Raw genomic sequence first — 46,789 nt, 5'->3', positions numbered from 1 at the left:
CCATACCCGGTGTCTCTGGATCTCTGGACCTTACGACTGGCCCGTCCAACCCACACAACAACGTAGGACCGGCTGACCGTCCGACCCGTACCGGTGGGGGCCGTCGCGTACGCGCGGCGGCCCCCACCCGTGGGCGCGAAGTGCGGGCCGGATGCGGGCGTGCCACGCTGGCTGAACCCTGCGTACCGCATCCACGCGACCGGGTGACGCCTCCGGAGCCCGCCGCCGAGACGAACGGGGCCCGCCGTGCCAAGAGGAACGCACCCCCGGTCCCTGCGGCGGCGTACGGCTGCCGGATGCGCGGCCCTCCTGCTCGTGCTCCTGACCGCGGGCACGGCCGCCGGAGCGCCGACACCGACGCCGACACCCACACCCACGCCCTCCCGCACGGATGGTTCCGACCCGCTCGACCCCCGGATCACCGAGATCATGCGGAAGCCGGGGTACCGCAACGCCCAGTGGGGCCTCCTCCAGGTCGACCCGGACACCGGGCGGACCGTCCACAGCCGGTTTCCCGACCAGCTCTTCATCCCCGGGTCCACGGCCAAGCTGTTCAGCGTCTCCGGTGCCTGGCACGCCCTCGGTCCCGACCACCGCTTCGTGACACCGCTCTACGCGGTCGGCGAGCGGCGCGGCGCGACCCTGACCGGCGATCTCGCCCTGGTCGCCCAAGGCGATCTGACCCTGGGCGGCAGGACCCGCCCCGACGGTACGGTCGCCTTCACCGACCTCGACCACACCTACGCGGACGACGTCCCCGGTGCCACGCTCACCCCGCAGAACCCGCTCGCCGGCATCGACCTCCTCGCGCGCCAGGTGCGCGCCTCGGGCATCACCCGCGTCGACGGGAACGTGATCGTCGACGACCGGCTCTTCGCGCCCGAGCCGGTCCTGATCCCCACCCCGACCCCGCTGATCGTCAACGACAACCTCATCGACCTGACGACCACCCCCGGGGACCGCGCCGACGCTCCCGCCCGGCTGGACTGGCGGCCGAAGGTCGCCCCGTACCGGGTCACCTCGACGGTGAAGACCGTGGCGGCGGGCAAGCCGACGGCCGTCACGGTCACGACCTCGGACAACGGCACCCGCATCCGGCTGTCCGGCACGATCGCGGCGGGCGCCGCACCGGTGCTGAAGGTCTCCCCCATCACCGACCCGGCGGCCTTCGGCCGGACCGCGCTGATCGAGGCCCTCGAACGGGCCGGGGTGGACGTGACCGCGGATCCGGCGGGCGGGAACCCGGTGGACCGGCTGCCCGCGGGCTACGAGGGCCGGGCGCGGGTGGCCGCCTACACCTCGCCCCCCTTCGCCGACTACGCCAAGCTCATCCTCAAGGTCAGCCACAACCTGGGCGCCAACCTCGGCATGTGCCTGATGGCCGTTACCACCGGCAGCCGCGCGTGCATGGACGGCTTCCCCGTCCTGGCCTCCTTCCTGGACGAGGCCAAGGTGGACCGCGCCCAGGTGCAGCTCCTGGACGGGCGGGGCGGCAACCCCGTCGACCGGTCCACGCCGCAGGCGGAGATCCAGATGCTGACGTACTGGCTGCGCTCCCCCGAGGCGCGCCGCTTCCGCGAGTCGCTGCCCGTCCTCGGGGTCGACGGCCTGCTGGCCGAGAACTGCCGCGACTGCCCGGCGCGCGGGAAGGTGTTCGCCAAGACCGGCGCCGCCGTCGGACTGGACGCCCTGAACGACCGGCTGGGCATCGGCGCCATCACCATCGCCGGCTACCTGGACAAGGGGGACGGCCGCTTCGACGTGTTCTACGCCGGCGTCACCGGCGCCTCGACCCCGACGACCGACCCGAGCGGCATCCTCGACATCGCCAACGACGTCGCCATGATCGCCGCCCACCTCCAGGAGGCGGTCGCGGCGCCCGGTGCCGGCCAGCCCTGATCCCTGCAGCCCTGATCCCGGCGCCTGTCAAGTAACGAACAGTCGGGTCTACGGCTCCGCACCGCCTCCGGGCAGGGTGGTGGAAAGCGACCGTCCTGCGCAGAGCAGGGGCGACGCGCCATCCGGAGCGAAGGCGGACCCGCCATGACCGACATCGCCCTAATCGGACTCGGCTGCCGCATTCCCGCTCCCGCTCCCGCTCCCGGTCCCGGTCCCGGTCCCGCTCCCGGTCCGCGGAGCGCGCCGCGAACGCCGGGAGCATCGCAGGCGCCCGCGGCGCCGAAGGCCCCGAGCTGCTGGACCAGCGCGTCGGCGCGGTACTCGCCGTACTCGACGCGGCGGACCGTACGCCGCTGGCGGCCGGGGCCCACACCCTAGGCCGCACTGCGTTGGTGCTCCTTGCCGCGCCGGATCATGCTTGTCAGTGGAGCCCCTGGCCAGCGAAGGCGAGATGAGCGGCGATGGAGCAACTTCCCACCCCACCCGGTGAGCGGCCGGCCCGGACGACGCACGTCTCCCCGGCGGCGTACACGGCCACGGCCACCGTCAGCGAGCAGGGCATCGTGACCGGGTGGAGCGAGGATGCCCGCCGGCTGCTCGGCTACGCGCCCGCGGAGGTCGTGGGACGGCCCGCCGCGGACCTGCTCGCGGACCGGTCCGCCGGGCCCGGCGGACCCGGGCCCGGCGGACCCGGCGGTAGGGGCGCTGCGACGCCGCCGGTCGGGCCCGGGCAGGAGCGCTGGAGCGGCACCGTCCCGCTGCGCCACCGTGACGGCCGCCGACTGGACGCGGGACTGCTCGCGCACCGCAGGACGGCCGCCGGCGGGGCGGCCGAGTGGTTCGTGGTGTCCGCCGTGGCGGGGGCGCCCGATGCGTCCTGGGACGGCCCCCTGGGCGAATGGGCCTTCGACCGGTCCCCCTGCGTCATGGCGGTCTTCGACGGGGACCTGCGGCTGGTGCGGGCGAACGCGGGCATGCACCGCACGCTCTCCCTCACGGAGACCGAGATGCGCGGGCTGCGCCTGACGGAGATCGCCCCCGACCCGGTGAGCGAGGAGACCGAGCGGGGGATGCGCCGGGTGCTGGAGACGGGCGAGCCGCAGTCCGTGGACGGCTTCGTCCGGCCGCCCGGGGGCGCGGCGCACGGCTGGGCGACCTCGCTGGCTCCCGTACCGGGTCCGGACGGCCGGGTACGGGCCGTGTACCTGAGCGCGCAGGAGAGCCCCAAGGGTGACGCCGCCCCGCACCGGACGCTCCCGCCGGACCTCGACGCGGCCCGCATCGACGTGGCCCGCACCGACGTGGCCCGCACCGAAGCGGCCCACACCGGCACCGCCCCGGACAGTGCCCGCACGGCGCAGGAACTCGCCGACGCGGCCGTCCCCCGGCTCGCCGACTTCGCGGTCGTCGACCTCCTGGAACCCTCCCCGCGCGGCGAGGGACCGGCCCGGAGCCTCGGGACGGGTGCGCTCACGGTGTCGCGCAGCGCCGTACGGTCGGTCCTCGGCGCGAGCCAGGAGTCCCGGTTCGCGGTCGGGGAGAGCGCCGTCTACCCGGCGCTGTCACCCCCCGTGGAGTGCCTGTCCGCAGGGCGGGGCTCCGTGTACGGGGCCGCCGACCCGGCCGTCGTCCGGTGGGCCGCGCAGGATCCCGGGGCCGGCTGGATCAGCGAGCACGGGACCCATTCGATGATGCTGGTGCCGCTGCGCGACGGCGGGACCACGGTCGGCCTGGCCCTCTTCAGCCGTCACCAGGGCCGGGAGCCCTTCGACCCGGAGGACCTGCGGCTGGCCGAGGAGCTCGCGGTCAGGGCGGCCACCGGCATCCACCGTGCGCGCCGGACCGTCCGGGAGCACACCAGCACCATGACGCTGCAGCGCAGCCTGCTCCCGCACACGCTGCCCGTGCAGTCGGCGCTGGAGATCGCGTCCCGCTACCTGCCCGCCGGCGGCGAGGCCGGTGTGGGCGGCGACTGGTTCGACGTGATCCCGCTGTCCGGAGCCCGGGTGGCCCTGGTCGTGGGCGATGTCGTCGGCCACGGCATGCGCGCCTCCGCCACCATGGGCCGGCTGCGCACCGCGGTGCGCACGCTGGCGGACGTCGACCTGCCGCCCGACGAGCTGCTCACCCACCTCGACGACCTGATCATCCACTTGTCGGCGGACGAGACGGGCGGGGAGACGGCGGGGGGCATCGGCACCACCTGCCTCTACGTGGTGTACGACCCGGTGACCCGCCGGTGCACCGCCGCCCGGGCCGGTCATCCCCCGCCCGCCGTGGTTTCCCCCGAGGGTTCCGCGTACCTCCTCGACGTCCCGGCGGGGCCGCCGCTGGGCCTGGGGGGGCTGCCCTTCGAGACCGTCGAGGTCGAGCTGCCCGAGGGCAGCCTCCTCGCGCTGTACACCGACGGCCTCCTGCAGGCCCGGGACCACGACATCGACCAGGCCCTGGACACCATGCTCGCGGCCCTGGTCCGGCCCGCCTCCACCCTGGACACCGTCTGCGACCGGGTGCTGACGGCTCTGCTGACCCACCGCCCCGACGACGACGTGGCCCTGCTCGTGGCCCGGACCCGGGCCCTGCACACCGACAAGGTCGCGGTCTGGGACCTGCCCTCCGACCCCTCCTTCGTCGGGCAGGCCCGCCGCAACGCCACCGACCAGCTGACGGTCTGGGGGCTCGACGAGGCCGCCTTCGTCACCGAGCTCGTGGTCAGCGAGCTGGTCACCAACGCCATCCGCTACGGCGAGCCGCCCGTGCAGCTCCGGCTGATCCACGAGGGCACCACGCTGATCTGCGAGGTCTCCGACGCGAGCGGTACCGCCCCGCACATGCGCCGTGCCCGGATCTTCGACGAGGGTGGGCGCGGCCTGCTGCTGGTCGCGCAGCTCACCCAGCGCTGGGGGACCCGGCACACCCTGTTCGGCAAGACCATCTGGGCCGAGCAGTCCCTCGTCGAGTTCTGAGGACCTTCAGAAGGCCTTCAGAGGACCTTCAGAGGACGGTCGGAGGACCTTCTCCCCTTCCCTGTGACACGCCCGTGACAGACGACGGACAGGTCGATGAACTTCCCCCGACATGCTCTTTAACACGGACATACATTCACATTCGTGGACATGTCCTCTGCTTTCAAAGGTGCGAGCAGCCGTGATGACTGAGCCGAAGCGGAGGAAGTCCCATGAGCCTCACCCTGGTCGCGCCGCACACCGAAGCCGAAGCCCCCGCAGCCGCCCTCGCCCCGCGTGAGCAGGAGGCCCTGCGCCACATCGCCGCCGGGTGCACCTACGTGCAGACGGCCCGCTCCATGGGACTCTCCAAGCACACCGTCGACGCCTACCTGCGCCGCATCCGGGCCAAGCTGAACATCAACACCACGGCGGAAATGACCCGCCTGGCCATCTCCCTGGGGCTGTGAACACCGGCCGGGCCCAGTCCGGGGGCTCCCTGGGCTCCACCGCCGGCAGGGCGCTCCCCGGATCCCCGGGCTGCGGAGCCCTCCGCCGGGCAGGTGCGGTGGCGGTCGCGGCACGCAGCGCCGCCACGAATTCCAGGCAGGAGTCGTAACGGTCCTCCGGGACCTTAGCCAGCGCCTTCGCCAGTACGGCGTCGGCCGCCGCCGGGACATCGGGCCGCTTCTCCGTCAGGGGAGGCGGCTCGTCGTACTGGTGCGCCCACAGCAGCGCGGGGGCGTCGTCCCGGACGAAGGGCGGCCCGCCGGCGAGGGACTCGTAGACGACACAGCCGAGGCTGTACACATCGCACCGGCCGTCGACCGGGCGCCCCGAGATCTGTTCCGGCGCCACGTAGTCGATCGTGCCGACGAACTCCCCCGCCGAGGTGAACCCGGTCAGCGCCAGCGACTTCTTCGTCAGTCCGAAGTCCGTGAGGTAGACGTGCTCCGGGTGGTCGCTGTCCGTGCCCTCGGCGACCAGGATGTTGGCCGGTTTGACGTCCCGGTGCACCAGATCGTGCTCATGGGCGGCGTCGAGCGCGGATGCCACCTGGCCGGCGATGCGCAGGGCGGTCGCCACGGGCAGGGGTCCCTCCCGGTCCAGCAGGGCCCGCAGGTCCGGCCCGACGACGTACCGCATGGCGATGTAGAGGACCCCGTCGGTCTCCCCGGCTTCGAAGACGGGGACGATGTGCGGGTGGTCGATCCTCGCGGCGACCCGGGATTCGTGGGCGAAGCGGCGCCGGAAGACCTCGTCCCGGACGCGCTCCGGGGCGATCAGCTTGAGCGCGACCGTACGGTCCAGGCGCAGGTCCTTCGCCTGGTAGACGACGGCCATCCCGCCCCGGCCGATGATGCGCTCGATCTGGTAGCCGGCGATCTGCCTGCCGATCAGGCCGGAGGCCCGTCCCGTATAAAGGCCCTGGTTCGCTGCCGTGCCCATCAGGCGCCTCCCGCGGCAAGTCTATCCAGTGATCGACACGCACGCCCGTGGGGCGGGCAGCGGCGCCGTCGTGCAGGCCACGGCCTTCCGCGGCGACGGTTCCCGGCCGTCGCCGCTGCGGGTGCCGGTGTGCCCGGCGGTTCAGACGCCGCGGCGGCTGCGGTACGCGACCACCGAGACCCAGAGGAGCGCCGTGACGGCTCCGACGGCCAGGGTCAGGGTGCCGGCCCGGCCGCCGCCCATGGCCCAGCCGTTGCCGAGCAGGAGGGCGGTACCGGCGACCCGGGAGGCGATCGCGTACGGGCGGTTCCCGGCGCGGCCGAAGTGCCGGCCCAGGACGTAGCAGGCGGCGATCAGCGAGGTGAAGGTGACCGACCCGGCGGCGAAGTGGGCATAGCTGTGCCAGGTGAGCGTGGCGGTCTCCACGGAGGGGGCTCCCAGGGGGAAGCCGTCGACCGGATCCATGACGAAGGCGCCCGCGGCGATCATGCCGATGCCGGCGGTCCGGACCAGCCGTGGCGCCCAGGTGCCTCCCGGTGTACCGCGCAGGGCCCGGCGCAGGCCGGTCGCCCCGAGGGCGAGGAGGGCTCCGGCGAGCAGGAAGTTGGTGATCTGGAGCCAGCCGAGGCCGCCGTTGCTCAGCGCGCTGAGCGGGTGGCGGGTGATGTCGAAGCCCTGGCGGGTCGCGGCCTGGGTCAGGGAGACGACCGCCCACAGCGGCGAGGCGACGACCGCGCAGGTGAGCAGGGAGCGGGTGGTGGCGGAGGAGGAGGAGGAGGAGCGGGTGGCGGAGGAGGGGGCGGTGGAGACGGTGGCGGTGGGGGTCCGGGTGCTCATGGCGGGTGCCTCTCGGTTTCGTCGTATGCGGCTCTCGTTCGGTTCTCGCTGACACGTCGAATCAGAAAAGTGACAGGGAACGGGCGCGTTCCCTGTGACATGGCCGGTTCGACGTGTAGGCAAGGTGCGGGCAGCAGCTCGGCACCACGAGACGAGGAGTCCCCATGCGCTACCTGATGACGACGAAGCCTTCCGACACCGCCCCCGACGAGCGGCTGTACACCGAAATGGGCAAGTTCATCGAGGAGCTGACGGCGGCCGGCGTCCTGCTGGCCACGGGCGGCCTGGAACCGGGCGGCATCCTGGTGACCTCCGCCGGCGAGGAGATCACCGTGACGGACGGGCCGTTCGCCGAGGCCAAGGAGGCCGTGGCCGGTTTCGCGCTGATCGAGGTCCGGTCCAGGGAAGAGGCGATCGAGCTGGCCCGCCGCTTCCGCAGGATCGTCGGTGACGGCGAGAGCGTGGTCCAGCAGGTCTTCGGCCCCTGATCCGTGCCGGACACCTCGCGGACGATCGACGCGGTCTGGAAGCTCGAATCGGCCAGGATCATCGCCACGCTCACGCGCATGGTGCACGATGTCGGCCTGGCCGAGGAACTGGCCCAGGACGCGCTCGTGGCCGCGCTCGAACAGTGGCCTGGCGCCGGGGTCCCGGACAACCCCGGCGCCTGGCTGACGACCACGGCCAAACGGCGGGCGGTCGACCACATCCGGCGCTCCCGGCTGCTGACGGACAAGCAGGAACAGCTCGCCCACGAGCTGGAGGAGCGGCAGGAAGCCGAACCGGACGACGTCCTGCGGCTGATGTTCCTCTCCTGCCACCCCGTGTTGCCGGCCGAGGCCCGTGCGGCGCTCACCCTGCGGCTGCTGGGCGGCCTGACGGCCGAGGAGATCGCACGGGCCTTCCTCGTCACGGCGAGCGCCGTCACCCGGCGCATCGCCGCGGCCAAGCGCACGCTGGCCGAGCACCACGTGCCCTTCGACCTGCCGGAGGAGACGGAGCTGCCCGAGCGGCTGTCCTCGGTACTGGAGGTCGTCTACCTGATCTTCAACGAGGGCTACTCGGCCACCTCCGGCGACGATCTGATGCGGCCCGGACTCTGCCTCGAAGCGCTCCGGCTGGGGCGGCTGCTGGCCGAGCTGGCCCCCCGGGAGTCCGAGGTGCACGCCCTGGTCGCGCTGATGGAGATCCAGGCCTCCCGTTCGGCGGCGCGCACCGGCCCCTCGGGCGAGCCCGTCCAGCTCCACGAGCAGAACCGGGGGCGCTGGGACCAGCTCCTCGTCCGCCGCGGCTTCACCGCGATGCTGCGCGCGCGGGAGGCCGGCGGGGCCCCCGGCCCGTACATGCTGCAAGCGGCGATCGCCGTGTGCCACGCGCAGGCACGCACCGCCGAGGAGACCGACTGGGCACAGATCGCGGCCCTGTACGGGGCCCTGGCGCGGCTGCTGCCGACGGCGGTGGTCCAGCTCAACCGGGCGGTGGCGCTCGGGATGGCGCACGGGCCGCAGGTAGGCCTCGACCTGGTGGACTCCCTGGTCGCCGATCCCGTGCTCCGCGACTACCACCTCCTGCCCAGCGTCCGGGGAGACCTGCTGCTGCGCCTGGACCGCGGCCCGGAGGCACGGAGGGAGTTCCTCCGGGCGGCGGCCCTCGCCAAGAACGCCGCCGAGCGCGCCTTCCTGCTCCGGCGCGCGCAGGAGGTCCCCGCCACCGGCGGCCCGGCCGGTCCCGCACCGGGTCCGGTCCTCGGCCGGGCCGCGGAGGGCTTCCTGGGCCGGGCGGATCTGGACGCGGCGACGGTCCGCTCGTACGGGCAGACCCTGCGGCGGCTGCGCCTGGACCTCGGCGACGCCACGCCGCTGTCCCGGCTGACGGCCGAGGAGGTGGCACGGGTGTGCGCGGCCGCCTGGGGCGCTGCGGCGGCCCGGACCTGGAACCGGCACCGCGCGGCCGTACGCTCCTTCGGCGCCTGGGCCGGCCTGGACGGGCTCGCGGCCGGGCTGGAGCGGCGCACCGAGCCCCGCCCCCGGGCCGCCGCCCTGGGCCCCGTACAGCTCGACGCCCTCTGGAGCGACCCCGAAGTGCCCCTGCGGGAACAGACGTTGTGGCGGCTCCTGCACGAATCGGCTGCGGGGGTGAAGACCGTCCTGTCCCTCAACGTGGAGGACCTGGACCTGGAGGACCGCCGGGCCCGCGCGGGCCGCACGTGGGTGAGCTGGCGCTCCGGTACGGCCCGGCTCCTGCCGCTGCTGCTGGCCGGCCGTACGCGGGGCCCGGTGTTCCTCACCGACCGGCGGCCCGGACCGGCCCGGACCCCCGGGCCCGCCGATCTGTGCCCGGACACGGGCCGGCGCCGGCTGTCCTACGAGCGGGCCGAGCACCTCTTCAAGGAGGCCACCAAGCCCCTGGACCCGGCGCACGAGGGCTACACCCTGCGCCGCCTCAAACCCGGTCCGCAAGACGCCTCCTAGCCCTCGTCCGCCAGCAGGGTGAGGATCTGGGCGAGTCGTGCGCGTACGGCTTCGTCGGTGATGGTCCCGTCCGCGGCGACCGTGCTGCGGTCCACGGGGATCCGCGCGCACGCCGCGTCCCTGATGTCGGCGCCGGTGTAGCCGAGCACGGTCCGCAGCGTGGCCTCCGCGCCCTGGCCGCGCCCCGGGGCCGCCGCGTTCACCCAGGCGACGGGCTTGTCGCAGATCTCGGTGCCGCCGACCGTCCAGTCCAGCAGGTTCTTGAAGGAACCCGGCAGGGTGCCGGCGTACTCCGGGGTGCAGATCAGCACCCCGGCCGCCCCGGCGATCGCCGCGCGCAGCCCGGCCACGGGGTCCGGCAGCGGATCGGCGTCCCGGTCGGGGTTGAAGTGCGGGAGGTCCGCCAGCCCCTCGTAGAGGACCGTCCGCACCCGGGAGGGGGCCGCGGCCTGCGCGGTGCGCAGGACGGTCTCGTTGGAGGAGCCGGCCCGCAGGCTTCCCGACAGCAAGAGGATCACAGGCAGCGGCAGCGTAGGCATGGGCACCAATGTAGTGATCCGTCACGGGACGGAGCCGCCGGGGTCAGCCGAAGCGGCCCTGGACGTAGTCCGAGGTGCGCGGGTCCGCGGGGGTGGAGAACATGGCCGCCGTGGGTCCGTGTTCCACGATCCGGCCGGGCGTGCCCTGTTCCGCGAGGAAGAAGGCGCACTGGTCGGAAACCCGGGCCGCCTGCTGCATGTTGTGCGTCACGATCACGATGGTGACCTCGTCGGCCAGCTCGCGGACGGTCTCTTCGATGCGGCGCGTGGAGGTGGGGTCCAGGGCCGAGCAGGGTTCGTCCATCAGCAGGATCCGCGGCCGGACCGCGAGGGAGCGGGCGATGCACAGCCGCTGCTGCTGGCCGCCGGAGAGCGCGCCGCCCGGCTGGCGGAGCCGGTCCTGGACCTCCTTCCACAGCCCGGCCTTGGTCAGGCACTCCTCCACCAGCGCGTCCTTCTCGGCCCCCGAGGCGCGGGTGCCCGTCAGCTTGAGGCCCGCCGTGACGTTGTCGTAGACCGACATCGCCGGGAAGGGGTTCGGCTTCTGGAAGACCATGCCGATCCGCCGGCGGGCGTCGGTGAGGCGCCGGCCGCGGGCGTAGACGTCCTCTCCGTCGAGCAGGACCTCGCCGGCCAGTTCGGCGCCCGGGATCAGCTCGTGCATCCGGTTCAGGATCCGCAGGAAGGTGGACTTTCCGCAGCCCGAGGGGCCGATCAGGGCCGTGACCTGGCCGCCGGGCATCGTCAGGGAGACGCGGCCCAGGACCTTGCGGCCGCCGAACCACGCCGAGATGTCCCGGGCGTCGAGGGTGGACGCCCCTGTTGCGGGGAGCGCCGGGAGGGGGATCGTCTGCGTCGTCATCACGGCCTCGTTCACAGGAGGTTGGGCAGGAGGAGTGCGGCCTGGTCGGCGACCGCCAGGCCGAGGGCCGCCAGTACGGGGAAGCCGACCAGCCAGGTGTGCGCGCGGCCCCAGCGGATCCGCGCCCAGGCCAGGGCCGCCGCGGCGAGCAGCAGCCCCTGCGCCCACAGGATCAGCGGGAACCAGGCCGAGGTCTGGCTCCCGAGCGGGGCCTCGTCCGCGGCCAGGTGCCCCGGAGTGCGGCCGCCGGACTGCTGGACGGGCGTGGTGAGTTCGGCGTCGACGTGCACCACGCCGTGCGGCATGTACGGGGTGCCGTCCGCGGTCATGAGCGTGAGCAGGGCCGCGTCGCCGGTCGGCCGGGCCGGCTGCGGGTCGCCCGCGCGGCGGACGCCCAGCACCTTGTACGTGTGCTCGCCCTGGCCGGTGACGACCAGGAAGGTCTCCCCGCGCGCCAGGTCCGCGATGTGGGCGAAGGGGCCGCCGTAGCCCGCCTGGCGGCCCATGAGGATGCTCGTGCCGGGCTGGCCGGGCAGGACCGTGTCGCGCCGGTGGCCGGGACCGGAGGCCAGTACCCCGGAGGTGGTCGCCTCGCGGACCACTTCGCGCAGCCCGATCTGCGGGATCTCCAGCAGGGCGACGGGAGTACCGGGCGTGGTCGGGCCGAGCGGCGCCGTGGCGTTGGCGAGCTGTTCCCGCAGCTGTGCGTACCCCACCCGGCGGTCCCGCTCGTGGCGGAGGTGTCCGAGCGGGCCCACTTCCGCGACGAAGCCGAGGAGCAGGGCGCCCAGGATGGCCAGGGCCGCGCCGGTGGCCCACAGGCCGGGTGGGCCCGTACGCCCCGCCGGGGCCTCGGGGGCTCCGGCGGGGTCGGGGCGCACGTCCACCGGCGGGGTGGAGGTGGCTGTCATCGTGTCTTCTCCGAACGCGGATGCGGATGCGGGTGCGGGTGCTGCGGGGGTGCGGCGGTGCTACGGGGGTGCGGCGGATGCGGCTGGTGCGGCTGGTGCGGCGGAACCGGTCAGTTGCCCGAGAAGGTCAGCAGGCCGCGGCGGCGGGCCCACCAGACGAACGCTCCGCCGGTGATCACGAGGCCCGCGCTCAGCAGGCCGAGCGTGGTGGCGTTGGCGCCGGTGTTGGCCAGGCCTCCGCCGGGGCCGCCGGAGCCGCCGGCGGCCCCGCCCGAGACGTTGGTGGAGACGCCCACACTGCCGCCGCTCGTGGTCGTACCCGTGGAGGCCGACGCGGACGGGGAGGGCGTCTCGGACGGGGTGGGGGCGGGGGACGCCGACTCCGAGGGGGTCGGCGTCGGGGTGGCGGTCGGCGTCGGCGTCGCGGTGGGGGTGGGCGTCGGCGTGGGCGTGGCGGTGGGTGTCGGGGTGGGCGTCGGCGTGGGGGTGGGCGTCGGGTTCCCCGTCCCCGGGTCCGTCGTCTGGTACTCGGTGTTGGAGGTGAACCACAGGGAGGCCGCGAACTCCCCGTAGATCTCCGTGCCGAAGGCCTTGCGGCACACGACCGTCAGGTCGTAGCGGCCTTCCAGGGTGGTGAAGCCGGCCTGGTTCGCGTAGTCCCGCATGGTCATCGTCAGCGGGATGCCGATGCCGCCCGTCTCCGCCGGCGGGTACGTGGTGATGGGCGAGTTGCCGACCACGTTGAGGCCCTCGGCCGGGAAGCCCTTGCCGGCCACCTTCATCAGGATGTGCGTGGCGGGCTCCGGGCAGGCGGCCGACGTGGTCACGTCGACGCTGCTGCCGTCGTTGCCGGTGGCCGGGTTGATCTTCGCCGAGCCGGCCGCGGCGGCGGCTTGGGCCGCCGTCGGCACGGTCAGGGCCAGACCCACGAGGGCGGCGGCCGCGGTCGCGGCGCCTGCCGCGAATCGCCGGCTGGGGCGGGTGAACTGCACGATGGACTCCTTCTTGGCGTTCTGGCGTTCGTTCGTAGGGGAGGTGGCGCTCCGGCGGGCCGACGCGGCGGCCGCGGCGGCCGCGGACCGGGCCAGGCGCCTGCGGCGCCACACCCACAGCCCGCCCCCGGTGATCACGAGGACCAGCGCGAGCAGCGCCCACGGGACCGTCCACAGCGACACCGATCGGGTCAGGGACGGAAGCTTGGGGTCCACGCCGTCGCGGGCGGCGACCGGCTGGACGGAGACGACGGCGGAGGACCTCAGCACCTGGGCCACCCCGTCGGCCTTGGCGGTGATCGTCAGCGAGGTGCCCGGCAGCAGGTCGCCGAGGTCCTTCACCCCGTCCGCGGTGACGGAGGTGCCGAACAGGCCGTTGACGCGTACGGCCTGCCGGGCGCCGAGCCGCACGTTGCCGGTGTTGCTCAGGGTGTACGTGACGGTCGCCGAGCCCTCCGAGAAGGGGTTCGCGGATCCTTCGTACGAGGCGGTGACCTGCTGGACTTCCAGGCGCGGGGTGAGGGTCCCGGCGGCGCGTACGTAGACGCGGGCGCCGACCCGCTGGTCGAGCCTGACCTTGTTGCCCTGGGCGTCCTGGGCTCCGGCGGCGAGCGAGGCGACGATCCCGCCGGTGTGGTCCCCGGGGGTGACCTCGCGGGGGACGGTGACGGTGAAGGGCACGATGACGTTGCTCTTGGCCGGGACGGTCACCTTGTCCTTGTCCAGCTTGATCCAGCTGCCGGCGTCCTTCGGGGCCTGGCCTGCCGGGAGCAGGTCGAAGCCGCCGTCGACGGTGTTGACGGCGTCGCTCGCGTAGACGGCGAGGGTGAGCGGCTGCTCGCCGTAGTTCCAGATGGCGATCTGGTCGCGCGTCGTGGCTCCGCCGGTGACCCCGTAGGAGAAGTGGGGCCGGGCGTCGGGCCCCTTCGGCCCGGCGGGCTGCACGCCGAAGGTGGACTTGCGGTCCTCCCCGGGAGCGGCCGGGGCCGAGGCCGCGGCCTGGGCCGGCGCTACGAAGACCAGCGCGAGCAGCGCGAGCAGGAGGGCGAGGAGCGGGGCGGCCGGGGCCGGCGGGCCGGGACGGCGGCCGCGCCGGGTGGCGGGGGCGGTGGGGTTCATGGCTCGGGCGTCCGATCCGGAGAAGGGCTGCGGCGGGCCGGCGGGCGGCGGCTGCGGCGGGCGGGCAGACAGACAGACAGGCAGGCAGGCAGTGCGAGGCGGCTGCGGCGGGAAGGCCGTGGCGGGCGGGCAGCCGGGGCGGCTGCGACGGATCCAGACGTCAGGGGCGGGCCGGAGCGGGGCCGCGGGACGGCGCGGGCCGCTCCGGCCCGGAGCTCACGCCTGGATCAGATGGCGGTGAGCGTCAGGGTGGCGGAGTACGTACCGGCCACCGTGGAGGTCGGGGCGTTCAGCGCCAGGTCGGCGGTGACGTGCGCGGTGCCGAGACCGGTGCCGTTGGCGAGCGTGCGGGCGGACTTGAGGCCCGCCGTGCCCGAGTCTCCGCCGGCCACGCCGTTGGCGGCGGGAACGGCGGAACCTGCCGTCACCGTCTGCGCGGGCGCCTTGTCGACGAGCTTCGGGGTCCAGCCCAGGTTCTGGCCGTTGATGGCGTGGGTGGCACCGTCGGAGAAGTCGGTGACCTGGCCGCTGACGGTCCAGCCCGGGTTGCCGGCGCGGGTGTCGGTGAGGGTGACCGGGTTGATGGAACCGGCCGTGGTCAGCAGGTCCCCGTCGGCGTTGAGCACCGGCGAGGGCAGCGTGACCTGCGGGTTGGCGACGCTGATGGCCAGCGCGCCCGAGTTGACGGTGGTGGTGATCGTCTCCGAGGCGGAGACACCGGCGAAGGCACCCACCACGTACGGGATCGCGCCCGAGTCGGAGCCGGTGAAGGCGCCGGCGTCGGCCGGGACGAAGACGGCGGTGAAGGAGTGGTCGCCCACCGGGAGGCTGCTGGTGTTCAGCACCGCGGTGCCGTTCGCCACCGGGACGGTGCCCAGGGTGACGGTGGAGCCGGCGACGGTGTCGGTGAACTTCACCGCGCCCGCCGCGCCCGCGGGGGTGACCGTACCGGTCAGGGTCACCGGGCTGAACTGCGGCGCGGTGCCGGCCGGGGAGACGGCCAGGGCGGTCGTGGTGGTCGTGGCCGGGACGGCCGTGACCACGTAGGAGACGGCGGAGGAGGCCGAGCCGTTGTACGAGGCGCTCGCCGGCGTGAAGACGGCCGTCAGGCTGTGCGTACCGGCGGTCAGGTTGGACGTGGTGAGCGCCGCGGTGCCGTTGTTCACGGTGACCGGGGTGCCCAGGTCTGCCGCGCCGTCCTTGAACTGGACGGTGCCGCCGGCGCCGGCCGGGGTGACGCCCGCGGTGATGGTGACGGGGGTGCCCGCCTGCGCGGGGCCGGCCGGGGTGACCGCGAGCGAGGTGACGGTGTCGGTCTTCACCGCCGGGTCGGTGTTCTGGTAGGTCGTGTTCGAGGTGAACCAGATCGCGCCGGTGTAGTCGCCGAGGCTGGTGCCGTTGAAGGCGGTCCGGCAGATCACGGTGAAGTCGTACTTGCCCTGGAGGGTGGTGAAGCCCGCCTGGCTGGCGTAGTCCCGCATGGTGGAGGTCAACGGGATGACCATGCCGCCGTTGGCAGCGGTCGGGTAGGTCGCGATGGGCGAGTTGCCGACCACGTTCAGGCCCTCGGCCGGGAAGCCGGAACCCGCCACCGTGACCAGCACGTTGGTGGCGTTGGCCGGGCAGGCGGCCGAGGTGGTGAAGGCGATGCCGGACGTGTCCGCGCCGGTCGCCGGGTTGATCTCCAGGGTGCCGATCGGGGCGGCGTACGCGGCGCTCGCCCCGGCCAGACCCGCCGCGAAGGCGGTGGTCACGGCGGCGACCCCCAGGGCCATGGTCCGCAGAACTCTGTTCTTCAGCACAACGTCTCCAGAATGTGAAGCTCGGGCGGCGATCAGGGTCACGGGGTCTGCTTGGTGGTGTCGCCACAGTTCGGGCTGGTGGCGAAGCCGTAGGTGTTGATGACCGAGGTCTGCTTGCAGATCTCGGAGTTGGGGCCGACGAAGACCGTGCTCCACGGAGCCGTGGCGACCTTGTTGGTCGGGATCACGTTGTAGACGTCGCGCTTCACGCCGAACCCGCTGTTGAGGACGGTGGGCGCCGTGCCGTCGACCGTGCCGAGGATGGCGCGGCCGCGCAGGTCCGCGATCGTCTGCGAGGACTGCGACTGGTACTGGGCGATGGAGAAGGGCACGATCGACTTGTCGTCGAGGAGACGGCCGTCGTGCTCCTGCACCGGGGTGGTGCCCTTCTTGTCCTTGATGCAGGGGTAGATGCCCGCGACCACGTCGGCGTCCGTGATCCCCATCTGGGACTGCCAGAAGCTGCGGGTGCCCGAGCCGGCCTGCGGCAGGTAGACCGTCATCGCATAGTTGGGGCCCGTGCCCACGTAGTTCGGGTCGCAGTGGTAGATCGCCTTCAGGTCGGCCAGCGACAGCTTGCGCGGGATAGCCGACCCGGGGGTGATGGCGTAGCTGACGCCGTCGACCGCGAAGGGCACGTAGGTCAGGCCCGGTGCCGCCGCCGCCAGGTTCAGCGAGGAGGAACGGGCGAAGTCCAGACAGCCGTTGCTCGCCTGGAGGGAGGTGAGCAGCGCGGAGCGGCCGGCGCCCGAGCCGTTCGGGCGGGCGATGGTGCAGTTCGCGTTGACCGCCGGGTCCTTGGTGGTGATGTTGGCGGAACCGGTGGAGTCGTAGGAGCCGATGACCTTCTGGCCGCCCACGGTGATGGTCGCGGCCAGGCCGTTCATGACGTCCTGGGTGGTGTCGGAGCCGACGCCGGAGAGCTGGCGGTACGGCGGCGGGCCCGACGGGTCGGCGGCGGCGAGGCCGGCTCCGGCGATGGTGGCCGCGAGAGCGACTGCCGAGACGCCGAAGACGATCTTCTTCTTGTTCACTTGGGATGACCCCTCAGCTAGGCTGCGCCCGGGTGGTGCCCGGCGCGCGTGGGATGAAGTTCCGTTGGCGCGGATTGGTCAGACGGTTGTCGCCGGGCACCACCTCCTTTCGTCGTGGGGAGCCGCGGGACGGGATGCGGGCTTCGGTCAGTCCTCGTCCGCTTCGGTCAGTCCTCGTCCGCTTCGGTCAGTCCTCGTCCGCTTCGGTCAGTCCTGGTCCGGCGGGCTCCAGTCCCTGGGGCCCGCCTTCTTGTGCGTCGCCCAGTCCGCCGGAAGGTCCGCGGGCCCTCCGGACGCCACGGCCGCTCCCCCCGCCGCGCCGCGCAGCGACCGCAGCCACGGCACGGCCCTGGGCAGGAAGCGCGGGAGCACCGGTCCGGCGAAGGCCGCGAGCGCCCCGACCACGAGGCAGATCAGCAGGACGTTGCGGATGGCTCCGACCACCCAGTCCGGGGTGGCCCCCGTCGCCTGGGCCGCCGGGGCGCCCGAGGTGCCGGTGGCCCCCGCGCCGCCCGTGGTGGCCGCGGCGGCGGCACTGGGTGAGGCCGTGGCGGGGACGGTCGGGGCCGCGCCGCCCGCGGCGGAGCCGGCGCCCGCCGTCGAGCCTCCGGAGGCGGAGGTCCCCGTACCGGCCGCGCCGGAGTCCGAGGGGGCTGCCGCGCCGCCCGGGCCGGACGGCGTACCGCCGGCGCCGCCCGGGGCCTGGCTGCCCGGCGCCGAAGGCTCCGGCGCCGGTGTCGGCTTCTTGCCCGCCTCGGTGCTCACCCGCTGCGCCGCCGCCCGGGTCTGGGCGCGCAGGGCCTCCGGCAGCGGGGCGTAGCCGTGCGGCAGGCTGCCCGCGGACACGCCCGGGGTCTGCCCCTGGGCGGCCGCGTAGGCCAGCATGGCGCCGTAGTCCTTGCCCTCCGCCTCCGTGAGGTCGGCGGGGACGGTGGCGGCGTAGGTGAGGACGGTGAGCGGGTACGCCGCCGGGTCCGCGGCCGCCGGGTCGGGGAAACTGACCCCGTCGGCCCCGGCCTTGCGGGCGTTCGCGGCGGCGATCAGGGCCGCCGGCTCGGGGGCGACGAACTCGCCGCCCGCGTTGAGGAGTTCGGCGCGCACCAGGCCGTACCGGTCGGCGGTCGCGGTGTCGGTGACGGCGAGCACGGCGCGCGAACCGGCGAGCTGCGGCGGGTCCTTCTTGTAGGCGGGCGGGGTCGCCGTGGCGTCCCAGGAGGTGCGGGCCAGGGTGTCCCCGCGGCTCGCGGCGCGCGCGGCGGCGTGCATGTCGGTGGCGTAGGGGTGCTTGTCCTGGATGCAGAGCGGGGACTCCGGGTGCTCCTCCGGGAAGGGCTGGCAGTACGGGTCGCTCTTGGGGAAGGTGTCCAGCGGCACCGCCAGCCCCCGGTAGTTCGGGTTCACGGCCATGCCGGCGTACGAGGCGTCCCCGTGCGCGCCCGTGTTGTCGGGCGTGCCGTCGAGGAACTCCCGCGCGGCCGGGTCCCGGGCCACCCAGTCCCACAGTTGCCGGGTGCTGTCGGCGAGCGGCTGCGGGACCAGCGCGTCACCGAGCTTGCCGCCGAAGTCCAGCCCCGCGTAGTCGGGGTTGTGGTGCATGAACTCCGGGTCGTGGCCCAGGTTCACCGGGTTCTTGGCGGTGCTCTCGGCGAAGCGTGAGTTGCCGTCCTGGTAGGACTCGGTCAGCAGCTTCGCCACCAGCCTCGGGGTCAGCCGAAGGGTGCCGAGCCGGGTCCCGTTGCGGGCCCTGACCTCGTCGGGAGCCTGGAATCCGGCCTGGCTCTCGATGAAGAAGCCGATGGTGATGCCGGAGAGGGCCACGGGTGCGTAGACGGGCTTGCGCTCGGGGTCCACCGGCGCGGGCCGGCCGAGGAAGACCAGTCCGGGCGTCCCGGAGAGCAGTTTGACGCGGGCCGTCTCGTCGGGGACCTGGGCGTAGCCGTAGATGGCCTTGCCGCCGGTCTGACAGAGGGCGGGCTGCCAGCGGGTGACGGCCTCGGCGGCCATCTCGCTGCCGATGGTGCCGCGTTCCTCGGCGCCGATCGGGCAGTAGCTGCCCAGGGGTTCGAAGCCGAGCGGGACGACGATGCGCTGCTTCCAGTTGGCCGGGCTGAGCGGGGAGGACTGGAGCTGGCCGCCGGACTGCGCGGTGTACGGGCTGCCGTCGACCTCCTTCTCGCCGCGCGGCACGATCACCAGCCAGCAGCCGCGGCCGGTCACGGCGCCCTGGGTACCGGGGACCGCGGAGCCGCAGCCGAGGCCGGGGGCCTCGACGGCGGTCTGGGTCTCGAACCAGACCTCGCCGGTCCCGCGGGCGTTGGTGCGGGCGTAGGGAACCTCGTTGGTGCTGTTGACGTCGTAGAACTCGTTCCAGTTGCCGGGACTGACCGGGTCCCCGCCCACCGTGCGGAAGGGGGCGTAGGAGATCCCGCTCGGGGTCGGGGGCGGCAGCGGCTCGTGTTCCGCGTCCTGGAGGTTGGCTCCGTAGTTGAGCTGGCGGGTGTTGGTGTAGGCCCCGGCCTGGCTGCCCGCGCCCGCTCCGAGGGCGGAGGAGCCGCCGAACTGGCACTGGTCGACGGCGGGCCCGGTGGCCTCGTCGCCCCAGCACTGCATGATCTGGAGGTAGTTGGCGCTGTAGGCGGTGTCGGAGACGGTGGGCTTGCCACCGGTCCAGGAGATCTTGACGACCTGGCCGACGAGGTTGCGGGTCTGGCCGACCGTCACCTTGAGGCCGGCGAAGTCGCCGGCCCCGGACACGGTGACCTCGGAGCCCTCCCCGCCGGCGGCGTACGCGGCCTGCGGGCCCAGGCCGGCGGGCCCGGAGGTGGCGACCACGGGGAGCAGCACCAGGCAGAGCGAGCCGAAGAACAGCCGGATCCGGCGCTTCGGGAACGGTGTGCGCATCAGGACCCGCCTCCCGTGCGGCCGCGCCGCGTCAGGCGCCGGGTGAGCAGCGGCGGGGCGACCGTGACGGCCAGCAGGATCAGGGCGCCGAGCACCATCAGGACGCTCTGCAGGGTCCCGCCGATGCCGGTCGAGGTGGTGACGGGGATCCCGAACAGGTCGGCCGCGCCCGCCGCGAGGGGCTGCCCGGTCACCGGGTCGACTCCCCCGCCGTCCGCGCCGCCGCTGCCCGAGCCGTCACCCGTACCGCTGGTGGCGGCTGCGGCGCCGCTCGCACCGCCGGCTCCGCCCGTGCCGCCCGCGGCCGCGCCCGCGGAGCCGCCCGTGGCTCCGCCGGAGCCCGAGCCCGTACCACCTGTGCCGGCGCCGCCCGTGGCACCACCCGTACCGCCTCCGGAGGCCGCGGCGCCGCCGGAGGCCGCCGTCCCGCCGCCACCGGAACTGCCGGTCTGGGTCGGGGTCTTGTTGCCGCCGGTGCCGGTCTCGCACTGGGTGGGGCCCTGCTTGTCGCAGGCGGCGGGCATCGGGGCGGTCTCGGCCAGCGTGTTCCTGCCGTCGGCCGAGAAGGTGGGGTTGCGGCAGTTCTTGATGTCGATGTTGGCCACGGTCACGCCGGGGATGCGGCGGACCTGCTCCAGGCCGGCCTGGACGAGGTTGATGGGGAGCGGCGAGTAGCCGAGCCGGTCGACGGAGCGCTGGCCCTCGCAGAGGAAGTAGTAGGCGAAGGCGCCCAGCGCCTTGCCCTTCTGCGGGTTGAAGTTCGATTCCTGCGCGGTCGGGATGATCATGTAGCTGTAGCTGGAGAGCGGGTAGGTGCGCTGGTCGTCACCCGTGTAGACGCCTTCCAGCTTCTGGGTGAGGTCGACGGGGTCGATCTGCGCCTTGCCGAGCGACACGGCGACGTTCTGCGCGGTGGGCTCGGTGTAGTAGCCCGACTTGTTGAGGATCTTGGCGACCGGGAAGCCCGTCGTGGAGACCGCGTAGGAGTACTCCACGTACGTGATGGTGCCGATGTTGCCCTCTTGGGCCACGTAGCCGGAGACGCCGTTGGAGCCGGACTGGCCGACGAACCCGCGGCCGGCGATGGTCGGGAAGTTGGAGGTCTGCCCGCAGGGGGTGGAACGGCCGGCCCTGGCGCAGTAGGCGTCCCACAGCGAACCGTGCTGCGTGCTCAGCCACTTGGTGAGCTGGGCCGTCGTGCCCGAACCGTCGGAGCGCACGACGGGGACGATCTTGCGGGCGGGGAGGGAGGCGGCGAGGCCCGGGTTGTCGGCCTTGATCGCCGGGTCGTTCCAGGTGGTGATCCCACCGGTGAAGATCTTGGCCACGACCTCGCCGGACAGCCGGAGGTTGGTGACCCGGCGGTTGCCGATCTTGAGGTTGTACATGAAGGCCGTACCGCCCGAGACGATCGGCATGTAGCCGAACTTCCGCGCGGGCGGCGGGTCGACGACCCCCGAGTCCTTGATCCCGTAGGGGATCTCGGAGACCGCGAAGTCGACGGTGCCGTTGCGGAACTGGTTGCGGCCGTCGGACGATCCCGTACCGCTGTAGTTGACCGTCATGCCGTACTGCCTGACGTTGGCCCGCCACTGGTCGAGGGCGTTCTGGCTCCAGGTGGAACCCGCGCCGGAGACCGGTACGTAGCTCTCGGCGGCGGCGGGCGCCGCGCCGGGCAGGACGGCGGCCAGCGCCGCCAGGAGCAGCGCGAGTCCGCGGACGAGCAGGCGTCCGCGCCGGGCGGGTGCGCGGTCGCCCGAAGGGGCACGCACGGGGTATGCCGGGGGTCGTCCGGGCATGGGTAACTCTCCTGATCGGTCACAGATCGTACGAATGGACGCGGCGCGGGCCGCGAAGGGCGGGGCGGTCTACGCCCGGGGCGGAGGTACGGCCTGCCACCCCCGTGGCTCCGGCCCCCCGGCCTCTTCTTCGGCCGGAGCGAGGTCCCGCTCGGCGGCCCGGGCCCGCATCCGCTCCATGTCACGGGCCGACGCGAGGACCCGGCGGTGCTGGGCACCACGGCTGAGCTGGCCCGGGGCCTTGCCGCCGATGAGGCGGGCGAGCACGAACAGCAGCAGCACCAGGGCCATCAGCAGGGCGGCGCAGCCGAACCCCCGGGCGATCATGGACTTCTCCGGGGACTGGACCAGGCTGAAGACCGCGAGCGGAAGGGAGAGTTGCGGCCCCTCGAAGGGATTGGCGTTGAGCCCGTTGGCGATGCCCGAGGTGAGCAGCACCGGGGAGGTCTCCCCGACGCCGCGGGCGGTGCCCAGGATGACGGCGGTGGTCAGTCCGGAGCGGGACGTGGGCAGGACCACCGTCCACACGGTGCGCCACTGGCCGGCGCCCAGGGCGTAGGAGGCCTCCTTCAGCGAGCCCGGCACCAGCCGGATCACCACGTCGGAGGCCCTGATGACGATCGGCAGCATCATCACGGACAGCGCGAGGGCGGCGGCGAAGCCGGACTTGTCGAAGTGGAGCAGCAGGATCCAGGTCGCGTAGACGAACAGGCCGGCCACGATCGAGGGCAGCGCTGTCATGGCTTCAACGATGGTGCGGACGAACCGCGCGTAGCGGCCCGGGACTTCGTTGAGGAACACCGCGCAGGCCAGCCCCAGCGGCACGGTCACGGCCAGCGCGATGCCGATCTGCTGCAGGGTGCCGACGATGGCGTGCAGCGCCCCGCCCTGGGTCAGCGGCTCCAGCGGACCGGTGGCCGCCATGTCCTCGGTGAAGAAGTTGAGGTGGGCCAGGGCGTCCCAGCCGCGCATGAGCACGTAGCCGACGACGAACACCAGGGCCGCCAGCAGCAGGGCGGCGACGCTGTGCACGAGGACCTGCGCGAGGCGGGCCCGCACGGTGGCGGCGGACTCGTCGAGGGACACCAGGACGGCGTAGAGGGCCATGAAGGCCAGGTAGAGGACGACCATGAAGCCGAGGGGGGCGTTGAAGGGCAGCAGCCGGCCGAACAGCAGGGCGGTCACGGCGAGCGCGGAGGCGGCCGCGCCCACCATGGCCAGGACGTCGCGGACGTGCAGGGTCGCGGTGTTGCGCCGGTGTTCGGGAGGGATGCCGGCGCCGTCGAGCACCACGGGCGGACGGACGGTGGCGACGGGCGCCTCCGGAGCGGCCGGAGCCCCTGTAGCTCCCGGGGTTCCCGGGGTTCCCGGAGTTCCCGGAGCGCCGGCGGCACCCGGGCCGTGCGGCCTGTGCGTCAGGGCGGTCATGCGTCGGCCCCCGCTCCGGAGCGGCTGCGGGCCACGACCGAGGAGGCGATGAAGTTGACCACCAGGGTCATCAGGAAGAGGGTGAGGCCGGCCGCCATCAGGGCGGACATCCCGAGGGGGCTGGCCGAGCCGTAGCGCAGGGCGATCAGGGCGGACACGGAGATGGCGCCGTTCTCGAGGATGTGCGGCTGGATGACGAAGACCGGGGAGATGATCAGGAAGACGGCGATGGTCTCCCCGAGCGCGCGGCCGAGCCCGAGCATGGTTCCGCCGATGATCCCGCCGCGGCCGAAGGGCAGGACGACGGAGCGGATGACGCCCCACTGGGTGGCGCCGAGCGCGAAGGCGCCCTCGCGTTCGCCGGGCGGCGCCTGGGCGAAGGCCTCGCGCATCACCGAGCAGGCGATCGGCGTGACCATCAGGGCGACGACCATGCCGGCGATGAAGGTGGAGGAGGTGTAGAAGGTGTTGGGGTTGAGCGGATCGCCCGGGTCGTCACCGGCCACCGCGAAGGGCGGGAACCAGCCCAGGTAGGTGGTGAGCCAGCGGGACAGGCCGACCACGTTCGGCTGGAACAGGAACAGCCCCCACAGGCCGTAGACCACGCTGGGCACCGCGGCCATCAGGTCGACCAGGCTGATCAGGGTCTGCTTGATGCGGCGCGGCGCGTACTCGGTGATGTAGAGGGCGGTGCCCATCGCCAGCGGCAGCGCGAAGAGGATCGCGACGCCGCCGATGAGCAGGGTGCCGACCAGGACCGCCGCCACGCCGAAGTTGTGGGAGTCGGGCTCCCACGCGGAGGTGGTGAGGAAGGCCCAGCCTGCGTCGTCCAGGGCCGGCAGCGCGCGGCCGCCGAGGAAGACGCCGACCAGGGCCATGATGAGCAGGACGGCGGCGCCGGCCGTGCGGGCCGAGCCGCGGAAGATCCGGTCGGCCGGATCGCCGCTCTTGGTGAGGGCGCGCGGGGCGATGTGCTCGTCCCCGGGGGCGGCCGGAGGGATCACCGTGGTCATGGTCACCGCAGGCCTCCCCCGCGCAGGGCCAGCCCCGGCGCGTCCCCGGCGCCGGGCAGCCGCAGACCGCGCAGCCGCCGGGTGTGGGTGACGCCGGAGGCCACCTGCGCCTCGGCGGTGGCGGCCAGGAACAGCTGGAGGCTGTGCCGGCATTCGCGCTGGCGACGGAAGGTGCGGACGGCCACGGCCACGCACTGTTCGTCGAGGACGAGCTGCCAGGTCCAGGCGCCGATGCCGGACGCGGACACGGAGCCGGTGCCGGAGCCGGACACGGAGCCGGAGCCACCCGGGACCGCGCCCCCCACCCCACGGGTACCCGCAGCGGCCACCGCACCCGTGGACATCGCCACGATCGGGACGGCCTCGCCGATCCGCTCCCGGAGCCGTTCCACGGCCGCACCGCAGGCGCCCAGCGCACGGAACACGGAAGGGCTGCGGCCGAGTTCGTGATTGTTGGAGCCGACCAGGCGCCAGGTCACGGCGTCGGGCCCGCCGCCGTGGCTGCCGTGGCCGCCGTCCCCGCACACTCCGTGCGATCCCCCCGCCGTCGGCGCAGGCGCCTGACGTCTTTCTACGTCCACCCAGGACACGAACAGAAAACGTGGCTGAGACACCGGACCGCCCCCTTTCCCCACAAGCCGTGCGTGGCCGGAAAACGGCCACCCACCCATGGCCGCGGGCATGACAATCCACGGGGCGTAGGACTCTGGGGCACACGGATCGGTGAAGCAGAAACGGAGAACACGTGAACGCGCGGCGGAGGCGCGTTTCGCCTGCGGCGACCGGAAGTTGGCGGGGAGCAGGCCACGGGAGGCCTCCGCCGGGACCCGCGGGCCCGTTTTTCGACCCGGCGGCAGCCGGACCCCGCACCCGCGGCCGAGTGGCCCCGCACGGACCACCCCTCGGCAGGGAGCGCGCCCGTGGACCCCGGGGCACCTGCCCGACCCGCAGGAGCCGCGTGGCCGAAAGGTCACCCCCCTGCGCGTCCGCCCGGCGTCCTCCCGGGGTTCACCCGGCGCCCGCCCGGCCGGCCCGGCGACCCGCCCGGCCCGGCCAGCCGGCCACACCGGGCCGGCCCGTCAGCCCCGACCGCCCGTCAGCCGTGCATGCGGGCGCCCTTGAGCACCTTGTCCACGGAGTTGCGCGCCCCGTGGACGGCGATCCCGACCAGGTCGAGCTGCTCCTTGCCCACCGCCGCCACGGCCGCCCGGTTGGCCCGGTCGTGGCCCGTGCCGAACAGGTCCGAGGTGAACACCGCCGTCGCCAGCGCGCGCCGCACCGCCCGCTCGTGCGCCGCCGTCACCGTCTCCTTGCCGCCCTCGAAGACCAGTACGGGCTGGCGGAACATCGGCAGGTAGGGGGTCCCGTCGGCGTCCTCGTACGGCTCGCCGACCACCTCGGGGCAGGCGGTCCCGAGCCCGCTGACGAGGAACGCGGTGACGTTCAGCCGCTGCCACGTCTCCAGGTCGTCGCGCAGCAGCACCGCGATCTTGGTGTCGAACCGCACGGGCAGGTCCAGCCCGTCCGCCTCGTTCCGCTTCTCGCTCTGCATGTCGTTCTGCATGTCGTTCTGCATGTCGTCGCTCATGCCCTGAGACTGCCGGGCGTCCCGCGCACGGTCTTGTACGTTCCTTGCGCGCAGCCCCCGCAGGAGGTTTCGGCCTGGACCGACCCCCTACCGCATCCCCCTGACGGCGGCCCTCCGGACGAGTAGGGTGACGATCCATCAGGTCACGTGACCCGGACTCTTGACTCTGTACCCGGCAGTAGCGATTCTCGACGCAATGCTTGCGCGGGACATGACAAACAGGTGCCAGGGCGGCCACGCCTCCGGTGGACCGTGTCTCGACCGCGCCCTCCGCCGACCGAGGACGTGAGTAGTGGCCCTGATCCGAGAACCACGAAGGCAACGACCGGAGGCCCGCCCCCACCGGCGGCGCAAGCCGATCGCGATCCTGTCCCTGCTCCTCGGCCTGCTCGCCATGGCGCTCGGCCCCGTACCGGGAGCGGCGGCCGACAACGGCTGGTGGAACCCCACCGCACGGCCCGCACCCGACTCCCAGGTCAACGTGACCGGCGAGCCCTTCAAGGGCACCGACGCCCAGGGCAACGTCCGGGGCTTCGTCGACGCGCACGACCACATCATGTCCAACGAGGGCTTCGGCGGCCGGCTGATCTGCGGAAAGCCGTTCTCCGACGCCGGGATCGCCGACGCGCTCAAGGACTGTCCCGAGCACTACCCCGACGGCAGCCTGGCGATCTTCGACTTCATCACCAAGGGCGGCGACGGCAAGCACGACCCCGACGGCTGGCCCACCTTCAAGGACTGGCCCGCCCACGACTCGCTGACCCACCAGCAGAACTACTACGCCTGGATCGAGCGCGCCTGGCGCGGCGGCCAGCGCGTCCTCGTCAACGACCTCGTCACCAACGGGGTGATCTGCTCGGTCTACTTCTTCAAGGACCGCAGCTGCGACGAGATGACCGCCATCCGCCTGGAGGCGAAGAAGACCTACGACATGCAGGCCTACGTCGACAAGATGTACGGCGGCGCCGGCAAGGGCTGGTTCCGCATCGTCACCGACTCCGCCCAGGCCCGCGAGGTGATCAAGCAGGGCAAGCTGGCCGTGGTCCTCGGCGTCGAGACCTCCGAGCCCTTCGGCTGCAAGCAGATCCTGGACATCGCCCAGTGCAGCAAGCAGGACATCGACCGCGGGCTCGACGAGCTGTACAACCTCGGCGTGCGCAGCATGTTCCTGTGCCACAAGTTCGACAACGCCCTGTGCGGGGTCCGCTTCGACGAGGGCGCGCTGGGAACGGCCATCAACGTCGGTCAGTTCCTGTCGACCGGCACCTTCTGGAAGACGGAAGCGTGCGCGGGCCCGCAGCACGACAACCCCATCGGCCTGGCCCCGGCCGCCGCCGCCGAGAAGGAGCTGCCGGCGGGCGTGAGCGTGCCCTCGTACGCTTCGAACGCCCAGTGCAACACCCGCGGCCTCACCGACCTCGGTGACTACGCGGTGCGCGGCATGATGAAACGCAAGATGATGCTCGAACTCGACCACATGAGCGTGAAGGCGGCCGGCCAGGCCTTCGACATCCTCGAGACCGAGTCGTACCCCGGCGTGATCTCCTCGCACAGCTGGATGGACCTGGGCTGGACCGAGCGGCTCTACAAGCTCGGCGGTTTCTCCGCCGCGTACATGGGCGGCGCCGAGGGCTTCAGCGCCGAGGCCAAGCGGACCGACGCGCTGCGCGACAAGTACAACGTCGGCTACGGCTACGGCACCGACATGAACGGCGTCGGCGGCTGGCCCGGCCCGCGCGGGGCGAACACGCCGAACCCGGTCACGTATCCCTTCCGCAGCACCGACGGCGGCTCGGTCATCGACAAGGTGACCACCGGCCAGCGCACCTGGGACCTCAACACCGACGGCGCCTCGCACTACGGCCTGGTGCCCGACTGGATCGAGGACATCCGGCTGGTCGGCGGGCAGGGCGTGGTCGACGACCTGTTCAAGGGCGCCGAGTCCTACCTGCGCACCTGGGGCAACTCCGAGCAGCACAAGGCCGGCGTGAACCTCGCGGCGGGCACGGCCGCCTCGGCGAGCTCCGCCGAGTGGAACCCGTTCATCAGCTACGCGCCCGGCAGGGCCGTGGACGGGGACCGGGGCAGCCGCTGGGCGAGCGACTGGAGCGACGACCAGTGGGTGCAGTTCGACCTGGGCTCGCCGTCCCTGGTCAAGCGGGTCACGCTCGAATGGGAGCGCGCGTACGGCAGGTCGTACCGCATCGAGCTCTCCCCGGACGGCACGAACTGGCAGACGGCCTGGTCCACGGCGAGCGGTGACGGCGGCCTGGACACCGCGCAGTTCGCGGGGGTCCCGGCCCGGTACGTACGCGTCCACGGAGCGGGACGCGGTACCCAGTGGGGTTACTCCCTGTACGAAGTCGGCGTATACAGCAGCTGACGGCGTCGAGCGGGGTGTCCGGGGGCCGGTGCGCCCGCGGACACCCCGCCCGGGGCGCACCGGAGCGAAGGGGAACCCGTACATGGCACGGATGCCGTTGACCGACCGGCGCAGGCAGCTGACGGAGGCGGCGATCCGCGCGATGACCCGCGACGGAGTGTCGAGGACGACGACCCGGTCCATCGCCGCGGAGGCGGGCGTCTCCCTGAGCGTCTTCCACTACTGCTTCGACTCCAAGCAGGCACTGCTGGAGTCGGTCATCGAGACCATCACCGCGCACTACGTCACCCTCGTGAAGGCCGCCATCGTGCCGAGGCCGACGCTGCGCGAGACGATCCGGGCCGGCTTCCAGGCGTACTGGGACCACGTGGTGGCCAGCCCCGGCGCACACATGCTCACCTACGAGCTCACCCAGTACGCGCTGCGCCAGCCGGAGTTCGGGCACCTGGCGCGCAAGCAGTACGAGTCCTACTGCGACACGTACACCGAGCTGCTCGAGGAGCTGCGCCGGATCACGCCGTTCGAGCTGAGCGTGCCCGTGGCCGTGCTGGCCCGCTATCTGGCGGCCATGACGGACGGGGTGACCCTGAACTTCCTGGTCCTCGGCGACGAGAAGGCCGCCGCGGAGATCCTGGACATGGTCACCGATCACGTGGCCGGTCTCGTCGTCCAGACGAGCTGACCGACCCTCAGGCGGCCACCCGAAACCCGATGTTGGACGTGGAGCTGTCGGGGGTGTCGGAGCTGCGGGCCGCGACCTTCCAGGTCGCGCCGGACACCGCCCGCCACGACGGAACCCCCTCCACGGCCGGTGCGGTGCCGGCGACCTCCGCCGCGAGCAGGCCGGCGAAGACGAAGGAGAAACCGAAGTCCTCGGCTTCCGTGACATGTCCGGTGGCCTTGACGAAGGGTGGCGTACTGGGCGTTCGTCACCGTGGTCGGTGCGATCCGGAAGGGCGCCACCGCGACCTCCCTGACGGGCCCCTCCCCGTCCGCCGGGAATCCGTCCGCCGGGAATCCGTCCGCCGCCTCGGTACCCATGAGGAACCGGCCCCCGGGCAGGTCGAGCAGACCGCGTACGGGCCGGGGCGCGGGGACCGCCGGCGCGGCGAGCAGGGTGAGGCCGCCGGCCGGGTCGTCGTGGCCCGGGGTGCAGCAGGGGGAGGACATGAGGGGCTCCGGTGCTCAGGCGGCGTCAGTCGAGGGCCGGGTGGGCCTCCGGATGCCCGTCCCACCAGGCCCGGTGGAAGGGGTTGTTGTCCACATTGGCCAGGTACGCGTAGGCGGCCGACCGGTAGAAGAGCTCCGCCTGCCGGGCCGAGACCGTCGAGCGGTTCCAGGCCAGCCGGATGCGGCCCGTGACCGGTGCCCCGATCAGCGGGCGCATCACCGTGCCCGCCACGGCGGGGGCGGTGGGCTGGCTGAGGGAGACGGCGCGGCCCGCGGAGATCAGGTCGTACTGCATCATGCGGTCGGTGATCCGGTAGCGCAGCGCGGGGACGAAGCCGGCTTTGGCGCAGGCCTCGACCAGGGCCTCGGGTCCGCCGTCGTCGTCCTCGACCAGCGTCATCCACTGCTCGTCGGCGAGGTCCGCGAGGTCGAGGGCCTCCAGCCGGGCCAGCGGGTGCCGCGCTGACATCCGGATGCAGAAGGGCTCCTTGGGGACCAGGGTGCGGGCCGTGACGCCCGCGGGCAGCGGCACCTCGTGGTCGTTCACCTCGCCGTACACGATGACGTCGTAGCGGCCGGCGCCGAGCATCCGTACCAGGGCGGTCACCGAGTCCTCGATGTCCACGGTGATCTCCCGGCCCGCCAGGACCAGGTCCTGCCGGGCGATCAGTCCGTCGATCAGCACCAGCAGGATGCAGCCCAGGCGCAGTGGGGCGTCGGCCGTCCGGGCCCGCGCCTCCGAGCCGAGGGCGTCCATCTCGCTGAGCACCCGGCGGGCCTTGGCCAGGACGAACTGGCCGAGCGGGGTGGGTTCGACTCCGAGCCGGCCCCGGACGAAGAGTTCGCCGCCGGTGACCCGCTCGATCCGGCGCAGCTGGGCGGAGAGCGCCGGCTGTGAGACCCCGAGGATCCGCGCCGCGCCCCCCAGGCTTCCGGTCTCCGCTATCTGACAGACGGCTTGCAGATGTCTCAACTCCAGCTGCATCCCGGCAGCTTACGCAGCGTCATCCGCCGCCGCCATAACGCCGGTCTTATGCCCGCAGGGATGTCCCGATCTGGTCATGGACACGCCCATACTCGGCCGCGAACAGCCGGACCGCCTTTCCCCGCCTTTCCCCGCCTTTCCCCGCCCTCCCCGTCCCATCCCCCCACACGATCGGAGTGGACTCTTGCAGCCCACCAGATGGATGGCCGCCCTCACGGCCATGGTGCTGACCACGGGCCTCGCCGGCACGCTGGCCACCACCGCCACCGCCTCGCAGAACGCGGATCCCCTCCCGCCCACCGCTGCCGAACGGGCGGTCGCCGCGGCCGACGCGGCCGTGCGCAGCGGGCTCGACAGCCTGGTCAACTCCCCCCAGCAGCAGTACGACCGCCGTCTGGTCACCCCCTGGGTGAAGGACCTCTACTCCGTCGCGTACGAGCGCAGCTACCGCGGCCTGCCGGTCGTCGGCGGCGACGCGGTCGTCCTCGCCGACGGCCAGGGACGGGTACGGGCCCTCCAGTCGGCCTCCGCGACCGTGATCGACGTGTCGACCACCGCGTCGTTCTCGGCCAAGGCCGCCGAGGCCGTCTCGCGCGGCCGGCAGGTCAAGACCGACAAGGTGGAGAGCAGCCGGCTCGTCGTCAAGATCAAGGACGACAAGCCGGTGCTGGCCTGGGAGACCGTCCTGACCGGCCGTACCGCCAAGGCGCCCAGCAAGCTCCACGTGTTCGTGGACGCCCGCACCGGAAAGTTCGTCGACAGCTTCGACGAGGTGGTGGCGGGCAGCGGCAACAGCAAGTGGAACGGCCCGAACCCGCTGACCATCGACACCACGGCCTCCGGTGGCACGTACTCCCTGCGCGACCCGAACCGGACCGGCCTGAGCTGCGCCGACTACAGCTCCGGCACGGTCTTCTCGAAGTCCTCCGACTCCTGGGGCACCGGCAACCCGACCTCCAAGGAGACCGGTTGCGTGGACCTGATGTTCGCGGCGCAGAAGCAGTGGGACATGCTGAGCCAGTGGCTCGGCCGCAACGGCGTCAACGGCAGCGGCCGCAGCTTCCCGGCCAAGGTCGGCCTGAACGACGTGAACGCGTACTGGGACGGCAGCACCGTCACCATCGGCCACAACAACGCGAACGAGTGGATCGCCAGCGTGGACGTGGTGGCCCACGAGTACGGGCACGCCATCGACTCCAACACCCCCGGCGGCACCAGCGGCCAGGAGTCCGGGCTCGGCGAGGCCACCGGTGACATCTTCGGCGCGCTGACCGAGGCGTTCATCAACCAGCCTTCCCCGTACGACACTCCGGACTACCTCGTCGGCGAGACGATCAACCTCGTGGGCAGCGGGCCGATCCGGAACATGTACAACCCGGCGGCCGTCAACAACGACCCGGCCTGCTACAGCTCCTCCATACCCGGCACCGAGGTGCACGCGGCGGCCGGCCCGCTGAACCACTGGTTCTACCTGCTCGCCGAGGGCACCAGCCCGGGCGGCGGCAAGCCGAACAGCAGCACCTGCAACCAGTCCACGCTGACCGGCGTGGGCATCCAGAACGCCGGCAAGATCTTCTACGGCGGCATGCTGCTGAAGACCTCCAGCATGTCCTACAAGAAGTACCGGACGGCGACGCTCAGCTCCGCCAAGTCGCTGGACACCACCTGTGGGCTGTTCACCAGGACCAAGGCCGCCTGGGACGCGATCAGCGTGCCCGCGCAGCCGGCGGACCCGACCTGCACCCCGAGCGGCCAGAACAGTGACTTCACCCTGGCGCTGAACCCGTCCTCGGGCACCGTCCAGCAGGGCGCCTCAGCCACCACCACGGTCGCCACCGCCATCTCCACGGGCACGGCCCAGCAGGTGACCCTCACCGCGTCCGGCCTGCCGGCCGGGGTCACCGCTTCGTTCAGCCCGGCCACCGTGCAGTCCGGCCAGTCCTCGACGCTGACGCTGACCGCCTCCTCCAGCGCCGCCCCCGGATCCTCGACCGTCGTGGTCAAGGGCCAGGGCACCAGCCTCTCGCACACCGTCGACTACGCGCTCACCGTCGGCGGCACCACCCCCAACCCCGGCGCGCCGAACATCGACGTGGCCGCCGTCCAGGCGCACCTGACCCAGTTCAGCACGATCGCCTCCCAGAACGGCGGCAACCGCCGTGCGGGCAGCGCCGGTTACACGGCGTCGGTGGCGTACATCAAGGGCAAGCTGCAGGCCGCCGGCTACACGGTGACCGAGCAGAACTGCAGCTCGTGCACCTACCCGTCGAACAACCTGATCGCCGACTGGCCCGGCGGCCCCGCCGACCAGACGATCATGTTCGGCGCGCACCTCGACAGCGTCTCGGCGGGTCCGGGCATCAACGACAACGCCTCGGGCTCCGCGACCCTGCTGGAGAACGCGCTCGTCCTCGCCCAGAAGAACCCCACCATGACCAAGCACGTGCGCTTCGCCTGGTGGACCGACGAGGAGCAGGGCCTCAACGGCTCGAAGTTCTACGTCAACCAGCTCACCAGCACCCAGAAGTCGGCCATCAAGGCCTACTACAACTTCGACATGGTCGGCTCGACCAACGGCGGCTACTTCATCAACAACGTCAACTCCACCGCGGCCGCCCCGCTCAAGGCCTACTGGACCTCCCTGAACCTCGCTCCCGAGGAGAACACCGAGGGCCAGGGCCGCAGTGACGACTACTCCTTCCAGCAGGGCGGCATCCCCACCTCCGGCTACGCGGCCGGCGCGAGCGCCCGCAAGACCTCGGCGCAGGCGGCGAAGTGGGGCGGCACCGCGAACGCGGCGTACGACCCCTGCTACCACGCCTCCTGCGACACCACGAACAACATCAGCGCCACGGTCCTGGACCGCAGCGCCGACGGCGTGGCCTACACCGTCTGGAACCAGGCCGTCGGCGGCACCACCCCCGGCCCGGACTTCTCGATCAGCGCCTCCCCGGCCACCGGCAGCGCCGCCCAGGGTGGCACCGCCACCTCCACCATCAACACCGCCACCACCAGCGGCGCCGCCCAGACGGTCGCCCTGTCGGTGACCGGAGCCCCGGCCGGTACCACCGCCTCGCTGAGCCCCACGTCGGTGCAGTCGGGCAGCTCCTCGACGCTCTCCGTCCAGGTCGGCGCGAGCACCGTGCCCGGCACGTACACCCTGACCGTCACCGGCACGGGCTCGGTCAGCCACACCACCACCTACACCCTGACCGTCACGGGTACCGGCCCCTCCTGCACCCCGCGCCAGCTCGTCGCCAACGGCGGGTTCGAGAGCGGCACCACCCCGTGGACCACCACCACGAACGTCATCACCAACCAGGCGGGGCAGACCCCGCACGGCGGCACCTACAAGGCCTGGCTCAACGGCTACGGCACGACCCGCACGGACAACGCCTCGCAGTCCGTGACCATCCCGACCGGCTGCTCCTCGTACCAGCTCGGTTTCTACCTGCACATCGACACCGCCGAGACCGAGAACACGGTCTACGACACCTTCACGGTCTCGGTGGGCGGCCAGACGCTGGCGACCCTGTCCAACGTGAACGCGGCCTCCGGCTACCAGCTCAAGACGTACGACGTCTCCCGGTTCGCCGGCCAGAGCGTCACCCTGAAGTTCCAGGGCGTGGAGGACGCTTCCCTGCAGACCTCCTTCGTCGTGGACGACGTCACCCTCCAGGTGAGCTGACGCCCCCGGCACCCTGAGCACCACCCGGGCGGCACCCGCCCCGGCCCACGGCCGGAGCGGGTGCCGCCCGGCCGTGCGCGGTGTATGCAGGAGGCATGGCCCCCTCAGCGCCGCACCCACGCACCAGCCGGTTCCGGGAATCGCGCGCGGTGCTGCTCGTGGTCCCGTTCCTGCTGATCGCCATCGTCACGGTGGTGGACATCCTGGCCCCGCCGGAGGTCCACCTGGGCCCCTTCCTGGTGGCCGCGCCCGCCCTCACCGCTTCCTTCGCCGGGCCGCGCACGACCGGGTTCGTGGGCGCCGTGGCGGTCCTCGCGCAGGTGGGCGTGGCCATCGTGCGGACCTCCCTGACAGACCTCAACCACACCTTCCAGATCATCGCCCTCATCCTGATCTCGGCCTTCGTCACCTTCTTCGCACACTTGCGCGAAGTGCACGAGCGGCAGCTCACCCGGCTGCGTTCCGTGGCGGTCGCGGCGCAGCAGGTGGTCCTACGACCGCTGCGCGACCGGATGGGCCCGCTGCGGATCGCCTCCGTGTACCTGTCGGCGGAGGCCGAGGCCCAGATCGGAGGCGACCTGTACGCGGCCGCCCGGACCGCCGACGGCACCCGGCTGATCATCGGCGATGTCCGCGGCAAGGGGCTGGAGGCGGTCGGAGAGGCCTCGGTCGTCCTCGGAGCCTTCCGGGCCGCCGCCCACCTGGAGGCCGACCTGCCGGGTCTGGTGGGCTACCTGGAGGCCGCGGTGGCCGCCGACCCGGACCGGGGCGCGGATGACCCCTCGGGCCCCGGACGGCCGGACGAGGGGTTCACCACCGCGGCGGTGCTCGACATTCCCGACGGGGAGCCGTCGGTGCGGTTGGTCAGCTGCGGGCACCCGCCCCCGCTGCTGCTCCGCGCGGGCCGTGTCGTCCCCCTCCAGGTGGACCATCCGGCGCCGCCGCTCGGTCTGTCCGAGTTCGTGGACACCGGCTTCACCCCGCAGTCCTTCTCCTTCGAGACGGGTGACGTGGTCCTGCTGTACACGGACGGCGTCATCGAGGCCCGTGACACGTCGGGGGCCTTCTACCCCCTGCCGGAGCGGGCCGCGGACTGGCCCGGCGACGGCCCGGAAGCCCTCCTGCGCCACCTCTGCGCGGACCTGCTCGCCCACACCCCGGACGGCCTCCTGGGCGACGACGCGGCGATGGTGGCCATCGAGCGCGTCGGCCGGCTGCCCTAAGAGGCGGCCCAGCGGGGACCCGTCCGGTGGACGGGCCCCCGCCGTGACTCGGCGCGGTGGTTCGGCGCCGGGGCTCAGCCGCGGTCGCGGACCGCGACGATGCCGTTGAAGACGCCCACGTAGGCCGTCCCGTCGGGACCCAGCGTGATCGGGGCCCAGTTGTTGTCGTACAGCGGGCCGGTGCCGGTCAGCCGGCGCCAGCGGCGCTCACCGGTGCGGAAGTCGACGGCCGTGAGGTACCAGGCGTCGATCCCCCAGACGTTCGGCTCCTTCTCGTAGAAGTAGAGCAGCCCGTTCGCGGTGGAGAGCTTGGGGACGACGGAGGGCGAGCGGATCGCGCTCTGCCAGACCGTGTCGCAGCCGCTGCCGTCGGCGCGGACGTCGATGCGGCTGACGCCGCCGACGACCGACTTGCCGAGGACCAGCGAGGTGACGTTCTCGTAGCCGTAGTTGTTCTCGACGACGATGCTGTTGCCCCAGGTGATCAGGGAGTTGTCGGTGGTCGAGGCGCCCGGTCCGAAGACCGGGACCCTGCACACCAGGCGCTGGCCCTCGGGGACGTCCAGGCCCCGCTTGAAGACCAGCACGTTCATCCGGTCGTCGGCGTTGTCGGTGATCGCGACGTAGCCGTTGCCGAAGAGGTCCGGGGTGGTGCCCGAACCCTGGTTGACCGAGCCGGGTTTGGTTCCCGTACCCCGGTCGTAGGTCTGGCGCCACTGCGCGACGGGGGTGCCGTCGGCGGAGGCGGTGAAGCTGTAGAGCGCGTGGTCGGTGACGATGGAGACCCCGTCCTCGCCGACCGAGAAGGAGTTCTGGATCTCCTCCCCCGCCAGCCGGATCGAGCGGATCACCGAGGTCGCCGGGTCCACGGTGCCGACGCGGCCCTGGCGGGTGACCCACCAGATGCGGCCGTTCCAGTCGGGCATCACCGAGGTGACCGGGTCGCAGGTGCCGGTGGGCCACAGGTTGGTCCAGTCGACGCAGTCGTGCGGGACCTGCCCGGTGAGGTCCCAGTCGTCGTCGACCTTGAACTGCCAGGATCCGTCCGGCTCCTGTACGTGCGAGAGCCTCAGGATGTGCTGGCGGGAGTCGGCCAGCACCGCCCGGTCCTGGTTGTCCAGGTAGAAGTAGGCGCCGCCCGAGGTGTCCTTGAAGATCTTCGAGAAGTCGAGCGAGGTGATCGCCTGGACCGTCGAGGAACGCTGCGGGAGCTGGTACTCCGCGAGCGTGGCGAGCGTACGGGGCTCCAGTAGTTTGACCTTGAAGCCGCCGAAGGTGCCGCAGACCGTGACCAGCCGGCCGCCCGAGTCGAAGGTGGCGGTGGCGCATTCGCCGCCGAGGGCGGCGATCTTCTCGCTGGTCACCTCCGGGTTCTTGCCGAGCGGTCCGGACCAGGGCGAGGTGGCGCTGCCCGCCGCGTCCGAGTGCATGCCGCTGCGGCCGTTGGGCGCGAGGAAGGGGTGCTGCGGCGGGGCCTGACCGGGCAGCGGCGCGGCCGTGGCCGGGGCGCCCTCGTAATGGCTGACCAGGCGGTGGCCGGGGGCCAGCGGTATCTCGTCGGCGGTGGCCGGCGAGACCCCGTACAACACCGCACATGCGGCGAGAGCGGGTGCCACGGCGCAGTTCAGCGCTCTTCGGAACATCCGGACTTCCTCCCTTTTCCTCAGTGTTATTGACATTGCGTATGACATCGCGCCGCGGCCAGACGCTAGATCGCACTGCCTGAGGAGTCCATGGAAGAGCCGGATGATTCACGAAGGCGCAACAGTCGATCAAGAGCTACGGCTTGAAGCCGCTGACCACGTTCGCCGTGGCCGAGACCCCGTTGTGGATGGTCTGCGCGAGACTGCTGCTCGCGAGGTAGAAGCCGAGCAGGACGCAGACGAGCGCGTGGGACAGCTTGAGGCCGCCGCCGCGCATGAAGATCCATGCGAGGACGAGGAGCAGGACGAGGACGGAGAGGGAGATCACCATCGGAACACCTCCTTACGCGCCGCCATGGTGGCGCAGCGGGAGGGCCCTTCGGGCGAAACTCGTGTCCGCCAAACGGGTGTTGACGGTCCGTGACCGGTGTTCAGTCCTTGACGATCTCGTCCCAGTGGACCGTTCGCCCGCACCAGCGGCCGAGCAGCACGGGGTCGTGCCCTACCGCCAGCAGGCCCGCGCCGGACTCCGCCCGGTACTCCTCGACGACGCCGACCAGCGCGGCCGTGGTGGACGCGTCGAGCATGGCGGTCATCTCGTCGCACACCAGCCAGCGCGGCCGGAGCACCAAGGCCCGTGCCACGCAGGCCCGTTGCAGCTGACCGTCGCTGACCTCGTGGGGTCGCCGGTCGAGCAGGTCCGCCCCCAGGCCGACCCGGTCCGCCAACTCAGGCACGGTGGCGTCGATTTCGCTACGCCGGCCAGTCGCCCGGAGCGGTTCCGCGACGAGCTCGCGCAGCCTGAGCCGGGGGTCCGCCGCCAGCCGGGGCTGCTGGAACACCATGCCGACCGAGGTGCGCAGGGCGCGCGGCGCCCGGTGCCGGAAGCCGGTCACCGCGCGGCCGTCGAAGGCCACGGTCCCCCGGTCGGGCCGGTGCAGCAGTGCGGCGACCTTGGCCAGGGTGGACTTGCCGCAGCCGCTGGGGCCCAGCAGTCCGAGGGATTCGCCGGGGGCGAGGCTCAGGTGGGCGCCGCGCACGACGGGGGCCCGGCGGTCGTAGCCGGCGGTGATGCCGGTGAGCTCAAGCATGGTGGCAGGCCACCCCTTCGGTGAGCAGGGGCCGCTCGGCCCGGCAGCGGGAGTCGGCGCGCGGACAGCGGGCGGCGAAGGCGCAGCCGGGCGGGAGCGCGCCGAGCTCGGGCGGGGCTCCGGGGATGGGGGTGAAGGCCCGCTCGGGCAGGGCCTCGAGGAGTCCGCGCGCGTAGGGGTGACGGGGGCCCGGAGCGCCGAAGAAGGCTTCGGCGGGGGCGGTTTCCACGATGCGGCCCGCGTACATGACGGCCACGGTGTCGGCTATGCGGTGGGCCGCCGCGAGGTCGTGCGTGATCATCAGCAGCGCCCGGCCGGCGTCCCGGGTGTGGGCGCGCAGCTCGTCGACGGTGCGGTGGACCAGGTCCCGGTCGAGGCCCGTGGTGGGCTCGTCGGCGAGCAGCAGGGGCGCGTCGCCGATCAGCGCGAGCGCGGTGGCGGCGCGCTGGGCGAGCCCGCCGGAGAGCTCGTGCGGATGGCGGTCGAGGTGGGTGGCGGGGAAGGCCGCCCGCTCGGCCGCCGCTTCGGCCGCTTCCCGCAGCTCCGCCCTGGGCCGTCTCCCGGCCCCGGTCAGTTCGCGGACCGTCTCCTCCAAGTGGGAGCGGATGGTGCGGACCGGGGTGAGGTGCGCGGCCGGGCTCTGCGGGACCAGCGCGACGCGGCGGCCCCGGATGCTCCGGGCGAGGGTGCGCTCGTCGAGGGCGAGCAGGTCGGTCCCGTCGGCGAGCCGGGCCGAGCCGGCGGTCTCGGCGTTGCCGGGGAGCAGCCCGAGCAGGGCGGAGGCGAGCACGGACTTGCCGCAGCCGCTCTCCCCGACGAGGGCGAGGCACTCGCCGGGGGCCAGGGCGAGGGTGGCGTCGGTGACGGCCGCGACGTACCGGCCGCCGCGCATGCGGAAGCGGACGGAGAGCCGGTCCAGTTCGAGGACGGGTCGGGCGGACTCGGAGGCGGGCTCCGACACCGAAACCGACTCCGCAGGGATGGGGGTCTTCACAAGCTGAGCTCCTTCACAGGCTGAGCTCCGATCGGCGGCGGGGGTTGAGGCGCTCGCGCCAGGCACCCGCCAGGCCCGCGATGGCCAGGGTCGGGACGATCAGGAGGAGCCCCGGGAAGAGCGTGGGCCACCAGTCGCCGGCGAGCAGCGAACCGCGGGCCGTCTGGACCAGGTTGCCCAGGCTCGCCTGGTGCGCCGGCAGGCCGAGGCCCAGGAAGGACAGGGCCGACTCGTGCCACATGGCGTGCGGGACCATCAGGACGGCGGCGAGCCCGGCCTGCGGCAGCACTCCGGGCACGAGATGGCGTACGGCCACCCGCCACCGCGAGGCGCCGCCCGAGACGGCCGCGTCCAGATGGGGCCGCGAGCGGAGCGAGAGGACTTCCGCGCGGACGATGCGGGCCGTGGACAGCCAGTGGGTCAGGGCCACGGAGACGACCACCGGCCACACTCCCGGCCGGAACATCGCCACGATGAAGATGCCGAGCAGCAGGTGCGGGATCGAGGACAGTGCGTCCACCACCCGCATGACGCACCGGTCCGGCCACCCGCCGAGCGCCCCGGCGAGCGCGCCGACGGCCGTGCCGATGACGGTGGCGACCAGCGCGGCCACCAGCCCGACCAGCAGCGAGACCCGCAGCCCGTACACGCAGCGCAGCAGCAGGTCGCGGCCCACGTCGTCGGTTCCGAAGGGGTGGGCCCAGGAGGGCGGCAGGAGCTTTGCCGACAAGTCGACTGCCTGCTGGTCGAGTTGGACCAGCGGCGGCACGAGCAGCACCGCCAGCGCGATCAGGGCCACGATCACCGCCGAGGTCCGCACCCGCAGGGTCCGGGTGGAGCTCCGGTCGCGGCCGTGGGACCGCCAGAGCGGCGTTCCGGTGTCAGCCATCGAAGCCCACCCTCGGGTCCGCCAGCCCGTAGAGCAGGTCGGACAGCAGGTTCCCGGCGAGCACGGCCGCGGTGGCCAGGACCGTCAGCGCGGCCAGCAGCGGGAAGTCCACCGAGGTCGCGGCCTGGACGGTGGCCGCGGCGATGCCGGGCCAGCTGAAGACGGTCTCCACCAGCAGCGCGCCGGTGATCAGCTCCGGCACCCGCGACCCGATCAGGGTCAGCATCGGGAGCATGCCGGCGCGCAGTCCGTGGCCGAGCAGTACCCGCCGCTCCCCCAGGCCCCGCGCACGGGCGCCCCGTACGGGGTCCTCCTCCAGAGCGTCGGCCACGCCCTGCCTGACGTACAGGAAGAACCAGGGCAGTTGGGAGATGCCGAGGACCAGCGCGGGCAGCACCAGGTGGTGGGCCACCTGCCCGGCGGTGACCACGTCACTGCCCGCGTCGGTGAGGCCGCCGGACGGCAGTGCGCCCAGGCGCACCGAGAAGAACCAGATGGCGAGCAGGCCCAGCCAGAAGGCCGGGGCCGCTTCGAGGGTGTACGCGAGCCCGGAGACCGCCCGGTCCAGCGGCCCGCCCTGCCGACGCGCGGCCAGGACGCCGAGCCCGGTGCCCAGCAGCACGGCGACGACGAACGCGCAGAGCGCGAGCAGGGCCGACCAGCCGAGCCGCTCGGCGATGACGTCGGAGACGGGCTGGCGCATGACGGCGGAGGTGCCGAGGTCCCCGGTCAGCGCCGAGGTGAGCCACTCCCACCAGCGCGCGAGCAGGGGCTGGTCAGCGCCGAGGTTGACCCGCAGCTGGTCGAGTCCGGCCTGTGAGGCGGTGAGCCCGGCGGTGCCGGCGTAGGCCTTGACGGGGTCGAAGGGCGACAGCGCGGCGACCGCGAAGACCCCGAAGGTGACGACGAGCAGGACCGGGCCGGCGAACAGGGTCCGCCGCCCCGCCATGCGCGCCATCGGCCCCCACGGGAGACGGTGGAGCGAGTGGAGACGGCTCACTTCTGCTTCGGCTTCCAGCTCCCGATGTTCCACCAGGGGCCGGTTCCGAGGCCGTGGTCGTGCGGCTCGGTCTGGGTGGAGGGCCCGTCCCACCGGTCGGCCACGACGTAGAGGTGGTCGATGTGGGTGAGGTAGACGTAGCCCGGGTTCTTGACCAGCTCGCGCTGGACCGTGTCGTACGCGGCCTTGCGCACGGCCGGGTCGGCGCTGCGGCGGCCGTCGAGCAGCGCCTTGTCGACGGCCGGGTTGTCGTACCGGGCCATGTTGTTGAAGCCGTCGCCCGCGAGGGCGGAGTTCAGCGTCAGGTACTGGTCGAAGTCCGGGTCGGCCGGGGAGCCGCCGCCGGCGAGGACGGCGTCGGTCTTCATCCGGGGTTCGATGACCTCCCAGCTGCCGGACTCGGTGGTGACCTGGATGCCGGCCTTCTTGGCGTCGGAGGCGAAGGCGAGGGCGTGGTCCTGGCGGAGCTTGTCGCCGGAGGGGTACCAGAGCGGGAAGGCGGCCCGGACCCCGTTCTTTGCGCGGATGCCGTCGGCGCCGGGGATCCAGCCGGCGTCGTCGAGGATCTTCTTGGCCCTGGCGAGGTCGTACGGACGCTCGGTGCCGGCGGTGAACCACGGGCTGCCGGTCGGGACGGGGCCGTAGGCGGCCTTGCCCGCGCCTTCCAGGAGCTTGTCGACCAGCGCGCCGCGGTCGACGGCGATGTCCAGGGCCCGGCGGACGGCCGTGTCGCCGGTGACGGGGTGCTCGGTCGGCAGGGTGACGTTGCGGTAGTCGAAGCTCTTGGCGGCGTACGTCTTTCGCGTCTTGTCGGCCGCGAACCCCTTGGCCAGGTTCGGCGGCAGGACGGCCCCGTCCAGTTCGCCGGAGCGCAGCCGGGTGGCGCGTACGTCGTCGTCCTTGATGACCGCCATGGTGAACTTCTTCACCGCGGGCTCACCGCCCCAGTAGGACGGGTTGGCCTTGAAGCTCAGCTTCTCGCCCTTGGACCAGGCGGTGAGCACGTACGGTCCGGTGCCGACGGGCCTGGTGGTGAATTCGCCGCTGTTGACGTCCTGTCCGCCCGCGATGTGCTCGGGGGCGATGGGCAGGACGGTCCGCTCGGCGAAGGGGGCGTAGGGGTACTTCAGTGTGAAGACGACGGCGTTCTCGCCGCGTGCCGCGACCTCCGCGATCGCGTCGAGCTCGGACTTGGACGCGTTGTTCGTCTTCGCGTCGAGGATCGTCCGGTAGGTGAAGACGACGTCCTTGGCGCCGAAGGGCCGTCCGTCGCTGAACTTCACGCCCCGGCGCAGCGGGTAGGTGTAGGTGAGTCCGTCCGCGGAAACCTCCGGGAGGGCCTCGGCCAGCGCGGGCTTCAGCTTCATGTCGGCGTCGTGCGCCAGCAGTCCGTCGAAGATCTTCGAGTTGCCGTCCTTGCCGTAGCCCAGCAGCGGGCTGAGGCTCTCCGGCTCGGTGGCTATGCCGACCACGGCGGAATCGGCCGCCCCGGCGCCCGCCGCGGCACCTCCCCCGGGATTCGAGCAGGCCGCCGCGCCCGTGACGATCACCGCGGCCGCGGCCGCCCCGGCCATTCCCCGTACGCTCCGGGCCTTCATCTGGTGCACTTCCTTCGTTATTGCAAAGATCTCGCAATAATGCCAGACGGAAGCGGAAGAACACGAACCGGGCCGCACCGGCGGGAAGGGGCCGCGCAGGGGTCTTGCCCGGCGGCCGCGGAGCATGCCATATATGTCTAGACCTTTCCGGGGGAGCCGGAAGAACCGGAAGGCCCGCCGCACCGGAAGACCCGAGGAACGGAAGAGGAGGGCGCCCGCCGTGCACGACCCCGCACCCAGCACCGCGCCGCACTCCCCGCGCCGCTTCTCGCGGCCGTCCGTACGGGGAGCGGCGCCCGCCCTCGCCGCGCTGGCCCTCGCGACCGCCGCGCTGACGGCGTGCGGCGCCTCCGACACCACACCCCCGGCGGCCCCGGCCGGGCTCACCGCCCAAGCGGGCAGCGCCACTTCGGTCCACGTCATGTGGCAGTCGCCCGCGCCCGCCGACGGGGTGACCTCCTTCCTCGTCTACCAGGCGGACCGGCTGGTCCGTGAACTGCCCGCCGACAAGACGATGACCGACATCACCGGCCTCACCCCGCGGACGGCCTACGCGTTCACGGTCCGCGCCCGGGACGCCGCCGGGAACACCTCCCCGGCCGGTGCGGCCGCCTCGGCCACCACCCCCGCGGCCACGGCCGAGGACCGGCAGGCCCCGACCGCCCCGCCCCGTACGGACGGGCAGGCCCTCGGGCCCTCCTCCGCCCGGCTGACCTGGTCCGCGGCCACGGATGACACGGGCGTCACCGCGTACGACGTCTACCAGGGCGACGCCCGGATCCACACGGTCGGCCCCGGCACCACCACGACGGTCCTGGAGGACCTCCGGCCCGACAGCGCCTACACCTTCACCGTCCGGGCCCGTGACGGGGCCGACAACTCCTCCCCCGCCGGTCCCGCCGCGGACGTGACGACCCCGCCCGGGCCCGGACAGCGGACGGACACCGCTCCGGCCGAGTTCACGGCGGTCGCCTCGCCGGGCGCGGTCACCCTCGCCTGGACCGCCCCGGCGACCGGCAAAATGACCGCCGCGTACGAGCTCTACGTCAACGGACGCCCCACCACCGTCATCCAGTTCGGCGAGGGCGCCGTCCCGGCCGGCCGGGCGGAGCACCGCCTCACGGTCGCCGAACCGCCCGGAACCGCATGGACGGTGAAGCTCCGGGCGCGGCTGGCCGACGGCACCTGGGGCGCCTTCTCCGCGGAACGGCGGATCGTACTGACCTCCTGAACCGCCTCCCGAACCCCGTGCGGGGGAAAGGTTCCTGACAACCTGTTCGTTCGATCTGTCCCGAACGGTACTGCGGAGAAAGAAGATCGCGCAGAATACTCCCGTGTTCGGTGAGTACTCGGTCAACAACAATCAGGCAGATTCCATGGGCAGCGATCCTGGGCCAGACTCTGGCGCCGTGCCGGGAAACCTGCCGCCGGAAACGGCGAGCTTCGTGGGCCGTGAGCGTGAACTCGGCCTCCTCTGCGACCTGCTGCGCGAGCGACGGCTCGTGACGCTCACGGGCGTCGGCGGCGTCGGCAAGTCCAGGCTGGCCCTGCGGGCCGCCGCCGACCCCCGCCAGCGCAGGCCCGACGGGGTGTGGTGGGTGGAGCTCTCCCCACTGCGCGACGCCGAACTGCTCACCGCCACCGTCGCGCACGCCGTCGGCCTCGCCCACCAGTCCCCGCGCCCCCTGGACGAGGAACTGTGCGCGTGGATGGCCGACAAGGAGCTGCTGCTCGTCCTCGACACGTGCGAGCACCTGGTGGCCGACTGCCGGCACCTGGTCGGCGAACTCCTGCAGTCCGCACCGGGCCTGACGGTGCTCATCACCACCCGCGAGCCGCTCCGCAGCCCCGGCGAGGACCTGGTCGAGGTCAGCCCGCTGCCCAGCGACGGACCCGACAGCGACGCCCTCGCCCTGTTCCGGGCCCGCGCGATCGCGGCCACCGCGCACGCCGCGGCCGCCTTCGCCGACCCGGACCAGGCGGCCCTCGCCGCGGACATCTGCCGCCGCCTGGACGGGATTCCCCTCGCCCTCGAACTGGCCGGCGCCCGGATGCGGCTCTGGACCCTGGAGCAGATGGCGCAGCGCCTCGAAGGCCGCTTCGACCTGCTCTCCGGCACCACCACGGCCCGGCTCCCCCGGCACCAGACGATGCGCACCGCGATCGGCTGGAGCCACGAGCTGTGCGAGCCCGTCGAGCGGCTGCTGTGGGCCCGGCTCTCGGTGTTCACCGGGGACTTCGACGTGGCAGCGGCGCGCGCGGTGTGCTCGGGCGGCCCGCTGCCCGCCGCACGGGTGGAGCGGGTACTGGCGGGCCTGGTGGCGAAGTCGGTGGTCCGGTGCAGCCGGGAACGGGGCGCGGGCGCCCGCTACCGGCTGCTGGACACCATCCGCGAGTACGGCCAGGACTGGCTGGCGGAACTCGGCGAGGAACAGGTCGTCGCCGACCGGCACGCCCACTGGTACGCGGCGCTCTCTAAGGCCGCCGACCAGGGCTGGATGGGCCCGGGCCAGGTGGACTGGTACCGCAGGATGACCGCCGAGCACGCGCAGCTGCGTACCGCCCTGGAGCACCTGCTCCGCTCGGATCCCACCGCGGCCCTGGAGACGGCCGGCGCGCTCTGGTTCTTCTGGTTCTCCTGCGGCCACGTCCACGAGGGCCGGGCCTTCCTGGAACGGGCCCTGAGCCGGGGCCCGCGCTCGGGGGCCGCGTACGTCCAGGCCCTGTGGGCCCTGGGGCTCACCGCCCTGCTCCAGGGCGACCTGACCACGTCCGAGGAGCTCGGCAGGGCGTGCACCGGCGCGGCGGCCACACTGGCCGACCCGGAGCCGGAGCTGCGCGCCGCGTACCTGCTCGCGGTGTCGGTGCTGATGCCGGGCGATCCCGTACGGGCCCTGGCGCTCGCCGGCCCCCGGGCGCGCGGGGGCCACGGCGGGAGACCCACCGGCGTGGGCTGGCTGCTGTGCCGGCTGGCCACCGGCTACGCCCTGTGCGACCTCGGGCGCTTCGAGGAGGCCGAGCAGGAGGCGCGGGGCCTGCGCGAGGCCTGCGCGGAGCTGGGCGAGCGCTGGCTGCGGGCGTACGCGGACTACATCCTGGCCATGGCGGCGTTCGGGCTCGGCCACCACGGGGAGGCGGCCCGGCACGCGCGGGCGATGCTGTCGGGCAAACGGCTGCTGGGCGACCGCTTCGGGATCGCGCTCGGTCTCGACCTGCTGGCGGCGTCCGTGGCGGCCCTGGGAGACGGCGAGCTGGCGGCCCGGCTGCTGGGCACGGGGCACGCCTGGTGGCGCACGGTGGGCCGGCCGCAGATGGGCTCCCCCTCGCTCACGGCCGTGCGCGACCAGGGCGAACGGCAGGCCAGGGCGGCGATCGGCGACGAGGCGTACGAGAGCGCCTTCCAAGGCGGCGCGGCGGCTTCCACCGGCTGACGCCCGCCGTGGGCTCAGCCGATGTCGCCGTGGCGTAACTCCGGGGCTCCCGTCAGTACGGGAGGGGTCTGCCCGACGGTGTACGCAGGTCCAGGTCTCGGGGTGCGGGCTTCGGGACGGGCTTTCGGATCAGCTGCTGGCGCATGCTGCCTCCTCGCTCAGACCAGGGCCGGGCGGCGGGGTTCCACCGTGCGGCCGTCGGGGAGCAGTTCACCTGTGTCGTCGAAGACGACGGCGCCGTTGCACAGCAGGTTCCAGCCCTGTTCGGGGTGGAAGGCCACGGTGCGTGCGGCGTCGTGGTCGACGCTGTCGGCGGTCGGGCAGGGGGGCTGGTGGGAGCACATGGCGCACCTCCTCGCAGAGTGGGGCGGGAAGGCCGGTGGTCACCCGGTCGAATCCGCGATCCACGGTGGCGGTGAGTATTACTGATCGCCACCCCCGGGCGGAACCCATATTCGCCGCCCAGTTCAGGGTGTGTATGCCCGCTTACGATGCGCTCATGCCCGCTATCCGGATCATTCGCCGCACACTTCTCGACACCGAGGTGGCGTGGAGGAGGCTGACGGACTGGGAACGCCACGCCGCCGCCGTCCCGCTCACCCGGGCGATCGTCGAAACGCCGCCGCCCACGCACACCGGAACCCGTTTCACCATGCGTACGGGCGTGGGGAGCATCACTTTCGACGACCCCATGGAAGTGACCTTCTGGCAGCCCCCGCAGGGCGGCTCCGCGGGACTGGTCCGGCTCGTCAAACACGGCCGCGTGGTGCGGGGCCGGGCCGAGATCGAGCTCCGCCCCTCGCCCGCGGGCGGCTGCGAGGCCGAATGGCGCGAGGACCTGCGCGTACGCGGCCTGGGCCGCCCCTTCGACCCCCTGGTGGCAGCGGCGGCCCGCCTTCTCTTCACCCGCGCCCTGGAAGCCCTCCTGCGCCCCTGAACGGCTCGGCCGGGCCTTCGGGCGCGGCCGCGCCTTCGGGGCCCGGGGCCGCCTCACGGTGGCACCGGGCCCCTTCCCCGTTCAAGCCCCGCGCTAGATGAATGAGTCCAAGGGGTGTCGTTGCGGTCAGTGATCGTAGGCGGTTAGTGACCGCTTGACTGGTTGATC

Annotated in this window: 36 protein-coding genes; 12 read left to right on the top strand and 24 right to left on the bottom strand. The window is 72.9% G+C overall.

The window, feature by feature from the left end; all coding sequences use genetic code 11:
- Positions 1-246 precede the first annotated feature (246 nt).
- The 3 genes from dacB (at position 247) to MTF69_RS40230 (ending at position 5,314) form a co-directional block, all read left to right on the top strand.
- Positions 247-1,899, top strand: a complete 1,653-nt coding sequence (gene dacB, locus MTF69_RS40240) for a D-alanyl-D-alanine carboxypeptidase/D-alanyl-D-alanine-endopeptidase (protein ID WP_243341759.1) — start codon at positions 247-249, stop codon at positions 1,897-1,899.
- A 461-nt stretch (positions 1,900-2,360) separates the two neighbouring features.
- Positions 2,361-4,865: a SpoIIE family protein phosphatase gene (locus MTF69_RS40235; protein WP_243341758.1), complete on the top strand. Its 2,505-nt coding sequence runs from the start codon at positions 2,361-2,363 to the stop codon at positions 4,863-4,865.
- Positions 4,866-5,077: 212 nt separating this feature from the next.
- Positions 5,078-5,314 (top strand): response regulator transcription factor, encoded by a 237-nt coding sequence (locus MTF69_RS40230; protein WP_243341757.1) that lies wholly within the window; start codon positions 5,078-5,080, stop codon positions 5,312-5,314.
- Here the strand turns inward: MTF69_RS40230 and MTF69_RS40225 are convergent.
- Both MTF69_RS40225 and MTF69_RS40220 read right to left on the bottom strand, forming a co-directional pair.
- Positions 5,265-6,293 (bottom strand): serine/threonine-protein kinase, encoded by a 1,029-nt coding sequence (locus MTF69_RS40225; RefSeq protein WP_243341756.1) that lies wholly within the window; start codon positions 6,291-6,293, stop codon positions 5,265-5,267. The two genes, MTF69_RS40230 and MTF69_RS40225, sit on opposite strands and share 50 nt — an antisense overlap.
- Before the next feature lie 141 nt (positions 6,294-6,434).
- Positions 6,435-7,130 carry a DUF998 domain-containing protein gene (locus tag MTF69_RS40220; protein ID WP_243341755.1) on the bottom strand — a complete coding sequence of 232 codons (696 nt, stop codon included), beginning with the start codon at positions 7,128-7,130 and terminating at the stop codon, positions 6,435-6,437.
- A gap of 164 nt (positions 7,131-7,294) precedes the next feature.
- Here MTF69_RS40220 and MTF69_RS40215 point away from each other — a divergent pair, with 164 nt between their 5' ends.
- Complete coding sequence (locus tag MTF69_RS40215; protein ID WP_243341754.1) at positions 7,295-7,618, top strand: YciI family protein; 324 nt, start codon at positions 7,295-7,297, stop codon at positions 7,616-7,618.
- A 3-nt stretch (positions 7,619-7,621) separates the two neighbouring features.
- Complete coding sequence (locus MTF69_RS43630) at positions 7,622-9,601, top strand: RNA polymerase sigma factor (RefSeq protein ID WP_243341753.1); 1,980 nt, start codon at positions 7,622-7,624, stop codon at positions 9,599-9,601.
- Here the strand turns inward: MTF69_RS43630 and MTF69_RS40205 are convergent.
- The 12 genes from MTF69_RS40205 to MTF69_RS40150 all read right to left on the bottom strand — a co-directional run bounded on the left by MTF69_RS40205 (position 9,598) and on the right by MTF69_RS40150 (position 25,553).
- Positions 9,598-10,140, bottom strand: coding sequence for an NADPH-dependent FMN reductase (locus MTF69_RS40205; RefSeq protein ID WP_243341752.1), 543 nt, complete (start codon positions 10,138-10,140; stop codon positions 9,598-9,600). The two genes, MTF69_RS43630 and MTF69_RS40205, sit on opposite strands and share 4 nt — an antisense overlap.
- 43 nt (positions 10,141-10,183) lie before the next feature.
- Positions 10,184-11,002 (bottom strand): phosphate ABC transporter ATP-binding protein, encoded by an 819-nt coding sequence (locus MTF69_RS40200; protein ID WP_243341751.1) that lies wholly within the window; start codon positions 11,000-11,002, stop codon positions 10,184-10,186.
- Positions 11,003-11,013: 11 nt separating this feature from the next.
- Positions 11,014-11,913, bottom strand: a complete 900-nt coding sequence (locus tag MTF69_RS40195; protein ID WP_243341750.1) for a sortase — start codon at positions 11,911-11,913, stop codon at positions 11,014-11,016.
- A gap of 110 nt (positions 11,914-12,023) precedes the next feature.
- Entirely contained in the window at positions 12,024-14,024 is a 2,001-nt protein-coding gene (locus tag MTF69_RS40190; protein WP_243341749.1) for a WxL protein peptidoglycan domain-containing protein, read from the bottom strand.
- Between the two features lie 227 nt (positions 14,025-14,251).
- The gene (locus tag MTF69_RS40185; protein WP_308401516.1) at positions 14,252-15,826 is read right to left on the bottom strand and encodes an Ig-like domain repeat protein; all 1,575 of its coding nucleotides are present in this window, start codon (positions 15,824-15,826) and stop codon (positions 14,252-14,254) included.
- Between the two features lie 38 nt (positions 15,827-15,864).
- Entirely contained in the window at positions 15,865-16,860 is a 996-nt protein-coding gene (locus tag MTF69_RS40180) for a substrate-binding domain-containing protein (protein WP_243341748.1), read from the bottom strand.
- 207 nt (positions 16,861-17,067) lie between these two features.
- Complete coding sequence (locus MTF69_RS40175; protein ID WP_243341747.1) at positions 17,068-19,761, bottom strand: hypothetical protein; 2,694 nt, start codon at positions 19,759-19,761, stop codon at positions 17,068-17,070.
- The gene (gene pstS, locus MTF69_RS40170; protein ID WP_243341746.1) at positions 19,761-21,560 is read right to left on the bottom strand and encodes a phosphate ABC transporter substrate-binding protein PstS; all 1,800 of its coding nucleotides are present in this window, start codon (positions 21,558-21,560) and stop codon (positions 19,761-19,763) included. The genes MTF69_RS40175 and pstS overlap by 1 nt, the downstream gene beginning before the upstream one ends.
- Positions 21,561-21,629: 69 nt before the next feature.
- A complete protein-coding gene (gene pstA / locus MTF69_RS40165; protein ID WP_243341745.1) occupies positions 21,630-22,853 on the bottom strand; it encodes a phosphate ABC transporter permease PstA in 1,224 nt (407 codons plus the stop codon).
- Between the two features lie 131 nt (positions 22,854-22,984).
- Positions 22,985-24,001 carry a phosphate ABC transporter permease subunit PstC gene (pstC, locus tag MTF69_RS40160; protein ID WP_243341765.1) on the bottom strand — a complete coding sequence of 339 codons (1,017 nt, stop codon included), beginning with the start codon at positions 23,999-24,001 and terminating at the stop codon, positions 22,985-22,987.
- A gap of 2 nt (positions 24,002-24,003) precedes the next feature.
- Positions 24,004-24,528, bottom strand: a complete 525-nt coding sequence (locus tag MTF69_RS40155; RefSeq protein ID WP_243341744.1) for a hypothetical protein — start codon at positions 24,526-24,528, stop codon at positions 24,004-24,006.
- Between the two features lie 569 nt (positions 24,529-25,097).
- On the bottom strand, positions 25,098-25,553 hold the full coding sequence (locus MTF69_RS40150) for a DUF2000 domain-containing protein (RefSeq protein WP_243341764.1): 456 nt from the start codon (positions 25,551-25,553) through the stop codon (positions 25,098-25,100).
- Between the two features lie 430 nt (positions 25,554-25,983).
- On the opposite strand from MTF69_RS40150, the gene MTF69_RS40145 reads away from it, so the two are divergent.
- Positions 25,984-27,972 carry a discoidin domain-containing protein gene (locus MTF69_RS40145; RefSeq protein WP_243341763.1) on the top strand — a complete coding sequence of 663 codons (1,989 nt, stop codon included), beginning with the start codon at positions 25,984-25,986 and terminating at the stop codon, positions 27,970-27,972.
- An 82-nt stretch (positions 27,973-28,054) separates the two neighbouring features.
- Positions 28,055-28,654 (top strand): TetR/AcrR family transcriptional regulator, encoded by a 600-nt coding sequence (locus MTF69_RS40140; RefSeq protein ID WP_243341743.1) that lies wholly within the window; start codon positions 28,055-28,057, stop codon positions 28,652-28,654.
- Here the strand turns inward: MTF69_RS40140 and MTF69_RS43995 are convergent.
- Both MTF69_RS43995 and MTF69_RS43225 read right to left on the bottom strand, forming a co-directional pair.
- Positions 28,621-29,013 (bottom strand): hypothetical protein, encoded by a 393-nt coding sequence (locus MTF69_RS43995; protein ID WP_374325530.1) that lies wholly within the window; start codon positions 29,011-29,013, stop codon positions 28,621-28,623. The two genes, MTF69_RS40140 and MTF69_RS43995, sit on opposite strands and share 34 nt — an antisense overlap.
- Before the next feature lie 154 nt (positions 29,014-29,167).
- A complete protein-coding gene (locus tag MTF69_RS43225; RefSeq protein WP_279346840.1) occupies positions 29,168-30,127 on the bottom strand; it encodes a LysR family transcriptional regulator in 960 nt (319 codons plus the stop codon).
- Positions 30,128-30,329: 202 nt separating this feature from the next.
- Between MTF69_RS43225 and MTF69_RS40120 the strand changes: the two genes are divergently transcribed.
- Together MTF69_RS40120 and MTF69_RS40115 are read left to right on the top strand one after the other, a co-directional pair.
- Positions 30,330-33,815: a M28 family peptidase gene (locus tag MTF69_RS40120; RefSeq protein ID WP_374325528.1), complete on the top strand. Its 3,486-nt coding sequence runs from the start codon at positions 30,330-30,332 to the stop codon at positions 33,813-33,815.
- 95 nt (positions 33,816-33,910) lie between these two features.
- A complete protein-coding gene (locus MTF69_RS40115) occupies positions 33,911-35,038 on the top strand; it encodes a PP2C family protein-serine/threonine phosphatase (RefSeq protein ID WP_243341742.1) in 1,128 nt (375 codons plus the stop codon).
- 74 nt (positions 35,039-35,112) lie between these two features.
- Here the strand turns inward: MTF69_RS40115 and MTF69_RS40110 are convergent, their stop codons facing one another.
- The 7 genes from MTF69_RS40110 to MTF69_RS40080 all read right to left on the bottom strand — a co-directional run bounded on the left by MTF69_RS40110 (position 35,113) and on the right by MTF69_RS40080 (position 42,253).
- On the bottom strand, positions 35,113-36,681 hold the full coding sequence (locus MTF69_RS40110) for a hypothetical protein (protein WP_243341741.1): 1,569 nt from the start codon (positions 36,679-36,681) through the stop codon (positions 35,113-35,115).
- A gap of 136 nt (positions 36,682-36,817) precedes the next feature.
- On the bottom strand, positions 36,818-37,012 hold the full coding sequence (locus MTF69_RS40105) for a hypothetical protein (RefSeq protein ID WP_243341740.1): 195 nt from the start codon (positions 37,010-37,012) through the stop codon (positions 36,818-36,820).
- Between the two features lie 100 nt (positions 37,013-37,112).
- Entirely contained in the window at positions 37,113-37,772 is a 660-nt protein-coding gene (locus tag MTF69_RS40100) for an ABC transporter ATP-binding protein (RefSeq protein ID WP_243341739.1), read from the bottom strand.
- Positions 37,765-38,664: an ABC transporter ATP-binding protein gene (locus tag MTF69_RS40095; protein ID WP_243341760.1), complete on the bottom strand. Its 900-nt coding sequence runs from the start codon at positions 38,662-38,664 to the stop codon at positions 37,765-37,767. The genes MTF69_RS40100 and MTF69_RS40095 overlap by 8 nt, the downstream gene beginning before the upstream one ends.
- Before the next feature lie 115 nt (positions 38,665-38,779).
- Positions 38,780-39,655, bottom strand: coding sequence for an ABC transporter permease (locus tag MTF69_RS40090; RefSeq protein ID WP_243341738.1), 876 nt, complete (start codon positions 39,653-39,655; stop codon positions 38,780-38,782).
- Positions 39,648-40,613 carry an ABC transporter permease gene (locus MTF69_RS40085; protein WP_243341737.1) on the bottom strand — a complete coding sequence of 322 codons (966 nt, stop codon included), beginning with the start codon at positions 40,611-40,613 and terminating at the stop codon, positions 39,648-39,650. The genes MTF69_RS40090 and MTF69_RS40085 overlap by 8 nt, the downstream gene beginning before the upstream one ends.
- A 38-nt stretch (positions 40,614-40,651) precedes the next feature.
- Positions 40,652-42,253 carry an ABC transporter substrate-binding protein gene (locus MTF69_RS40080; protein ID WP_243341736.1) on the bottom strand — a complete coding sequence of 534 codons (1,602 nt, stop codon included), beginning with the start codon at positions 42,251-42,253 and terminating at the stop codon, positions 40,652-40,654.
- Positions 42,254-42,473: 220 nt separating this feature from the next.
- Here MTF69_RS40080 and MTF69_RS40075 point away from each other — a divergent pair, with 220 nt between their 5' ends.
- A complete protein-coding gene (locus MTF69_RS40075) occupies positions 42,474-43,484 on the top strand; it encodes a fibronectin type III domain-containing protein (RefSeq protein ID WP_243341735.1) in 1,011 nt (336 codons plus the stop codon).
- 178 nt (positions 43,485-43,662) lie between these two features.
- Positions 43,663-45,684 (top strand): NB-ARC domain-containing protein, encoded by a 2,022-nt coding sequence (locus tag MTF69_RS40070; RefSeq protein WP_243341734.1) that lies wholly within the window; start codon positions 43,663-43,665, stop codon positions 45,682-45,684.
- A 158-nt stretch (positions 45,685-45,842) separates the two neighbouring features.
- On the opposite strand, the gene MTF69_RS40065 is transcribed toward MTF69_RS40070, so the two are convergent.
- Positions 45,843-46,028, bottom strand: a complete 186-nt coding sequence (locus MTF69_RS40065) for a DUF5999 family protein (protein WP_243341733.1) — start codon at positions 46,026-46,028, stop codon at positions 45,843-45,845.
- A 155-nt stretch (positions 46,029-46,183) separates the two neighbouring features.
- Here MTF69_RS40065 and MTF69_RS40060 point away from each other — a divergent pair, with 155 nt between their 5' ends.
- Positions 46,184-46,621, top strand: a complete 438-nt coding sequence (locus MTF69_RS40060) for an SRPBCC family protein (protein WP_243341732.1) — start codon at positions 46,184-46,186, stop codon at positions 46,619-46,621.
- Positions 46,622-46,789 lie beyond the last annotated feature (168 nt).

The organism is Streptomyces sp. AP-93 (genome assembly GCF_022808175.1).
Taxonomy (GTDB): Bacteria; Actinomycetota; Actinomycetes; order Streptomycetales; family Streptomycetaceae; genus Streptomyces.
This window is presented reverse-complemented; position numbering and strand designations above follow the sequence as displayed.

Coding starts and splice junctions, on each gene's coding strand:
- MTF69_RS40235 (WP_243341758.1), top strand. CDS start 2,361: ATGGAGCAACTTCCCACCCCACCCGGTGAGCGGCCGGCCCGGACGACG.
- MTF69_RS40230 (WP_243341757.1), top strand. CDS start 5,078: ATGAGCCTCACCCTGGTCGCGCCGCACACCGAAGCCGAAGCCCCCGCA.
- MTF69_RS40225 (WP_243341756.1), bottom strand. CDS start 6,293: ATGGGCACGGCAGCGAACCAGGGCCTTTATACGGGACGGGCCTCCGGC.
- MTF69_RS40220 (WP_243341755.1), bottom strand. CDS start 7,130: ATGAGCACCCGGACCCCCACCGCCACCGTCTCCACCGCCCCCTCCTCC.
- MTF69_RS40215 (WP_243341754.1), top strand. CDS start 7,295: ATGCGCTACCTGATGACGACGAAGCCTTCCGACACCGCCCCCGACGAG.
- MTF69_RS40205 (WP_243341752.1), bottom strand. CDS start 10,140: ATGCCTACGCTGCCGCTGCCTGTGATCCTCTTGCTGTCGGGAAGCCTG.
- MTF69_RS40200 (WP_243341751.1), bottom strand. CDS start 11,002: ATGACGACGCAGACGATCCCCCTCCCGGCGCTCCCCGCAACAGGGGCG.
- MTF69_RS40195 (WP_243341750.1), bottom strand. CDS start 11,913: ATGACAGCCACCTCCACCCCGCCGGTGGACGTGCGCCCCGACCCCGCC.
- MTF69_RS40190 (WP_243341749.1), bottom strand. CDS start 14,024: ATGAACCCCACCGCCCCCGCCACCCGGCGCGGCCGCCGTCCCGGCCCG.
- MTF69_RS40175 (WP_243341747.1), bottom strand. CDS start 19,761: ATGCGCACACCGTTCCCGAAGCGCCGGATCCGGCTGTTCTTCGGCTCG.
- pstS (WP_243341746.1), bottom strand. CDS start 21,560: ATGCCCGGACGACCCCCGGCATACCCCGTGCGTGCCCCTTCGGGCGAC.
- pstC (WP_243341765.1), bottom strand. CDS start 24,001: ATGACCACGGTGATCCCTCCGGCCGCCCCCGGGGACGAGCACATCGCC.
- MTF69_RS40150 (WP_243341764.1), bottom strand. CDS start 25,553: ATGCAGAGCGAGAAGCGGAACGAGGCGGACGGGCTGGACCTGCCCGTG.
- MTF69_RS40145 (WP_243341763.1), top strand. CDS start 25,984: ATGGCGCTCGGCCCCGTACCGGGAGCGGCGGCCGACAACGGCTGGTGG.
- MTF69_RS40140 (WP_243341743.1), top strand. CDS start 28,055: ATGGCACGGATGCCGTTGACCGACCGGCGCAGGCAGCTGACGGAGGCG.
- MTF69_RS43995 (WP_374325530.1), bottom strand. CDS start 29,013: ATGGGTACCGAGGCGGCGGACGGATTCCCGGCGGACGGATTCCCGGCG.
- MTF69_RS43225 (WP_279346840.1), bottom strand. CDS start 30,127: ATGCAGCTGGAGTTGAGACATCTGCAAGCCGTCTGTCAGATAGCGGAG.
- MTF69_RS40120 (WP_374325528.1), top strand. CDS start 30,330: ATGGCCGCCCTCACGGCCATGGTGCTGACCACGGGCCTCGCCGGCACG.
- MTF69_RS40115 (WP_243341742.1), top strand. CDS start 33,911: ATGGCCCCCTCAGCGCCGCACCCACGCACCAGCCGGTTCCGGGAATCG.
- MTF69_RS40110 (WP_243341741.1), bottom strand. CDS start 36,681: ATGTTCCGAAGAGCGCTGAACTGCGCCGTGGCACCCGCTCTCGCCGCA.
- MTF69_RS40105 (WP_243341740.1), bottom strand. CDS start 37,012: ATGGTGATCTCCCTCTCCGTCCTCGTCCTGCTCCTCGTCCTCGCATGG.
- MTF69_RS40100 (WP_243341739.1), bottom strand. CDS start 37,772: ATGCTTGAGCTCACCGGCATCACCGCCGGCTACGACCGCCGGGCCCCC.
- MTF69_RS40095 (WP_243341760.1), bottom strand. CDS start 38,664: ATGCGCGGCGGCCGGTACGTCGCGGCCGTCACCGACGCCACCCTCGCC.
- MTF69_RS40090 (WP_243341738.1), bottom strand. CDS start 39,655: ATGGCTGACACCGGAACGCCGCTCTGGCGGTCCCACGGCCGCGACCGG.
- MTF69_RS40085 (WP_243341737.1), bottom strand. CDS start 40,613: ATGGCGCGCATGGCGGGGCGGCGGACCCTGTTCGCCGGCCCGGTCCTG.
- MTF69_RS40080 (WP_243341736.1), bottom strand. CDS start 42,253: ATGAAGGCCCGGAGCGTACGGGGAATGGCCGGGGCGGCCGCGGCCGCG.
- MTF69_RS40065 (WP_243341733.1), bottom strand. CDS start 46,028: ATGTGCTCCCACCAGCCCCCCTGCCCGACCGCCGACAGCGTCGACCAC.
- MTF69_RS40060 (WP_243341732.1), top strand. CDS start 46,184: ATGCCCGCTATCCGGATCATTCGCCGCACACTTCTCGACACCGAGGTG.